This window comes from Pseudomonas sp. C9D1, assembly GCF_056491235.1.
This window is the reverse complement of record NZ_JBSZIE010000002.1, coordinates 2,086,165-2,141,574: the sequence shown is the minus strand read 5'-3', so window position 1 is coordinate 2,141,574 and position 55,410 is coordinate 2,086,165. Positions and strand designations below refer to the sequence as shown.

At 66.2% G+C, this 55,410-nt stretch carries 55 protein-coding genes and 1 pseudogene (3 of these 56 running past the window's edge); 33 read left to right on the top strand and 23 right to left on the bottom strand.

The annotated features are described in order from the left end of the window. On the top strand, positions 1-15 hold the 3' portion of the coding sequence (gene purL / locus ACXI0U_RS18130) for a phosphoribosylformylglycinamidine synthase (protein WP_374978813.1). Its footprint begins 3,882 nt before the window's first position; only the last 15 of its 3,897 coding nucleotides appear in the window; its start codon lies beyond the left edge, outside the window; its stop codon occupies positions 13-15. Next, positions 1-307, top strand: the 3' portion of a protein-coding gene (locus tag ACXI0U_RS18125) for a CDGSH iron-sulfur domain-containing protein (protein WP_479550638.1). 8 nt of this gene lie to the left of the window's left edge; only the last 307 of its 315 coding nucleotides appear in the window; its start codon lies beyond the left edge, outside the window; the stop codon is at positions 305-307. Before purL ends, ACXI0U_RS18125 begins: the two co-directional genes overlap by 23 nt. 215 nt (positions 308-522) lie before the next feature. After that, the gene (locus ACXI0U_RS18120) at positions 523-840 is read left to right on the top strand and encodes a YqfO family protein (protein WP_043240153.1); all 318 of its coding nucleotides are present in this window, start codon (positions 523-525) and stop codon (positions 838-840) included. A 152-nt stretch (positions 841-992) separates the two neighbouring features. On the opposite strand, the gene ACXI0U_RS18115 is transcribed toward ACXI0U_RS18120, so the two are convergent. Together ACXI0U_RS18115 and ACXI0U_RS18110 are read right to left on the bottom strand one after the other, a co-directional pair. After that, positions 993-1,496 carry a L,D-transpeptidase family protein gene (locus tag ACXI0U_RS18115; protein WP_021220802.1) on the bottom strand — a complete coding sequence of 168 codons (504 nt, stop codon included), beginning with the start codon at positions 1,494-1,496 and terminating at the stop codon, positions 993-995. Positions 1,497-1,536: 40 nt separating this feature from the next. Continuing rightward, complete coding sequence (locus tag ACXI0U_RS18110) at positions 1,537-2,091, bottom strand: NUDIX hydrolase (protein WP_263400097.1); 555 nt, start codon at positions 2,089-2,091, stop codon at positions 1,537-1,539. A 156-nt stretch (positions 2,092-2,247) separates the two neighbouring features. Here ACXI0U_RS18110 and ACXI0U_RS18105 point away from each other — a divergent pair, with 156 nt between their 5' ends. The 5 genes from ACXI0U_RS18105 to ACXI0U_RS18085 all read left to right on the top strand — a co-directional run bounded on the left by ACXI0U_RS18105 (position 2,248) and on the right by ACXI0U_RS18085 (position 5,753). Further along, positions 2,248-2,850: a CoA pyrophosphatase gene (locus tag ACXI0U_RS18105; protein ID WP_479550637.1), complete on the top strand. Its 603-nt coding sequence runs from the start codon at positions 2,248-2,250 to the stop codon at positions 2,848-2,850. A gap of 165 nt (positions 2,851-3,015) precedes the next feature. Then, the gene (locus ACXI0U_RS18100) at positions 3,016-3,540 is read left to right on the top strand and encodes a gamma carbonic anhydrase family protein (RefSeq protein ID WP_043240160.1); all 525 of its coding nucleotides are present in this window, start codon (positions 3,016-3,018) and stop codon (positions 3,538-3,540) included. Continuing rightward, on the top strand, positions 3,540-3,740 hold the full coding sequence (locus ACXI0U_RS18095; protein WP_479550636.1) for a DUF1289 domain-containing protein: 201 nt from the start codon (positions 3,540-3,542) through the stop codon (positions 3,738-3,740). Before ACXI0U_RS18100 ends, ACXI0U_RS18095 begins: the two co-directional genes overlap by 1 nt. Positions 3,741-3,798: 58 nt before the next feature. Then, positions 3,799-4,980 carry a formate-dependent phosphoribosylglycinamide formyltransferase gene (gene purT / locus ACXI0U_RS18090; RefSeq protein ID WP_479550635.1) on the top strand — a complete coding sequence of 394 codons (1,182 nt, stop codon included), beginning with the start codon at positions 3,799-3,801 and terminating at the stop codon, positions 4,978-4,980. Continuing rightward, positions 4,977-5,753, top strand: coding sequence for an SGNH/GDSL hydrolase family protein (locus tag ACXI0U_RS18085; protein ID WP_479550634.1), 777 nt, complete (start codon positions 4,977-4,979; stop codon positions 5,751-5,753). Before purT ends, ACXI0U_RS18085 begins: the two co-directional genes overlap by 4 nt. 18 nt (positions 5,754-5,771) lie before the next feature. Here the strand turns inward: ACXI0U_RS18085 and ACXI0U_RS18080 are convergent, their stop codons facing one another. From ACXI0U_RS18080 to ACXI0U_RS18070, 3 genes and pseudogenes are all read right to left on the bottom strand, one after another. After that, positions 5,772-7,085, bottom strand: a complete 1,314-nt coding sequence (locus ACXI0U_RS18080; protein ID WP_021220795.1) for an MFS transporter — start codon at positions 7,083-7,085, stop codon at positions 5,772-5,774. A gap of 288 nt (positions 7,086-7,373) precedes the next feature. Continuing rightward, positions 7,374-8,012 (bottom strand): annotated as a pseudogene (locus tag ACXI0U_RS18075) (transporter associated domain-containing protein); the annotation flags it as partial. 184 nt (positions 8,013-8,196) lie between these two features. Continuing rightward, complete coding sequence (locus tag ACXI0U_RS18070; protein WP_021220793.1) at positions 8,197-8,997, bottom strand: cytochrome C assembly family protein; 801 nt, start codon at positions 8,995-8,997, stop codon at positions 8,197-8,199. 157 nt (positions 8,998-9,154) lie between these two features. On the opposite strand from ACXI0U_RS18070, the gene ffh reads away from it, so the two are divergent. The 5 genes from ffh (at position 9,155) to rplS (ending at position 12,678) form a co-directional block, all read left to right on the top strand. Further along, entirely contained in the window at positions 9,155-10,531 is a 1,377-nt protein-coding gene (gene ffh, locus ACXI0U_RS18065) for a signal recognition particle protein (protein WP_021220792.1), read from the top strand. A gap of 194 nt (positions 10,532-10,725) precedes the next feature. Continuing rightward, positions 10,726-10,977 (top strand): 30S ribosomal protein S16, encoded by a 252-nt coding sequence (gene rpsP / locus ACXI0U_RS18060; RefSeq protein ID WP_021220791.1) that lies wholly within the window; start codon positions 10,726-10,728, stop codon positions 10,975-10,977. Between the two features lie 8 nt (positions 10,978-10,985). Continuing rightward, positions 10,986-11,522: a ribosome maturation factor RimM gene (gene rimM / locus ACXI0U_RS18055; protein ID WP_021220790.1), complete on the top strand. Its 537-nt coding sequence runs from the start codon at positions 10,986-10,988 to the stop codon at positions 11,520-11,522. A 10-nt stretch (positions 11,523-11,532) separates the two neighbouring features. Continuing rightward, the gene (trmD, locus tag ACXI0U_RS18050) at positions 11,533-12,285 is read left to right on the top strand and encodes a tRNA (guanosine(37)-N1)-methyltransferase TrmD (protein WP_043240177.1); all 753 of its coding nucleotides are present in this window, start codon (positions 11,533-11,535) and stop codon (positions 12,283-12,285) included. A gap of 42 nt (positions 12,286-12,327) precedes the next feature. Further along, on the top strand, positions 12,328-12,678 hold the full coding sequence (gene rplS / locus ACXI0U_RS18045) for a 50S ribosomal protein L19 (protein WP_043240180.1): 351 nt from the start codon (positions 12,328-12,330) through the stop codon (positions 12,676-12,678). 88 nt (positions 12,679-12,766) lie between these two features. Here rplS and ACXI0U_RS18040 read toward each other — a convergent pair whose 3' ends face one another. Continuing rightward, positions 12,767-16,396, bottom strand: coding sequence for a transporter substrate-binding domain-containing protein (locus tag ACXI0U_RS18040; protein WP_265169653.1), 3,630 nt, complete (start codon positions 16,394-16,396; stop codon positions 12,767-12,769). Between the two features lie 442 nt (positions 16,397-16,838). On the opposite strand from ACXI0U_RS18040, the gene ACXI0U_RS18035 reads away from it, so the two are divergent. Beyond that, a complete protein-coding gene (locus tag ACXI0U_RS18035; protein WP_479550633.1) occupies positions 16,839-17,261 on the top strand; it encodes an acyl-CoA thioesterase in 423 nt (140 codons plus the stop codon). Between the two features lie 51 nt (positions 17,262-17,312). Here the strand turns inward: ACXI0U_RS18035 and ACXI0U_RS18030 are convergent, their stop codons facing one another. Next, complete coding sequence (locus tag ACXI0U_RS18030) at positions 17,313-17,987, bottom strand: cyclic di-GMP-binding domain-containing protein, MshE-related (protein WP_111263574.1); 675 nt, start codon at positions 17,985-17,987, stop codon at positions 17,313-17,315. Positions 17,988-18,088: 101 nt separating this feature from the next. Then, positions 18,089-19,921, bottom strand: coding sequence for a cation:proton antiporter (locus tag ACXI0U_RS18025; protein ID WP_479550632.1), 1,833 nt, complete (start codon positions 19,919-19,921; stop codon positions 18,089-18,091). A gap of 76 nt (positions 19,922-19,997) precedes the next feature. On the opposite strand from ACXI0U_RS18025, the gene xerD reads away from it, so the two are divergent. The 4 genes from xerD to thrC all read left to right on the top strand — a co-directional run bounded on the left by xerD (position 19,998) and on the right by thrC (position 24,694). Next, on the top strand, positions 19,998-20,894 hold the full coding sequence (gene xerD, locus ACXI0U_RS18020) for a site-specific tyrosine recombinase XerD (protein WP_111263576.1): 897 nt from the start codon (positions 19,998-20,000) through the stop codon (positions 20,892-20,894). A gap of 141 nt (positions 20,895-21,035) precedes the next feature. Further along, a complete protein-coding gene (locus ACXI0U_RS18015; RefSeq protein WP_111263577.1) occupies positions 21,036-21,764 on the top strand; it encodes a thioredoxin fold domain-containing protein in 729 nt (242 codons plus the stop codon). Between the two features lie 122 nt (positions 21,765-21,886). Continuing rightward, positions 21,887-23,191, top strand: coding sequence for a homoserine dehydrogenase (locus ACXI0U_RS18010; protein ID WP_111263578.1), 1,305 nt, complete (start codon positions 21,887-21,889; stop codon positions 23,189-23,191). 93 nt (positions 23,192-23,284) lie between these two features. After that, entirely contained in the window at positions 23,285-24,694 is a 1,410-nt protein-coding gene (gene thrC, locus ACXI0U_RS18005; protein ID WP_479550631.1) for a threonine synthase, read from the top strand. Positions 24,695-24,760: 66 nt separating this feature from the next. On the opposite strand, the gene ACXI0U_RS18000 is transcribed toward thrC, so the two are convergent. From ACXI0U_RS18000 to ACXI0U_RS17980, 5 genes are all read right to left on the bottom strand, one after another. Further along, complete coding sequence (locus ACXI0U_RS18000; protein ID WP_479550630.1) at positions 24,761-25,063, bottom strand: hypothetical protein; 303 nt, start codon at positions 25,061-25,063, stop codon at positions 24,761-24,763. Positions 25,064-25,195: 132 nt separating this feature from the next. Continuing rightward, complete coding sequence (locus ACXI0U_RS17995) at positions 25,196-25,822, bottom strand: hypothetical protein (RefSeq protein ID WP_021217086.1); 627 nt, start codon at positions 25,820-25,822, stop codon at positions 25,196-25,198. A gap of 186 nt (positions 25,823-26,008) precedes the next feature. Then, positions 26,009-26,632, bottom strand: a complete 624-nt coding sequence (locus ACXI0U_RS17990; protein ID WP_021217085.1) for a hypothetical protein — start codon at positions 26,630-26,632, stop codon at positions 26,009-26,011. Positions 26,633-26,824: 192 nt separating this feature from the next. Then, a complete protein-coding gene (locus tag ACXI0U_RS17985) occupies positions 26,825-27,418 on the bottom strand; it encodes a hypothetical protein (protein ID WP_265169646.1) in 594 nt (197 codons plus the stop codon). Between the two features lie 189 nt (positions 27,419-27,607). Further along, complete coding sequence (locus ACXI0U_RS17980; RefSeq protein WP_021217084.1) at positions 27,608-28,231, bottom strand: hypothetical protein; 624 nt, start codon at positions 28,229-28,231, stop codon at positions 27,608-27,610. Between the two features lie 179 nt (positions 28,232-28,410). On the opposite strand from ACXI0U_RS17980, the gene ACXI0U_RS17975 reads away from it, so the two are divergent. Further along, positions 28,411-29,070 (top strand): EndoU domain-containing protein, encoded by a 660-nt coding sequence (locus ACXI0U_RS17975; RefSeq protein WP_021217083.1) that lies wholly within the window; start codon positions 28,411-28,413, stop codon positions 29,068-29,070. 44 nt (positions 29,071-29,114) lie between these two features. Here the strand turns inward: ACXI0U_RS17975 and ACXI0U_RS17970 are convergent, their stop codons facing one another. Next, complete coding sequence (locus tag ACXI0U_RS17970; protein ID WP_021217082.1) at positions 29,115-29,696, bottom strand: RNA polymerase sigma factor; 582 nt, start codon at positions 29,694-29,696, stop codon at positions 29,115-29,117. Between the two features lie 459 nt (positions 29,697-30,155). Further along, a complete protein-coding gene (locus tag ACXI0U_RS17965) occupies positions 30,156-30,461 on the bottom strand; it encodes a c-type cytochrome (protein ID WP_021217081.1) in 306 nt (101 codons plus the stop codon). 194 nt (positions 30,462-30,655) lie between these two features. Here ACXI0U_RS17965 and ACXI0U_RS17960 point away from each other — a divergent pair, with 194 nt between their 5' ends. The 6 genes from ACXI0U_RS17960 to ACXI0U_RS17935 all read left to right on the top strand — a co-directional run bounded on the left by ACXI0U_RS17960 (position 30,656) and on the right by ACXI0U_RS17935 (position 36,226). Continuing rightward, positions 30,656-31,453 (top strand): CbbQ/NirQ/NorQ/GpvN family protein, encoded by a 798-nt coding sequence (locus ACXI0U_RS17960; RefSeq protein WP_431482597.1) that lies wholly within the window; start codon positions 30,656-30,658, stop codon positions 31,451-31,453. After that, on the top strand, positions 31,437-32,030 hold the full coding sequence (locus ACXI0U_RS17955; protein ID WP_479550629.1) for a cytochrome c oxidase subunit 3: 594 nt from the start codon (positions 31,437-31,439) through the stop codon (positions 32,028-32,030). The genes ACXI0U_RS17960 and ACXI0U_RS17955 overlap by 17 nt, the downstream gene beginning before the upstream one ends. Further along, positions 32,027-32,275: a cytochrome C oxidase subunit IV family protein gene (locus tag ACXI0U_RS17950; protein ID WP_043240201.1), complete on the top strand. Its 249-nt coding sequence runs from the start codon at positions 32,027-32,029 to the stop codon at positions 32,273-32,275. The genes ACXI0U_RS17955 and ACXI0U_RS17950 overlap by 4 nt, the downstream gene beginning before the upstream one ends. 114 nt (positions 32,276-32,389) lie before the next feature. Then, a complete protein-coding gene (locus ACXI0U_RS17945) occupies positions 32,390-32,830 on the top strand; it encodes a c-type cytochrome (RefSeq protein WP_031286928.1) in 441 nt (146 codons plus the stop codon). A gap of 2 nt (positions 32,831-32,832) precedes the next feature. Further along, the gene (locus ACXI0U_RS17940) at positions 32,833-34,251 is read left to right on the top strand and encodes a cbb3-type cytochrome c oxidase subunit I (RefSeq protein WP_021217076.1); all 1,419 of its coding nucleotides are present in this window, start codon (positions 32,833-32,835) and stop codon (positions 34,249-34,251) included. Positions 34,252-34,378: 127 nt separating this feature from the next. Next, complete coding sequence (locus ACXI0U_RS17935; RefSeq protein ID WP_479550628.1) at positions 34,379-36,226, top strand: nitric oxide reductase activation protein NorD; 1,848 nt, start codon at positions 34,379-34,381, stop codon at positions 36,224-36,226. A gap of 323 nt (positions 36,227-36,549) precedes the next feature. Here the strand turns inward: ACXI0U_RS17935 and ACXI0U_RS17930 are convergent, their stop codons facing one another. The 8 genes from ACXI0U_RS17930 to ACXI0U_RS17895 form a co-directional block, all read right to left on the bottom strand. After that, complete coding sequence (locus tag ACXI0U_RS17930) at positions 36,550-36,735, bottom strand: protein DnrP (RefSeq protein WP_184487549.1); 186 nt, start codon at positions 36,733-36,735, stop codon at positions 36,550-36,552. Between the two features lie 3 nt (positions 36,736-36,738). After that, positions 36,739-37,422, bottom strand: coding sequence for a Crp/Fnr family transcriptional regulator (locus ACXI0U_RS17925; protein WP_184487550.1), 684 nt, complete (start codon positions 37,420-37,422; stop codon positions 36,739-36,741). A 101-nt stretch (positions 37,423-37,523) separates the two neighbouring features. Beyond that, complete coding sequence (gene ytfE, locus ACXI0U_RS17920) at positions 37,524-38,195, bottom strand: iron-sulfur cluster repair protein YtfE (RefSeq protein ID WP_479550627.1); 672 nt, start codon at positions 38,193-38,195, stop codon at positions 37,524-37,526. A gap of 93 nt (positions 38,196-38,288) precedes the next feature. Next, positions 38,289-39,017, bottom strand: a complete 729-nt coding sequence (locus ACXI0U_RS17915; protein WP_265169634.1) for a Crp/Fnr family transcriptional regulator — start codon at positions 39,015-39,017, stop codon at positions 38,289-38,291. A gap of 65 nt (positions 39,018-39,082) precedes the next feature. Continuing rightward, positions 39,083-39,895, bottom strand: coding sequence for a formylglycine-generating enzyme family protein (locus ACXI0U_RS17910; protein ID WP_265169633.1), 813 nt, complete (start codon positions 39,893-39,895; stop codon positions 39,083-39,085). A 57-nt stretch (positions 39,896-39,952) separates the two neighbouring features. Beyond that, entirely contained in the window at positions 39,953-41,101 is a 1,149-nt protein-coding gene (gene nirK / locus ACXI0U_RS17905; protein ID WP_371877020.1) for a copper-containing nitrite reductase, read from the bottom strand. A 354-nt stretch (positions 41,102-41,455) separates the two neighbouring features. After that, positions 41,456-42,340 carry a TIGR02285 family protein gene (locus tag ACXI0U_RS17900; protein WP_043240220.1) on the bottom strand — a complete coding sequence of 295 codons (885 nt, stop codon included), beginning with the start codon at positions 42,338-42,340 and terminating at the stop codon, positions 41,456-41,458. 20 nt (positions 42,341-42,360) lie between these two features. Beyond that, the gene (locus ACXI0U_RS17895; RefSeq protein ID WP_479550626.1) at positions 42,361-43,560 is read right to left on the bottom strand and encodes a CaiB/BaiF CoA transferase family protein; all 1,200 of its coding nucleotides are present in this window, start codon (positions 43,558-43,560) and stop codon (positions 42,361-42,363) included. 332 nt (positions 43,561-43,892) lie between these two features. Here ACXI0U_RS17895 and bacA point away from each other — a divergent pair, with 332 nt between their 5' ends. The 8 genes from bacA to ACXI0U_RS17855 form a co-directional block, all read left to right on the top strand. Continuing rightward, positions 43,893-44,513, top strand: coding sequence for a biofilm formation regulator BacA (gene bacA, locus ACXI0U_RS17890; protein WP_265169631.1), 621 nt, complete (start codon positions 43,893-43,895; stop codon positions 44,511-44,513). Positions 44,514-44,527: 14 nt separating this feature from the next. After that, positions 44,528-45,223: a PspA/IM30 family protein gene (locus ACXI0U_RS17885; protein WP_043240230.1), complete on the top strand. Its 696-nt coding sequence runs from the start codon at positions 44,528-44,530 to the stop codon at positions 45,221-45,223. Between the two features lie 61 nt (positions 45,224-45,284). Beyond that, complete coding sequence (locus ACXI0U_RS17880; protein ID WP_479550625.1) at positions 45,285-45,914, top strand: hypothetical protein; 630 nt, start codon at positions 45,285-45,287, stop codon at positions 45,912-45,914. A 36-nt stretch (positions 45,915-45,950) separates the two neighbouring features. After that, positions 45,951-48,020, top strand: coding sequence for a hypothetical protein (locus ACXI0U_RS17875; protein WP_479550624.1), 2,070 nt, complete (start codon positions 45,951-45,953; stop codon positions 48,018-48,020). A gap of 76 nt (positions 48,021-48,096) precedes the next feature. After that, positions 48,097-48,336 carry a hypothetical protein gene (locus ACXI0U_RS17870; protein WP_479550623.1) on the top strand — a complete coding sequence of 80 codons (240 nt, stop codon included), beginning with the start codon at positions 48,097-48,099 and terminating at the stop codon, positions 48,334-48,336. 83 nt (positions 48,337-48,419) lie between these two features. Beyond that, on the top strand, positions 48,420-53,672 hold the full coding sequence (locus tag ACXI0U_RS17865) for a DNA repair ATPase (RefSeq protein WP_479550622.1): 5,253 nt from the start codon (positions 48,420-48,422) through the stop codon (positions 53,670-53,672). A gap of 49 nt (positions 53,673-53,721) precedes the next feature. Further along, entirely contained in the window at positions 53,722-54,411 is a 690-nt protein-coding gene (locus tag ACXI0U_RS17860) for a phospholipase D-like domain-containing protein (protein ID WP_021217059.1), read from the top strand. A 297-nt stretch (positions 54,412-54,708) separates the two neighbouring features. Next, on the top strand, positions 54,709-55,410 hold the 5' end (the start) of the coding sequence (locus tag ACXI0U_RS17855; protein ID WP_479550621.1) for an AAA domain-containing protein. 2,028 nt of this gene lie beyond the right edge of the window; the window shows 702 of its 2,730 coding nt (coding positions 1-702); it begins with the start codon at positions 54,709-54,711; the stop codon falls past the right edge of the window.

Genomic DNA, 55,410 nt, shown 5'->3' with positions numbered 1-55,410 from the left:
GTCTGGGTCGACTGACGACGCCGGCGAGCGCCCTCTCTCCGCAACGGGGGAGGGCGCGTCGCTACCGGAGGTGCGCCGGGTCGAGCCCGGCGCCACTCTGCTGCTGTGCCGCTGCGGGCATTCGCCCCGGCTTCCCGATTGCCCGTCCGACTGCGCGCAGGGCCTCTCGCTTCACATCGAACGCCAGCACTTGCTCATCCTCTGCCGCTGTGGCCTCTCCCGACGCCTGCCCTACTGCGATGGCAGCCACGCACCCGCCGCGCCTTCGCTGAAGGACAAGTGGCGCCGGTTCTGGCAGGGCGACTGATCGCCCAAACGGCTCGCAACCCCACCGCAAAAGCACTCCGTACGAGAGCGGCCTTATGGCCAACGGCTCTATCCCTGCGCTGAACACTTTGACCGGCGGTCAGTCGAATGCCGGTATCGTGACGCTGGTCGCGACAAAGTATTGGCGAATTGCCATCGTCCGGTGGCATCATCTGGCCACTAGCGTCCAGCCTGTAATTGCCTACGGAGTAATTGATGTACAAGCTGTGCTTCTACGTTCCGGAATCCCATCTGGAGCCGGTCAAGAAAGCGGTCTTCTCGGCGGGGGGCGGCCGCATCGGCGCCTATGACAGTTGCTGCTGGCAAAGCCTGGGGCAGGGCCAGTTCCGCCCGCTGGCCGAAGCCGATCCCTTCATCGGCCAGGCCGGCCGGGTGGAGCATGTATCCGAGTGGAAGGTGGAGATGGTGGTGGCCGACGAGCTGATCCACGATGCCGTGCGCGCCCTCAAGCAGGCCCACCCCTATGAGACGCCGGCCTATGAGGTCTGGCGCCTGTCCGACCTGGTGTTCTGACTCCGTACTGGGTTGCCGCCCGGCCTTTGTCGGGTGGGTAGAGCGCAGCGAAACCCACCGTCTTAGCGCTGTGGCTCGCCCGGCGTGTGCGGGGCATTGCCAATAAAAAAGGCGCCTCAGGGCGCCTTTTCATGTCTGCCGCTCCCCTCACATCAGGGGCGGATCTCGATCAGCGTGCCGTCCTTCACCAGGCTCCAGATCTCGCGCATGTCGGCGTTCTTCATGGCGATGCAGCCCTCGGTCCAGTCCAGGGTGTGGAAGTACCACTCGGGGTACTCCTCGTCCAGCGGGGTGCCGTGGATCATGATCATGCCGCCGGCGGGCACGCCCTTGTCACGGGCCTGCAGGGAGTCGCGAGCGTTGGGGTAGGAGATGTGCATGGCCAGGTTGTACTTGTCGCTGGTCTTGCGCCAGTCGATCCAGTAGAAGCCTTCCGGCGTGCGCTGGTCGCCCTCGCGCAGCTTCGGCCCCTTGGGCTGCTTGCCCAGGGAGATGCGGTAGCTCTTGAGGATGTTGCCGCGGTTCATGAGCAGCAGCTTGCGCTCGGACTTGACCACCAGCACCTTGTCGATGCCCTTGCCTTCGAGGCTGGGGGCGGCGCTGGCGTGGGACAGGGAGGTAAAGCAAAGGATCAAGGCAACGAGCAACCAGCGCATTTCTACAGCATCCCCAGAGTGTTCGAATTCGGCAGTACGGTCAGGCTTTCTTGTAGTAGGCCAGTAAGGGCGCCAATGGCTCGTTGCGGACCGGATAGACCTGCTCGACACGGTCGGCGAAGTAGCATTCTAAGGTACGCCCGACAGTCGGAAAAGCCAGCTCGGACCAAGGGATGTCGGCTTCGTCGAAGAGTTTCACTTCCAGGCTTTCCTCGCCGGCCGAGAAGTCCAGGTCCTCCAGTTCGGCGAGGAAGAAGGTGTACACCTGGCTGATGTGCGGCAGGTCGAACAGGGTATAGAGCTGCAGGTTGCGCACCCGCGCGCAGGCCTCCTCGGCGGTCTCGCGGGCGGCGGCCTGTTCCATGGTCTCGCCGTTCTCCATGAAGCCGGCGGGCAGGGTCCAGTAGCCCTTGCGCGGTTCGATGGCGCGGCGGCACAGGAGCACCTGCTTGCCCCAGACCGGTACGCAGCCGGCGACGATGCGTGGGTTCAGGTAGTGAATGGTGTGGCATAGCTCGCAGACATGGCGCAGGCGGTTGTCGCCTTCGGGGATGCGCTGGATCACGGGGCCGCCGCACTGGCTGCAGAACTTCATCGGGAATCCTCGGGGTCGAGGGCGCAATCTTGGCGCGGCTCGTGCCTCGACGGCAAGCGGGACGGGGGCTGCGCTTGCCTCGAACGTCGGTTCGGGGGTTGGGCGGCCTGCGGGTTCGTGCCATGATGCCCGGCAGAATAAAAGCCGAGACTGTCCATGTTGGATGACCTGCACCGCCGTGTGCGGAGCTACTCCCCGAAGACGCTGGTGACCGACCGCACGTTCCCCGAGGCGGCGGTACTGGTGCCCATCACCCGCAGCGCCGAACCCGAGCTGGTGCTCACCCTGCGCGCCAGCGGCCTGTCCACCCACGGTGGCGAGGTGGCCTTCCCCGGCGGCCGTCGTGACCCCGAGGACCGCGACCTTATCCACACCGCCCTGCGCGAGGCGGAGGAGGAGATCGGTCTGCCGCCCGGCCTGGTCGAGGTGGTCGGCCCGCTCAGCACCCTGGTCTCGCGCCATGGCATCCAGGTCACGCCCTATGTCGGCTTCGTGCCCGACTACGTGGAATACAAGGCCAACGACGGCGAGATCGATTCGGTATTCAGCGTGCCCCTGGAGTTCTTCCGCAGCGACCCCCGCGAGATGACCCACCGCATCGACTACCTCGGCCAGAGCTGGTACGTGCCGAGCTACCAGTTCGGCCAGTACAAGATCTGGGGCCTCACCGCGATCATGGTGGTGGAGCTGGTCAACCTGGTCTTCGATGCCGGCATCGAGCTGCGCGAGCCGCCGGCCACCTTCGTCAAACTCAGCTAAGCCCCGTATGTCAGGCCGTTGAAAGCGTGGACGAGGCCGACGGTACAAGGTGAAAACGGCCGAGAAAGCGCAGTTTACGCGGTGTAAATGAGCATTTTTTGGGCGTTTTCAACGCCGCAGCGGCAACGCAGTTAGTTTTTCAACCGCCTGATAGAGGAGCGCCTGATGAAATACCGCTTGGGCAACGCCCGTGTCGAAACCCATCCCGACAGCTGGATCGCCCCCGACGCGGCGGTGATCGGCAAGGTCCGCCTCGACGCTGGCGCCAGCGTCTGGTTCGGCGCCGTGCTGCGCGGCGATAACGAACTCATCCATATCGGCGAGAACAGCAATGTGCAGGACGGCACCGTCATGCACACCGACATGGGCTTCCCGCTGAACATCGGCAAGGGCGTGACCATCGGCCACAACGCCATGCTCCATGGCTGCACGGTCGGCGATTACAGCCTCATCGGCATCAACGCCGTGATCCTCAACGGCGCCAAGATCGGCAAGTACTGCATCATCGGCGCCAATGCCCTGATCCCCGAAGGCAAGGAAATTCCCGATGGCTCGCTGGTCATGGGTTCGCCCGGTAAAATAGTCCGCGAGCTGACCGAGCAGCAGAAGAAGATGCTCGAAGGCAGCGCCGCGCACTACGTGCACAACGCCCAGCGTTATGCACGGGAACTGGTCGAACAGGAAGATTGATGGAACGTGAACGCCCCGTCGTTTCGCCCTGCGTGCATGTCTGCGCGCTGGACGATGACGACATCTGCACCGGCTGCCAGCGCAGCGTCGACGAGATCACCCGCTGGGGGCGCATGGACAACGCCGAGCGCCGCGAGGTGCTGGTGCGCTGCATGGAGCGTGCGCGGGCCGGTGGCCAGTTCCTGATCCAGCCCCACTGAAGCGGCGGCACCTGCCCGCCGCCCGAGCGAATACCTTTCATCTTTCGAGGAAACACCGATGCCCCGTATTGGAACCCCGCTGTCGCCGAGCGCGACCCGTGTACTGCTCTGCGGCTCTGGCGAGCTGGGCAAGGAAGTGGTGATCGAGCTGCAGCGCCTGGGCGTCGAGGTGATCGCCGTCGACCGCTACGAAAACGCGCCGGCCATGCAGGTCGCCCATCGCAGCCACGTTATCAGCATGCTCGACGGCGAGGCCCTGCGCCGCGTCATCGAACTGGAGAAGCCGCACTACATCGTGCCGGAGATCGAGGCCATCGCCACCGCCACCCTGGTGGAGCTGGAGGCCGAAGGCTACACCGTGATCCCCACCGCCCGCGCCGCGCAGCTGACCATGAACCGCGAAGGCATCCGTCGCCTGGCGGCCGAGGAGCTGGGCCTGCCCACCTCGCCCTACCACTTCGCCGACACCTTCGAGGACTACCGCGCCGGCGTCGCCAGCGTCGGCTACCCCTGCGTGGTGAAGCCGATCATGAGCTCCTCCGGCAAGGGCCAGTCGGTGCTCAAGAGCGACGACGACCTGCAATACGCCTGGGATTACGCCCAGGAAGGCGGCCGCGCCGGCAAGGGCCGCGTGATCGTCGAAGGCTTCATCGACTTCGAATACGAAATCACCCTGCTCACCGTGCGCCACGTTGGTGGCACCACCTTCTGCGCGCCCATCGGCCACCGCCAGGTGAAGGGCGACTACCACGAATCCTGGCAGCCCCAGGCGATGAGCCCCAAGGCCCTGGCCGAGTCCGAGCGCGTGGCCAAGGCGGTGACCGAGGCCCTGGGCGGCCGTGGCCTGTTCGGCGTGGAGCTGTTCGTGAAGGGCGACGAGGTGTGGTTCAGCGAAGTGTCGCCGCGCCCCCATGACACCGGCCTGGTCACCCTGATTTCCCAGGAGCTGTCCGAGTTCGCCCTGCATGCCCGCGCCATCCTCGGCCTGCCGATCCCGGTGATCCGCCAGTCCGGCCCGTCGGCCTCGGCGGTGATCCTGGTGGAAGGCAAATCCACCGAGATGAGCTTCGGCAACCTCTCTGCGGCCCTGGCCGAGCCGGACACCGCGCTGCGCCTGTTCGGCAAGCCGGCAGTGGACGGTCAGCGTCGCCTCGGCGTGGCCCTGGCCCGCGACGAGTCCACCGACCTGGCCCGTGCCAAGGCGACCCGCGCGGCCCAGGCCGTCGACGTCAAGCTGTGAGCCGAGGGGCCGGGCTGCTCTGGTGGGCATCGGCGCTGGCGCTGATGCCCCTGGTGCTGCCCCAGGCCCTGTACACCAAGCGCACCGCCCTGCGCCTGGCCCCTGCCGCCGGCCCTGATCACGGGCTGGCGGGAGCGGAATTTGCGGGCGAACCCCTGCGCATCCTCCTGATCGGCGAATCCACCGTCGCCGGTGTCGGTGTCTCCTGCCTGCAGCAGGCTTTGCCGGGGCAACTGGCGGCGGCGCTTTCCCGGCAGTTGCAGCGCCCGGTGGCCTGGCGCGCCTGTGGCGAGAACGGCATTACCGCGGGCGAAGCCTGTGAGCGTCTGTTGCCGCAGGTGCAGGACGTGCCGGTGGACCTGATGCTGCTGGTCTTCGGTGTCAACGACACCACCCATTTCAGTTCCACCGCTACCTGGCGCGAATCCCTGCGACGGCTGGCTGCCCCCTTCATGGCGCGGGGCGTCGAGGTGGTGTTCGCCGCCGTTCCTCCCTTGCAGCACTTCAGTGCCTTGCCCTGGTTGCTGCGCCGCCTGCTGGGCTGGCGTGCGCGCCTGCTCGACACACAGGTGCGGGCATTGGCCGACGAGCTGGGAGCCGAGCACTGCGCGGCGAGCATCGCCATGCAGGCCGACTACCTGGCGCTGGACGGCTATCACCCGTCACAGCTGGGGTGTTCGGTCTGGGGCGGCTTGCTGGCGGAGTGGATCGTGCGGGCGGGGAGGGTGGCGCCGGCTGCCAGCCGCCTCGTCGAAGAGACGGCTGGAGCCTGACGCCCAAGGGGCGAGGTCTTAGCGCACCGCGCCCAGGTCGTCGTCGCGGGTTTCCTTGAGGCAGAGCACCGCCAGCAGGCTGAGTGCCGCCGCCACCGATACGTAGCCACCGACCCAGGACAGGCCACCCATGGCCACCAGCTTCTGGGCGAAGAAGGGTGCCACCGAGGCGCCGACTATGCCGCCGAGGTTATAGGCCGCCGAGGCGCCGGTGTAGCGCACGTGGGTGGGGAACAGCTCTGGCAGCAGTGCGCCCATGGGGGCGAAGGTCACGCCCATGAGGAACAGTTCGATGCTGAGGAACAGGGTGACCGAGAGGGTCGAGCCCTGGGTCAGCAGCGGCTGCATGGCGAAGCCGGAGAGGATCGCCAGCGTACAGCCCACGATCAGCACCGGTTTGCGCCCGTAGCGGTCGCTGAGCCAGGCCGACAATGGCGTCGCCGCCGCCATGAACAGCACGGCGAAGCACAGCATGCCGAGGAAGCTTTCGCGGCTGTAGCCGAGGCTGCCCACGCCGTGGCTGAGGGAGAACACGGTGGAGATGTAGAACAGCGCGTAGCACACCACCATCGCCAGGGCGCCGAGGACGATCGGGCGCCAGTGGCTGCCGAAGGCTTCGAGCACCGGCATCTTCACCCGCTCGTGCTGGGCCATGGCCTTGGCGAAGACCGGTGTCTCCTCCAGCTTCAGGCGCACGTAGAGACCGACCATCACCAGCGCGGCGCTGAGCAGGAAGGGGATGCGCCAACCCCAGGCGCGGAACTGCTCGTCGCTCAGGCACAGGGCCAGGGTGAGGAACAGGCCGTTGGCGGCGAGAAAACCGATGGAGGGGCCGAGCTGGGGGAACATGCCGAACCAGGCGCGCTTGCCGGGTGGGGCGTTCTCGGTGGCCAGCAATGCCGCGCCACCCCACTCGCCGCCGAGGCCCAGGCCCTGGCCGAAGCGCAGCAGGCAGAGCAGGATCGGCGCCCAGGCACCAATGGTGTCGTAGCCGGGCAGCACGCCGATCAGGGTGGTGGAGGCGCCCATCAGCAGCAGCGAGGCGACCAGGGTCGACTTGCGCCCGATGCGGTCGCCGAAGTGGCCGAACAGTGCCGAACCCAGCGGCCGGGCGAGGAAGGCGATGCCGAAGGTGAGGAAGGCCGAGAGCATCTGCGCGGTGCCGGATGTCTGCGGGAAGAACACCGGGCCTATCACCAGGGCGGCGGCCGTGGCGTAGATATAGAAGTCGTAGAACTCGATGGCGGTGCCGATGAAGCTGGCGGTGGCGACGCGGGCCGGCGAGTTGGCCGGTGTCGTGTTCGCAGCGTCGCTCAAGGTGGCGGTGGTCATCAGAGGGTCCCCTGTCAGTCGTCGCGGCCATCACGGCCCGACGGAGTCTCATGGCTGTCGTGTTGTGCTGAGGGAAGGGGATGATGCGGCGGGTCGCCGGACCAGGGGCCTTGCTGGCTGCGGACGGGCCTGTGGGGCCGTGGCAGGTGGTTCTCAGGCGGTCAGCGGGGCTGGCCGATGGCGCGTGGGCGGATAGCCGCGGCGGCCGAGGGGCTGGGTAAGCCAGCGGGGATTATAGAAAGCGGCGGAAAACCACGGCAAGGGACCTCGACCAAGGTCGCAGAGGTGTCAGGCGCGCCAGGCAAGTACGCGCTGTACGCGGTTCTCGCCGGACTGGAGGATCTCCAGGCGGTAGGGGCCGATCTTCAGGCACACGCTGGTGTCAGGAATCTGCTCCAGGGCCTCGGTGATCAGGCCGTTGAGGGTCTTCGGCCCCTCGCAGGGCAGGTGCCAGCCGAGCACGCGGTTGAGTTCGCGCAGGTGCAGGGAGCCGTCCAGCTCGAAGCGGCCGTCTTCCTGGGGCTGGATCGCCGGGTTGGGGGCGAGGTCGTCGAGGCTGCCGAATTCGCCGATCAGTTCCTGGAAGATGTCTTCCAGGCTGACCAGGCCGATCACGTCGCCATACTCGTCGACGACGATGCCGACCCGGCGCTGTTCCTTCTGGAAGTTCACCAGCTGGGTGAGCAGCGGGGTGCTTTCCGGCACGAAGTAGGTTTCGCGGCAGGCCGCCAGCAGGTCTTCGGCGCTGACGCCATCCTGGGGCAGCAGGCGGGCGACCTGGCGGATGTGCAGGATGCCTTCGATCTGGTTGATGTCTTCGCGGTACACCGGCAGGCGCGTATGGGTGGCGGTGCGCAGCTGTTCGAGGATGCGTTCTGGCGACTGGCTGACGTCGATGCCCTGGATCTCGCTGCGCGGAATCATGATCGCGGCGATGGGCACGCGCTGCAGGGCTTCGGTGAGCGAGGAGGGCAGGCGCGGCGTCGCTTCGGGCTCGACCTGCACCGGGGCACGACGTCGACGGGAGAGGCTCCAGGCCAGCACGGAGCCGGCGAGGGATGCGAGCAGCAGGCCGAGCAGCAGCCCGGCGATCAATCCGTCGATGGGCATCTCAGATATGCAGGATGAATTCGCGGACCAGCTTGCTACCGAAGTAGGCAAGCATCAGCAGGCAGAAGCCCGCCAGGGTCCAGCGGATGGCCTTGTGCCCGCGCCAGCCGAGCTGGTGGCGGCCCCACAGCAGTACGGCGAACACCACCCAGGCGATGCACGACAGGATGGTCTTGTGCGCCAGGTGCTGGGCGAACAGGTTGTCGACGAACAGCCAGCCGGAGAGCAACGACAGCGACAGCAGGGACCAGCCGGCCCAGAGGAAGCCGAACAGCAGGCTCTCCATGGTTTGCAGTGCCGGGAAGTTGCGGATCAGTCCCGAGGGGTGCTTGTGCTTGAGCTGGTGGTCCTGGAGCAGCAGCAGCAGCGACTGGAACACGGCGATGGTGAGCATGCCGTAGGCCAGGATCGACAGCAGGATATGCGCCAGGATGCCTGGCTCCTCGTCGATCGCCTGCACCGTCCCGGAGGGGGCGAAGGCGGCCAGCAGGACGGTCAGCATTCCCAGTGGCAACAGCAGCAGGAGCAGGTTCTCCACCGGTATCCGGGCAATGGCCAGCAGTGTGAGGAAGATCACGGCTGCGGCAATCAGGCTGGCGGCGTTGAAGAAGTCGAGGGTCAGGCCCACCGGGGTGATCAGCTGGATATAAAGGCTGAGCGCATGGGCGACGAGTGCCAGGGAGCCGACCAGAACCAGCAGGCGCTTGTCCGGCGTGGTGCGCTGGCGAAGGCGCAGGCCCTGGTAGGTGGTGGCGCCGGCATAAAGGAAGGCAGCCAGGAGGCTGGGCAGCAGAGGGTGCATAAGTCCTTGTAAGGCAAGCCCGAAAGGCGCTGAGTTTGGCACAGATGAGGGGGCTCACGAAAGACCGCAGGCGGTGTCGGCGCTGGCGACACTTCGCTATAATCCGCCGCTTGCCGCAAGCTCACCCTCGGTTCGGACGAACCTGAAAGGAACGTGCATGTTCGAAAATCTTACAGACCGCCTCTCGCAGACGCTGCGCCATGTCACCGGCAAGGCCAAGCTGACCGAGGACAACATCAAGGACACCCTGCGTGAAGTGCGCATGGCCCTGCTCGAGGCCGACGTGGCCTTGCCCGTGGTCAAGGACTTCGTCAACAAGGTCAAGGAACGCGCCGTCGGTACCGAGGTATCGAAGAGCCTGACGCCGGGCCAGGCGTTCGTGAAGATCGTCCAGGCCGAGCTGATCGAGCTGATGGGCGTGGCCAACGAAGACCTGTCCCTGGCTGCCGCCCCGCCCGCCGTGGTGCTGATGGCCGGCCTGCAGGGTGCGGGCAAGACCACCACCGTCGGCAAGCTCGCGCGCTTCCTCAAGGAGCGCAAGAAGAAGTCCGTGCTGGTGGTGTCGGCCGACGTCTACCGCCCGGCGGCGATCAAGCAGCTGGAAACCCTGGCCGCCGATATCGGCGTGACCTTCTTCCCCTCCGACATCAGCCAGAAGCCGGTGGACATCGCCGAGGCCGCGATCCGCGAAGCCAAGCTGAAGTTCATCGACGTGGTGCTGGTGGACACCGCCGGCCGCCTGCACATCGACGGCGAGATGATGGCCGAGATCCAGGCGCTGCACGCGGCGATCAAGCCGGTGGAAACCCTGTTCGTGGTCGACGCCATGACCGGCCAGGACGCCGCCAACACCGCCAAGGCCTTCGGCGAAGCGCTGCCGCTCACCGGCGTGGTGCTGACCAAGGTCGACGGTGACGCCCGTGGCGGTGCCGCGCTCTCCGTGCGCGCCATCACCGGCAAGCCGATCAAATTCCTCGGCATGGGCGAGAAGAGCGAAGCGCTCGATCCCTTCCACCCGGACCGTATCGCCTCGCGCATCCTCGGCATGGGTGACGTGCTCAGCCTGATCGAACAGGCCGAGCAGGGCATGGACCGCGAGAAGGCCGAGAAGCTCGCGAAGAAGATCAAGAAGGGCAAGGGCTTCGACCTCGAAGACTTCCGCGACCAGCTGCAGCAGATGAAGAACATGGGCGGCCTCGGCGGCCTCATGGACAAGCTGCCCATGCTCGGTGGCGTCAACCTCGCGCAGATGGGCAATGCCCAGGGCGCGGCGGAGAAGCAGTTCAAGCAGATGGAAGCGATCATCAACTCGATGACGCCGCTGGAGCGCCGCGACCCTGAAGTCATCAGTGGCTCGCGCAAGCGCCGTATCGCCCTCGGCTCCGGCACCCAGGTGCAGGACGTCGGCCGGCTGATCAAACAGCACAAGCAGATGCAGAAGATGATGAAGAAGGTCACCGCCAAGGGTGGCATGGCCAAGATGATGCGCGGCATGGGCGGCATGTTCCCCGGCGGCGGCATGCCGAAGATGTAAGTGAAAGCGCTGCAAGCGATCAGTTGCCGGGCCTCCGGCAGCTTGAAATCTGCGGCTTGCAGCGACCACCGACAGGTGGCTGGTAAAAGAGATTTGCAATCGGCCGCATAATCCTTAGAATATGCGGCCTTTCGGGCCCATGGCCCATGTGTGTGCACAGCTTGAAAAGCACCGACCTATAGGAACGAAGTTCAATGGTAACCATCCGTCTTGCTCGTGGCGGCTCCAAGAAGCGCCCCTTCTACCACCTGACCGTGACCAACAGCCGCAATGCGCGCGATGGTCGCTTTGTTGAGCGTATCGGTTTCTTCAACCCGGTCGCCTCGGGTGCCGAAGTGAAGCTCTCCGTGAATCAAGAGCGCGCCACCTACTGGCTGAGCCAGGGCGCCCAGCCGTCTGAGCGCGTTGCTCAGCTGCTGAAGGAAGCTGCCAAGGCTGCTGCCTAAGCATCTTTATGAGCACGACGCCGGCACAGGCCGAGGACCTCATCGTTCTTGGCAAGATCTTTTCGGTGCATGGCGTACGGGGCGAGGTGAAGGTGTATTCCTTTACCGATCCGCTGGATAACGTGCTCGATTACCGCCGTTGGACGCTTAAACGCGACAACGAGGTAAAGCAGGTCGAAGTGGCCAGTGGACGCTTGCACGGCAAGGTCCTGGTAGCAAAGCTGAAGGGTCTCGATGATCGCGAAGTCGCTCGTACTTTCGCGGGCTTCGACATTTGCGTGCCCCGCAGCGAGCTGCCGGAACTCGAAGGTGACGAGTACTACTGGCATCAGTTGGAAGGTCTCAAGGTCATCGACCAGCAGGAGCAATTGCTCGGCGTCGTCGATCATCTGCTGGAGACCGGCGCCAACGACGTGATGGTGGTCAAGCCCTGCCCCGGCAGCCTCGATGACCGTGAGCGCCTGTTGCCCTATACGGCGCAATGCGTGCTGACGATCGACCTGGAAACAGGCGAGATGCGGGTGGATTGGGACGCTGACTTCTGAGTTGCATGACATGAAAAGCATGCAGGTCGAGGTCATCAGCATCTTTCCGGAGATGTTCGCCGCCATCAGCGAATACGGCATTACCAGCCGAGCGGTAAAGCAGGGGCTGCTCAAGCTGACCTGCTGGAACCCGCGGACCTTCACCGAGGACCGCCACCAGACGGTGGACGATCGGCCCTTCGGCGGCGGCCCAGGCATGGTGATGAAGATACAGCCCCTGGAGCGGGCCCTGGCAGCAGCCAAGGCGTCGGCCGGGGAGCAGGCGAAGGTGATCTACCTTTCGCCGCAGGGCCGCCAGCTCAAGCAGGAGGCCGTGCGCGAACTGGTGCAATCGGAATCCATGATTCTGATCGCCGGTCGCTACGAAGGTATCGACGAGCGCTTCATCGAAGAGCACGTCGACGAAGAATGGTCGATTGGCGACTACGTATTGTCCGGCGGTGAGCTGCCGGCAATGGTGCTGATCGACGCGGTGACGCGGTTGTTGCCCGGTGCACTGGGCCATGCGGACTCCGCAGAGGAAGACTCGTTCACGGACGGCCTCCTCGATTGCCCGCACTACACCCGGCCTGAGGTGTACGCGGACAAGCGTGTTCCCGATGTGTTGCTTAGTGGCAACCACGAACACATCCGGCGTTGGCGTTTGCAGCAGTCCCTTGGTCGGACCTGGGAACGTCGTGCCGATCTTCTGGATAGCCGCTCGCTTTCTGGAGAAGAGAAGAAGCTGTTGGCGGAATACATCCGTCAGCGGGACGATAGTTAACGTATCGATGGCAGGCCGGTGGCTTGTCTTAGGAGCGCAGCGATGACCAACAAGATCATTCAGCAAATCGAAGCTGAACAAATGAACAAAGAGATCCCGGCTTTCGCCCCCGGCGACACCGTGATCGTGCAAGTGAAAGTAAAGGAAGGCGACCGTCAGCGTCTGCAGGCCTTCGAAGGTGTTGTCATCGCCAAGCGTAACCGCGGCCTGAACAGCGCTTTCACCGTTCGCAAGATCTCCAACGGCGTAGGCGTAGAGCGTACCTTCCAGACCTACTCCCCGCTGGTTGACAGCCTGAGCGTCAAGCGCCGCGGTGACGTGCGCAAGGCCAAGCTGTACTACCTCCGCGACCTGTCCGGCAAGGCAGCTCGCATCAAGGAGAAGCTGGTCTAAGGACTGCTTCCCTCAAAAGCCCGCCCCGGGAAACCGCGGCGGGCTTTTTATTGGGCCGAAGAAAGCGCAGCCGGTTGCGCCGGCGAAATCAGGCCGTGCTCATCTCGCCCAGCAGGCTGTGTTCCAGGCGCTCCAGTTCCGCCCGCAGCGCGGCGACTTCGGCGAGCAGTTCGTCTTCGCTGCCTTCTGCCTCGCAGAGTGCTTCAAGGGATTCGCAGCAGGCGATGAGCGGGCCGGCATGGACGATCTTCGCGGCACCCTTGATCTTGTGCGCCACCTCGGCGATTGCCTGCCTGTCGCCGTCGTCGAGAAAGCCCTGCATCAACGCCATGTCGTTACGGTTGCTGTCCAGCAGGGTATCCAGCAGGCGCATGCGCAGTGCCGGGTCGCGTCCAGCCAACCGCTCGAATTCCTTCAGGTTGCAGGCGGCGGGCATGTGCGCGGTCAAGACGGCCCGTGGCGCGATGCCGACCAACTGGGCCGCCAGTTCCCCGAGGCTGATCGGCTTGAACAGGCAGGCGTCCATGCCCGCCTGGCGGCAGCGTTCGTGCTCCTCGTTCTGTGCGTTGGCGGTGTAGCCGATGAAGCGACAGGGTGTCAGTGCGTCGCGGCGCTCGAGATTGCGAACGGCCCGGGCGAGGTCGTAGCCATTCATGATCGGCATGTTGCAGTCGCTGATCACCAGGTCGAATTGCTGCCGTTGCCATAGCTCGAGGCCGCTGGCGCCGTTATGGGCCTCGTTGACCCGATGACCGAGGAAGATCAGCTGCTGCTTGAGCAGTTCGCGGTTGGCCGGGTGGTCGTCCACCACCAGTACGTCGAGGCTCTGCTGGGGCGCGGCGATCTGCGCAACCGGGCTCGCTTCCTTGCGTGGCAGCGGGTCGAGTATCTGCAGCGCCAGTTCCACGGTCACGCAGGTGCCGTGGCCGGGTCGGCTGGTCATCTCGATGCTGCCACCCATCATTTCGCACAGGGTTCGGCTGATGACCAGGCCCAGGCCGGTGCCGCCGATGGTGTTGTTGGGCTGCTGCTGGCCCTGGCTGAAGGGCTGGAACAGTCGCTCCAGGTCCTCGGGCTCGATGCCCTGGCCGCTGTCCTCCACGAGCAGCGTCAGCTCCAGGCGCTTGTTCGCGATTGCCTGGGCGGCAACCTTGAGAGTCACTCGGCCGCGTTCGGTGAACTTGATGGCATTGCTGACGAGGTTGGACAGCACCTGCTTGAAGCGCAATGGGTCCAGCAGTACGTCGACGCCTGCCTTGGGGTCGAACTCCAGCCTCAGGGCCAGGCTCTTCTGCCGCGCCAGCCCGTCGAATACCCGCACCACCGCCTCGACCTCTTCGCGGAGGTTGCAGCGCACGGGGCTCAGGTTGATGCGCCCGGACTCGATGCGGGCGATGTCGAGGATGTTGCCGATCAGCTCCAGCAGGTTGTTCGCCGAGTCGTGGGCGATTTCGATGGCCTGGCGGTCGAAGTGGTCCTGGTCGGCGCGCTGCAGGGCCAGTTCGAGCATGCCGATCACCGCGTTCATCGGCGTGCGGATCTCATGGCTCATGGTGGCGAGGAAGGTGCTTTTGGCGCGGCTGGCCTCATCGGCGCGCTCCTTGGCTTCCTGCAGGTCGGCCACCAGGCGCAGGCGTTCGGTGATATCGATCCAGCCACCGACCACGCCCCTGATGATCCCCCGGGAATCACGGAACGGCTCGATCCAGTGATAGATGCTGAAGGGCTCCCCCTTTTGGCTCAGGTGGTGGTCGGCCTGCATGCCCTGGCCGCTTTCCATCACCGCGTGGTAGTCCTCCAGCATCTGCGGTGAACAGCTGTCGTCACCGAAGAGCCCGTCCAGAGGCGGTGCGCCGATGGCTTGCTCCCGTTCGATGGAGAGCGCCTCCAGGTAATTGTCGTTGCACAGCAGCAGATGGTTGTCCCGGTCGCGCACATAGATGGGGTGGGGCGTGCCGTTGATCAGCGTCTCCATCAACTGCAATTGATCGTTCAATGCCCGCTCGGCGCTGGCGCGCAGTTTCATCTGGCGTCGCAGGTAGGCGTTCCAGATCAGCGACACGCTAAGTAGCAGGCCCACCACGCCACTCACCTGGTAGATAAGCCTTTCATAATCGCGCCAGGCGGGCTTGGCCACCTCCACCGTGGAGCGCCAACGCTGGTTGACCAGCACCGCCAGCTCGTCCGGCGGAATGTTGACCAGGGTTTTGTCGAGCACCGACAGCAGCTCCAGGTCGCCACGGCGCAGGGCGAATACCGTGGACTCCAGTTGCTGGGGCACCACATCGGATATCCACAGGCGCTCGTCGAAGAAGCGCTGGACCAGGTGCTCGGCGACCGTGCCGGGGAGGATCGCCGCATCGGCGCCCCCATCCGCCGTGATGGTCAGTGCCTCGTGCATCGAGTCGTACTCCAGGGGCACGAGGCGGGGATAGCTGGCCAGCAACCATTTCACCAACTGCGGGGTGCGGGGTAGCGCGACGCGTTTGCCATTCAGGGACTCCAGGTCCACCGAGCGGGTATCGCTGCGGCGGGTGACAATCACCAGCCCGGCGTTCATATAGGGGCGGGTGTAGGCCAGGTCATCGGTGGTGCTGGCCGCCGGATTGAACGCCCCGATCAGGTCGGCCTCACCCGCCTTCAGCTTCTCCACCATCTCCTCCTGGCTGGAGGTGCGGATGATCTCGAAGCGCAGCCCCGTGCGCATGCGCACCTGATCGAGGACGTCGGCAGTGATGCCGTGGTAGTTGCCGTCGCTGTCGAAGAAGCTCACCGGCGACAGGTTGCCGAAGGTCGCGATGCGCAGCACCGGATGCAACAGCAGCCAGCGCTGCTCCTGCTGGGTGAACACCAGGTTGGACTCGGACAGCAGCGGGCCGTTGCCGCCGCTCCAGCGCTTGAGCAGCTGCCCCTGGCGCTCCGGCGGGATGCTGGCCAGTGCGGCGTTGATCACCTTCAGCAGCTCGGGCTGGTCGCTACGCATGGCGAAGCCGAAGCCGCTGCTGGGCATCTTGCTGTAGCCGGCCAGGCGCAGGCGGCCGGCCTGGGTCTGGTTGAGCAGGTAGTTGGCCATCACCAGGTCACCCAGGTAGAGGTCGGCGCGGCCCAGGGCCACGGCGCGCAGGGCCGAGCGCGGGTCGGGTTCGGTGCTGACCCGTGCCAGGGGATAGTGCGCGCGGATCTTCTCCAGGGGCTGGTAGTCGGCCGGCATCACCAGGTGCATGCCGTTGAGGCCGGGCGACAGCGGGCGGCGCTCGTCATCGCGACTGACCAGCACCGGCTGGTCCGGCGCGTAGGTGTCGCTGAGCAGCAGTTGGCGATTGGCCGTCTCGTAGGTGTTGGAGGCGCTGAGCAGGTCGATGCGGCCATCCACCAGCGCCAGCAGGGCCTCTTCCCGGTTGCGGAAGCGCAGCACCTTGATGTCGATGCCGAGCTTGTCGGCTATCACGCCGGCGACGTCGGCGGTGAGGCCTTCGAAGTCGCGACCGCTGCTGGTGATGTCGAAGGGGGGCAGGTCCGCGCCTATGCCCAGGCGCAGCTCGCGCTTGTCCCGCAGCCAGCGCCAGTCCTGCAGCTCCAGGGTGGCCTTGGCATCGGTGGGCAATGGGCGGCTGAGCAGTGGCAACTGCTCGTCAGCGGATAGGGGAGGCGCGAGCAGGGTCAGGAGGAAGCCGGCCAGGGCGCCCAGCAAGGGGCGGGCGAGTGGCGATCTGTGCATGGGGCTTTCCTTTTGCCGGATCCACGAGGGCCGCCGAGGGCGAACGGCAGCGGCGGTAGCGGAAAATAGCTCATTCCGAATCGCACAAAATCACCCTCAGGAGGGCTTAGGAAGCGTCTGTCGTGTGATGGTGGCGAGGGCTTACACCGAGTGCTCCTGGCGCCGAGGAACACGCCCGGCGGGCCGGAGTCGTCTCGTGCGGCGATCCTGGGGGTGGCAGCCGGATGGCGTTGCGTCGGGCCTGCTGGCCAAGGGTGCTGCCGGGTGCACCGGGCTGTGGAATAATCGCGCCGCCGCAGGGCCAGGTCCCTGGGCAACTCCCGTGAAGGTGCTGCGATCGGCGGCCAGCGGGAGCCGTTCTGCCCGTTCGCAAGCGCACAACAACGACAACAGACATCGCACGAGTGGCAGCCACATTGGGTTGTATTCAGGTAGTAGTGGCATGACCCCGAGAGAGCAAGAGATCGCCCGGCGCACCGCCTTGTCCGAAAGCCGCGTGACCAAGGCGGTATTCCCGCCGACCACCAACCATCACAACACCCTGTTCGGCGGCACTGCGCTGGCCTGGATGGACGAGGTGTCCTTCATCTGCGCCACGCGCTTCTGCCGACTGCCGCTGGTGACCGTTTCCACCGACCGCATCGACTTCAAGCACCCCATTCCCGCCGGCTCCATCGTCGAGCTGGTCGGTCGCGTGGTGAAGGTGGGCAACACCAGCCTCAAGGTGGAGGTCGAGGTGTTCGTCGAGAGCATGTACGAGAACGGCCGCGAGAAAGCCATCACCGGCGTGTTCAGCTTCGTCGCCATCGACGACCAGAAGCGCCCGGTGCCGGTATTGCCGGACGTGGCGTCAGCCGCCGCCTGACCCCGGTGCAGGCCCGGCCCGTGCTTGCGAGCCGGGTCGCGGGCCCGGCCATCAGTGCCGCAGGGCGATCTTCAGCGAGGCCTGGGAGAGGTCGATGTTGCTCAGGGTCAGGCTGCCGAAGCTCTGGCCCTGCGGCGCGCCGGCGACCCGCACATTGTCGAAGCGCAGCTCGCCGATGGAGCTGGGCAGGCGCACATTGATCGAGCCGTCGGGGTTGACGGTCGAGCGCATGTGGCGGGTGTCGTAGACCACGTCCTTCATCGAGGTTTCGGCTTCCAGGCTGTCGAGCACCGGCATCACCAGGCGGCTCAAGGCCTTCACCGTGGCGATGCCATCCCCGCCTTCGGCCTGCACGAACAGGCCCTGCAGCACCTCGTCCAGGCCCTGGGCGCTGACGTCGCTCATCTCGGCGTCGCTCAGCGGGCGCAGGCCCTTGGGCGTGTGCTGCTGGCTGATGGCGCTGGGCGTCTGCTGGATGTCGGCGCTGGCCATCTGGAAGGGGCTCATCAGCGCCGCCACAAGGGTCGCGGCCAGGCGCAGATTGCTCTGTTTCTTCAAGGCCCGGTCGAGTTGCCGGCGGCTCAGCAGGCCCTGTTCGATCAGCACCTCGCCAAGACGCTTGTCGCTGGTCAGCTGGAGTTTGATGGCAGCGTCCAGCTGCTGGCTGGTGATCAGTCCCTTGTTGACCAGGATCTGGCCAAGGCGTGATTTCTGCTGATTCGACATGGGGGTGACCGGTGGAGTGGTGGCAAGGTGAAATCATCCTCCCGTAGGAAGAGGCTGTCACCAAACAAAGGATAGGCTTACATGACCGCCTGTCCATGTGCCTAGGACGTAGCCTCCTCGCCGTGCCTCGCAGGCGCCTGGGCGTCTTCCTCGACCAGCGCCACCAGGCTCCAGCCGGCCTCCGGTTTCAGGGGCGCCTCCGTGCTGGCCAGGTGCACCCAGCCGCGCGGGTCACGGGCCAACAGCAGCACCGCCTGGTCACCGTTCAGGGCCCGGTAGGCGTCCCAGTCGAAGTTCGTGGTCAGGGTGGTCGTGCGGATCTCCGCGCCCCGGCTGAGCTTGCTGGCGAACTGCGGGTAGCTCAGGGCCGGCGAGCCCAGCGCCCGCCCGCGCACCTGTTTGCTGGCCCGGTGCTTGTCGGTGCGTCGGCTCTCCGCGCCGCTGGGCAAGGTGAAGCGGCGCAGGGCGGGGAAGTCGTGACGGAAGTGCATGCAGGCCAGGGCGTTCATCTCGCTGGAAGGGGAGAGCGCCAGCAGGTGGCCAAGCCCGACCAGGTCGAGGTGTGCCTCGGCGTGCTGCGAGGTGGGGTTGCCGAAATAGGTGGGCAGGTTGTCCATGCGCGCGGCGCGGATGTTTTCCCAGCTGGAATCGGTGAGCAGCACGCGGCTGCCCAGTTGCTGCAGCGCCTTGCCGATCGCCCGCGCCACCGGGTTGGCACCGATGATGAGGAAGCCCGCCGGGGCCGGGTCCGCGACCTTCAGCAAGCGCGCCAGCGGGCGGGCCGTGGCGCTCTGCAGCACCACGGTGCCGATGATCACCAGGAAGGTCAGCGGCACCAGCAGGTGGGCCTGGTCATTGCCGTGCTGCTGCAGGCGCAGGGCGAAGATCGCCGACACCGCTGCGGCGACGATGCCCCGTGGTGCGATCCAGGCCAGCAACGCACGCTCGCGCCAGCCCAGGGGCGAGCCGAGGGTGCAGAGCGCCACGTTCAGTGGCCGCGCGATGAACTGGATCACCGCCAGCAGCACCAGCGTCGCCGGCCCCAGGGCGATCAGCGCCGCCAGGTCGAGGCGCGCGGCGAGGAGGATGAACAGCCCGGAGATCAGCAGCACGCTGAGGTTCTCCTTGAAGTGCAGGATCGGCTTGATATCCACCCTGCGCATGTTGGCCAGGCCCATGCCCATCACCGTCACCGCCAGCAGGCCGGATTCGTGCACCAGCAGGTTGGCGCCGATGAACACGCCCAGCACCGCGGCCAGGGCCGCCAGGTTCTGCAGGTACTCGGGCAGCCAGTGGCGCCGCAGCACCGTACCGAAGGCCCAGCCACCGAATGCACCGAGCAGGCTGCCGCAGGCGATCACGCTGGCGAAGGTCGCCAGGCTCTGGCTCCAGCCGCCCTGGTCGCGGCTGACGATGAAGCTGAACACCACCACCGCCAGCAGTGCACCGATGGGGTCGATGACGATGCCTTCCCAGCGCAGGATGTTGGCGATGGAGCTGCGCGGGCGCACCACGCGGAGCATCGGCACGATCACCGTCGGCCCGGTGACCAGCGTCAGCGAGCCGAACAGCAGCGCCAGGTCCCAGGCGAAGCCCAGCAGCAGGTGCGTTGCCAGCGCGATCACCGCCCAGGTCACCAGCGCACCCAGGGTGACCATGCGGCGTACCACGGTGCCGATTTCCTTCCACTCGGAGTGGTGCAGCGTCAGGCTGCCCTCGAAGAGGATCAGCGCCACCGCCAGGGAGGTGAGGGGGAACAGCAGCGGGCCGAACAGTGCCTGCGGGTCCAGCACCCCCAGCACCGGCCCGGCGAGAATGCCCGAGAGCAGCAGGAAGAGGATGGCCGGCAGGCGCAGGCGCCACGCCAGCCACTGGCTGCCGAGGGCGGCCAGGCCCATGCCGCCGAGGGCGAGGAGAATCGCGGTTTCGTCCATCAGGACTCCTTGTCGCTGGTGAAGGGCGGGACGCTTGTGGAAGACTAGACGCCGTTCATCCCGTCAGCGTTCCGCCATGCCTGCCCTCGACCACCCCCTGATCGACCGTTTTCTCGATGCCCTGTGGCTGGAAAAAGGCCTCTCGCCCCACACCCGTTCCGCCTACCGAAGCGACCTGGCGCACTTCAACGCCTGGGCGGTGGAGCGCGGAGCGAGCCTGCAGCACGCCGGTCGCGACCTGATCCTCGACCACCTGGCCTGGCGCCTCGAACAGGGCTACAAGGCGCGCTCCACTGCGCGCTTCCTCTCCGGTGCGCGTGGCTTCTACCGTTTTCTCCTGGCCGAGGGCCTGATCGCCGAGGACCCGACCCTGCAGGTGGACCTGCCGCTGCTCGGGCGGCCGCTGCCCAAGTCGCTGTCCGAGGCCGATGTCGAAGCGCTGCTGGAGGCCCCGGAGCTGGACGACCCCATCGGCCTGCGCGACCGCGCCATGCTCGAAGTCCTCTACGCGTGCGGGCTGCGGGTCAGCGAACTGGTGGGGCTGACCCTGGAACAGGTCAACCTGCGCCAGGGCGTGGTCAGGGTCTTCGGCAAGGGCAGCAAGGAACGCCTGGTGCCGCTGGGCGAGGAAGCCATCGCCTGGATCGAGCGCTACGTCCGCGAGTCGCGGCCCTTCCTGCTCGACGGCAAGCCCAGCGACGTGCTCTTTCCCAGCCAGCGCGGCGAGCAGATGACCCGGCAGACCTTCTGGTACCGCATCAAGCACCAGGCCAAGGTCGCCGGCATCGCCAAGTCGCTGTCGCCCCACACCCTGCGCCACGCCTTCGCCACCCACCTGCTCAATCACGGCGCCGACCTGCGCGTGGTGCAGATGCTGCTGGGGCACACCGACCTGTCCACCACGCAGATCTACACCCACATCGCCCAGGCGCGGCTCAAGGACCTGCACGCCCGGCACCATCCTCGAGGCTGAGCCGCGCATGCCGCTCGATTGGCCCCTGCGCGCACCGGATATCCCCGCCGTACCTCCGTTCGGCTCTCTGGCGCGGTGGCGCGGGGCTTGTGTGATAATCTTCGGCATCCGCCCGAATGTCGCCGCTCCACAGGAGTAACCATGCGCGTGACCCGACTTTTCGCAGCCATGGCCCTTGGCCTGGTCAGCACCTTCAGCCTTGCCGACGATCCGGACCAGGCCATCCGCAAGACCCTCGACGGCCTCGAACTGGGCCTGCCCATCGAATCCATCGGTGAAAGCCCCATGAGCGGCATCTACCAGGTGCAACTCAAGGGCGGTCGCATGCTCTACACCAGCGCCGACGGCCAGTACCTGATGCAGGGCTACCTCTACCACGTGAAGGACGGCAAGCCGGTGAACCTCACCGAGCAGTCCGAAAGCCGCTCCATCGCCAAGGAGATCAACGCCATCCCCGAGAGCGAGATGGTGGTCTTCGCGCCCAAGGAGCCGGCCAAGGCGCACATCACCGTGTTCACCGACACCGATTGCGGCTACTGCCAGAAACTGCACAGCGAAGTGCCCGAGCTCAACCGCCGCGGCATCGAGGTGCGCTATGTCGCCTTCCCGCGCCAGGGCATCGGCAGCCACGGCTACAACAGCCTGGTCAGCGTCTGGTGCAGCAAGGACCGCCAGGCCGCGATGAACAAGGCCAAGTCCCGCGAGGAACTCCCTGCCGCCACCTGCAACAACCCGGTGGCCAAGCAGTTCGAGCTGGGCCAGATGATCGGCGTCAACGGCACGCCGGCCATCGTCCTCGGCAACGGCCAGATGATCCCGGGCTACCAACCGGCTCCGCAGCTGGCCAAGATCGCCCTGGAAGCCAAGTAACACGGGCTCCCGGCGCGCATCACATCGATTGACCAAAAATCAGCCGCTTCGTAAAGTGCGGCTCTTTTCCACGGCCGGGACCATGCCCGGCCGTTTTTCGCAGTGAAGATGGGGAGTTCAGCGTGAAGCCGGTAAAAGTAGGCATCTGTGGCCTGGGGACCGTCGGTGGCGGCACCTTCAACGTACTCAAACGCAACGCCGAGGAGATCGCCCGCCGTGCCGGGCGTGGAATCGAGGTTGCCCAGATTGCCGCCCGTCGCCCCAATCCGAAGTGTGAAACCGGTACCACCCCCATCACCGCAGACATCTTCGAGCTGGTCGACAACCCGGAAATCGACATCGTCATCGAACTGATCGGTGGCTACACCCTGGCCCGCGACCTCGTGCTCAAGGCCATCGAGAATGGCAAGCACGTGGTCACCGCCAACAAGGCGCTGATCGCCGTGCATGGCAACGAGATCTTCGCCAAGGCGCGCGAGAAGGGCGTCATCGTCGCCTTCGAGGCCGCCGTCGCCGGTGGCATCCCGGTGATCAAGGCGATCCGCGAAGGGCTCTCGGCCAACCGCATCAACTGGCTGGCCGGCATCATCAACGGCACCGGCAACTTCATCCTCACCGAGATGCGCGAGAAAGGCCGCGCCTTCGACGACGTGCTCAAGGAAGCGCAAGCGCTGGGCTACGCCGAAGCCGACCCGACCTTCGACGTCGAAGGCATCGATGCCGCCCACAAGCTGACCATCCTCGCCTCCATCGCCTTCGGCATCCCGCTGCAGTTCGACAAGGCCTACACCGAAGGCATCTCCAAACTCACCAGCGCCGACGTCAACTACGCCGAGGCCCTGGGCTACCGCATCAAGCACCTGGGCGTGGCCCGCCGTACCGACAAGGGCATCGAGCTGCGCGTGCACCCGACCCTGATCCCGGCCGACCGCCTGATCGCCAACGTCAACGGCGTGATGAACGCCGTGATGGTCAACGGCGATGCCGCCGGCAGCACCCTCTACTACGGCCCCGGCGCCGGCATGGAGCCCACCGCCTCCGCCGTGGTCGCCGACGTGGTGGACGTGGTCCGCGCGCTGACCGCCGACCCGGAGAACCACGTACCGCACCTGGCCTTCCAGCCGGATTCGCTGTCCGACCACCCGATCCTCCCGATCGACGCCTGCGAGAGCGCCTACTACCTGCGCATCCAGGCCAAGGACCACCCGGGCGTACTGGCCCAGGTGGCCACCATCCTGTCCGAGCGCGGCATCAACATCGAATCCATCATGCAGAAGGAAGTCGAAGAGCAGGACGGACTGGTGCCGATGATCCTGGTTACCCACCGGGTCGTCGAAGCGCGCGTTAACGACGCCATCGCCGCACTGGAAGCCCTCGACGACGTGGCCGGCAGCGTGGTCCGCATCCGCGTCGAACAGCTCAATTAATCAGGAGCCGGAAGCTGGAAGCCGAAAGCCGGAAGCCGCACTGCTTCAAGCTTCAAGCTTCAAGCTTCAAGCTCGAACCGAAGGTTTGAAGAAATGCGCTATATCAGTACCCGCGGCCAGGCCCCGGCCCTGAACTTCGAAGACGTGCTGCTGGCTGGCCTCGCCACCGACGGCGGCCTCTACGTACCGGAAAACCTGCCGCGCTTCACCGTCGAGGAGATCGCCTCCTGGGCCGGCCTGCCGTACCACGAGCTGGCCTTCCGCGTGATGCGCCCGTTCGTTGCCGGCAGCATCAATGACGCCGACTTCAAGAAGATCCTCGAGGAGACCTACGGCGTCTTCGCCCACAATGCCGTCGCGCCGCTGCGCCAGTTGAATGGCAACGAGTGGGTGCTGGAGCTGTTCCACGGCCCGACCCTGGCCTTCAAGGACTTCGCCCTGCAGCTGCTCGGCCGCCTGCTCGACCACGTGCTGTCCAAGCGCGGCGAGCGCGTGGTGATCATGGGCGCCACCTCCGGTGACACCGGTTCGGCCGCCATCGAAGGCTGCAAGGCCTGCGAGCACGTCGACATCTTCATCATGCACCCGCACAACCGTGTGTCCGAGGTGCAGCGCCGGCAGATGACCACCATCCTCGGCGAGAACATCCACAACATCGCCGTGGAAGGCAACTTCGACGACTGCCAGGAGATGGTCAAGGCGAGCTTCGCCGACCAGGGCTTCCTCAAGGGCACCCGCCTGGTCGCGGTCAACTCGATCAACTGGGCGCGGATCATGGCCCAGATCGTCTACTACTTCCACGCCGCCCTGCAGCTCGGTGGCCCGGCCCGTTCCGTGGCCTTCTCCGTGCCCACCGGCAACTTCGGCGACATCTTCGCCGGCTACCTGGCGCGCAACATGGGCCTGCCGATCAGCCAGCTGATCGTCGCCACCAACCGCAACGACATCCTGCACCGCTTCATGAGCGGCAACCAGTACGTCAAGGACACCCTGCACCCGACCCTGTCGCCGTCCATGGACATCATGGTCTCGTCCAACTTCGAGCGCCTGCTGTTCGACCTGCACGGCCGCAACGGTGCCGCCATCGCCGGCCTGATGGACACCTTCCGCCAGGGCGGCGGCTTCAGCGTCGAGGACGACCGCTGGACCGAAGCGCGCAAGCTGTTCGACTCCCTCGCCGTCACCGACGAGCAGACCTGCGAAACCATCGCCGAGGTCTACGCGGAATGCGGCGAACTGCTGGACCCGCACACCGCCATCGGCGTACGCGCCGCCCGCGAATGCCGCCGCAGCCTGTCCACCCCCATGGTCACCCTCGGCACCGCGCACCCGGTCAAGTTCCCGGAAGCGGTGGAGAAGGCCGGCATCGACGCGGTCCCGGCGCTGCCGCCGCACCTCGCCGACCTGTTCCAGCGCGAAGAACGCTGCACCGTCCTGGCCAACGACCTGAAGACCATCCAGGCCTTCGTCGCCGCCCACGGCAACCGCGGCAAGCCGCTCTAAGCTGAACGGCAATGAAAAGCCCCTGGTGAGTGATCGCCAGGGGCTTTTTCGTTTCTGCTGCGCGGGTCAGTCCACCTTGTCTTTTCCCAGGCCGTCCTGCTCCGTCAGGGGCAGTGCCTCGTGGGGCGAAGGCCCCAGCTCCGATGTATCTAACTGGACAGGCACGAAGCCCTCACCGGTCTTGTAGCCCTTGTAGAGGTTGTAACCGGCGTCGAAGTCGATCCACGTGTGCGGCGCCGGGGGTGTCAGTACGCACCAGGCCGGGTTGTGGGTACTGCCCGGTTTCTGGAATGTGACGATTTTGTATTCCTGCTTTTCAAGGAGCTGGAGCTCGCTGGCATCGATGCCGAAATTGATTTTGTATTCCATGTCCCTTCTCCATCGGGTCCGCGAACGGGGCGGGCACTGATCATGGGCCAGTTCTCGGCACGTTGCCGATTGATGGCCGTTCACAGATGCAACCGGCAGCCAGGAAGCCCTGCGATCACTCGCCAGGTAGCCTCAGCTGGCGCTGAAGTCGAAGGTCCACAAACCGCCCGGGCGGCTCAGGTTCACGTCCACCTCGGTGGCGGTGATGGGCGCCACGTACTGGGTCATGTCCGAGAAGTTCTGCACGATGTAGGTCTGCCCCGCCAGCGGTGGGGAGGCCACCATGAAGTAGAAGTGGCCCGGCATCATCTCGAAGCTCACCGTCATGTTCAGGTCCACCTTGGGCATGCTCACCACCGGGTGGCCGCCGACATACCAGTTGCACGTGAACTGGATGAAGGGGTTGGTCTGGTTGATCACGCCGCACTGCTGCGGGGTGAGCTTTTCCTGCGCCAGCGATGTGGGGGCCGGTTGCAGGCGCGGAGACAGCCCTGCCGGGCTGACCGCCTGCAGCAGTTGGCCGGGCTGGACGGCCACGCGTGCGGAGATGATCTGTTCATCCGGGGCATTGCCCGTGCTGGAGAGATCGGTCTCGATCCGGTCCTCGTAGCTGAACCGCTCCGTAGCCCCCGCCGAACCAGTCAGTACCCGCCAGGCATGGATGTCGTAGTCGCGCTGCGGATTCTGCGGCTTGAGGAAGACCAGAACGGTTTTCCCCTCCATGTCCTCCACATCGAAATGCACGTTGAAAACCATCATGGGTCCCTGTCTCCTTGGTTCCGTCATAGCCCCGGCACCTGCCTGGGCAGGCGTTGATGATGGATCAGGAGTGGTCACTTTGCCGATTAATTGTGAGCGTCGTAGCCCGGGCTTCAGCCCGGGAGCCCGTTCAACGAAAAGCCCCGTCGATCACTCGCCGGGGCTCTTGCATACGGGAGGCAAGCTTCAGCTTGCGTTGAAGTCGAAATTCCATAGGCCGTTCGGGTGGCTCAGGGTCACGTTCACTTCGGTGGCGGTGATGGGCGCCACGTACTGGGTCATGTCCGAGAAGTTCTGCACGATATAGGTCTGCCCCACCAAGGGCGGATTGGCCACCATGAAATAAAAGTTGGGCAGGTACTCGAAGCTCACGGTCATGTTCGTGTCCACATTGGGCATGGTCACCACCGGGCGGTCGTTGACGTACCAGTTGCTGTCGAACTGGATGTAGGGATTGGTCTGGTTGATCACGCCGCACTGCTGCGGGGTGAGCTTTGCTTCGGCCAACGAGCGGGATGCTGGTTCCAGATACGGCAACATGCTGCTCGAGCACACGGCCTTCAGCAGGTTACCGGGCTCGATGGCCTTGCGCTCGGAAACGATCAGGCTGCCTGCCTTCCCACCATGGCTGGAAACATCGGTCGCGATCACCGCCTCGTATTGGAACGTCTCAGTCGACCCGGCCGAGCCGGTGAGTACCTGCCAGGCGTGGATGCGGTAGTCGCGCTGCGGGTTCTGTGGCTTGAGGAAGACCAGCACGGTCTTGCCCTCCATATCCGCTACATCGAAATGCACGTTGAAAATGGTCATGGTCCCTGTCTCCTTGGTTCCTTCGTAGCCCCGGCACCTGCCTGGGCAGGCGTTGATAATGGAGCAGGAACGGCCACTTTGCCGAGTAATTGTGAGCGTCGTAGCCCGGGCTTCAGCCCGGGAGCCCGCTCAACGAAAAAAGCCCCCAGCGATCACTCGCCGGGGGCTTTTTCATGCAGGGTCGAGCGGGCTTCAGCTTGCGTTGAAGTCGAAACGCCACGGGCCGTTCGGGTGGCTCAGGGTCACATCCACTTCGGTGGCGGTGATGGGCGCCACGTACTGGGTCATGTCCGAGAAGTTCTGCACGATGTAGGTCTGCCCGATCATGGGCGGTGTGGCCACCATGAAGTAGAAATTGGGCTGGTACTCGAAGCCCACGGTCATGTTCGGGTCCACATAGGGCATGGCGACCACTGGGCGGTCGTTGACGTACCAGTTGTTGTCGAACGGGATGTAGGGAGTGCTCTGGTTGATCACGCCGGATTGCTGCGGAGTGAGCGTTTGCGATCCCGGCAGCCGCGACATTTCCTTGGGGCTGACCACCTGCAGCCCATCGCTGGGAAGGGGAGTCATGCCAAGGGGCAAGGGGTTGACGACCTTCTCGGCGATGCTGGAAATGTCGGTCTCGATCACCGCCTCGTAGACAAACGGCTCGGTTGCCCCGGCTGCCCCGCTGGGCACCTGCCAGGCGCTGGGGTGGTAATCGGCTTGCGGGTTCGGTTTGAGGAAGACCCGCATGGTCTTGCCCTCGATGTCGTCTTCGGCGTTCACGTTGAACGTGGTCATGGTCCCTGTCTCCTGGGTTCCCTGAACGCCCCAGCGGATGCCGTGGCAGGCGTTGATGATGGATCAGGAACGGCCACTTTGCCGATTAATTGTGAGCGTCGTAGCCCGGGCTTCAGCCCGGTAGCCCGCTGAAGGAAAAGCCCCCGGCGATCACTCGCCGGGGGCTTTTCATGCAGGGTCGAGCGGGCTTCAGCGCGACAGGAAGTCGAAGGTCCACAGGCCATTCGGGCGGCTCAGGGTCACGTCCACTTCGGTGGCGGTGATGGGCGCCACGTACTGGGTCATGTCCGAGAAGTTCTGCACGATGTAGGTCTGCCCGATCATGGGCGGCGTGGCCACCATGAAGTAGAAATTGGGCTCGTACTCGAAGCTCACGGTCATGCGCGAGTCCACCTTGGGCATGGTCACCACCGGGCGGCCGTTGACGTACCAGTTGCTGTCGAACTGGATGTAGGGGTTGGTCTTGTTGATCACGCCGCACTGCTGCGGGGTGAGTTTTTCCTGGGCCAGCGAGGTGGCCGCCTGTTCCAGCTGCGGCGACAGGCCGCCGGGGCTGACGGCCTGCAACAGGCCGCCGGGCAGGGTGGCCTTGCGCCCGGAGACGATCAGGTTGCCGGCCTTCTCGCCATTGCTGGAGACGTCGGTCTCGATCACCGCCTCGTAGTCGAACGACTCGGTCGCCCCGGCCGAGCCGGTGAGCACTTGCCAGGCGTGGATGCGGTAGTCGCGCTGCGGGTTCTGCGGCTTGAGGAAGACCAGCACGGTCTTGCCCTCCATGTCGTCGACAGCGAAGTTCACGTTGAAAGTAGTCATGGTTCCCTTCTCCTTGGTTCCGTTACGGCCCCGACACCTGTCCGGGCCTGCTTCCATGACGGCCGACCCGTCGACCTGTGAAGTCCTTTCACGGCGCGCCGGGGCGGCGTCACGGATGCGGCGGCCTCCCGTCATTGCTGCTGGGCACCTTCCGCCCAGCCAAGTAAAGGAGATTCGCCATGGAATGCTTCAAGAGAACCCTGCCCCTGGGGCTGCTGGCTGCCTGCTGCAGCCTGCCGGCCCTCGCCCAGATCAACTGCACAGCCGGTGCGCCCGGGGTCAACCCGCTGCCTGTGCAGATAGGCGGTGGACTGCCCAATAGCCGGATAAACCCGCAGATCAACCAGCGCCACATCTTCTGCGGTGAGATCAACGGGGCGGGCGCAGCGGTGGGCTTCCACTCCCGCCCCGGCAACCATGATCCGGTCCTGGGAGGTCCCGCAGCGCCTTTCGCTGCACGCATTACTGCGGGGCGAGATTTCTTCGTGCAGCCAGGCATCAACCACCCCGCGCCATATCGTTATCTCGGCCGTGGCATCCAGGTCGCCAATGCTGGAGTCTGGGTGCCCAAGGCGGGGGCTGGAGTCTCGACCTTCTACCCCGACAGTTGCACCCAGGTGCAGGTCGTCGAATCGATCCGCTACGCCTACACCCACCCCATCCAGGGCGTGGGCCCTGTTGGCGGACCCAACTTCTTCACCGGGCCTTCAGCACCTTCGGTGGGGGCTGTGAACTACTGCGTTGGCGAAAACGGCAACCCCTTCACCATCGGCGGCTTTCTCAACAACATCGGGGGGCTCTGGACCATCAACAGCGCCTACCCCATCGGCAACTTCTGATCGGTCGGCCCGCCCCCTATGGGGCGGGCTTTCCGCTTCACCTCTCAGCCCTCGTTACCTGCCTCGCACAGGGTGCCCAGCCAGTCCCGCAACTGCCGGCGCGCCAGCTGCACGCGCTTGCGCAGGTTGGGCTCGCTGACGTGCAGCAGGCCGGCCAGGTCCACGTACTCCACACCGCAGATGCAGTGCTGCTCCAGGGCTTGGCCGAGCTTGGGCGGCAGCCGGTGCAGCGCCTTGTCCAGCACCTCCACCGCCTCCTGCAGGCAGGCCTGGCGCTCGGGGCCGAGCTGCTGCGGCTGCCAGGCGGCGTTGTCGTGCAACTGCTGGTCGAGCCAGTCGAGGTTGCAGGTCGAGGGTGTGCTGCGCAGCCGGTCGATGCAGTGGTTGCTGGCCACCCGACGCAACCAGGCCGGCACGTTATCCACAGCCTCCAGCCGCCCGGGTTCGCGCAGCAGCAGGGTGAACAGGCGCAGGCGCAGCTCGCTGAGGGCGTCCTCCGCATCGTGGGGATTGCGCGTCAGCTGCTGGCAGCGCTTGCGCATCAGGGGTTCGTGGTCGATGAGAAATTTCCATAGCAGTCTCCGCTGCGTGCCCTGCTCCAGGCTCGCGTCCAGGTTGCTCGCCATAACCATTCCTTGATCCTTCTAAATGCCGGTGGCGACGGTGCTGCACTGGCAGTCCTTGCCAGACCGGCCGGAGCAAGCAGGACGAAGGCGTGCCCGGGTTTGTGAAGGGGTTTCTAACAGGCGGGGCGAGCGCTGCGGGGATGGCGTGAGGTGATTTCAGGCGCAGGGGCCGGGGCAGGGCGGTCAGGGCGGCCAGGGCGTTTGCCGGCCAGGTGCACGCGGCACAGCCCAGGGCGTGACGGCTTTCGTAGGATGGCGTAGAGCGAAGCGAAACCCATGGGGCGGGGAGCGGCAGGCGGAACTCCAGCAATGCCCGGGGTGATGCTATCGAACGATGAGGACGGGAGAAGGCGAGGGTGGCCATGGTGGGCGAGCAGCGCCCACCACTGAACCAGGAGGCTCAGCCGGCCATTGAGGGGAAGCGGCCGACGGCGGATGCGTCGACCGCATGCAACGGGGTTACTGGAGGGTGACGATCCACTCGGCGAGGACCTTGGCTTCTGCCTCGCTGACGGCGTTGGCCGGCATCGGGATGGGGCCCCACACGCCCTTGCTGCCGGTGAGGATGCTGTGGCTGATGTGCGCTGCGCCGTCGGCGCCGTACTTGGCCGCCACCTTCTGGAAGGGTGGGCCCAGCACCTGCTTGTCGATGGCATGGCAGGCCACGCACGACTTGGCCTTGAACAGCTCTTCACCGGGGCTGGCCATGGCGTTGGCCTGGGCCAGCAGCCCGCCGAGCAGCAGGGCAACCAGTGCTTTGTTCATGAACGTCTCCTCAGGGCTGGGCGCCTGTGCGCCGGTCGGTTGCGCCGGTTTTTCCCGGCGTCTGCGGCGATTCTAGAAGCGCTCCGCTGGGGCACCGCTTGATGGCGATCAAGAACTTCGCGCATCGCGCTTGAGCCCCTCGGCCGGGCTGGCTAGCGTGCCCAGCCGTAACCCGAACGGAGAATCGCCCCGCCATGAACGCCCCTGTCCAGAACACCCCGCCGCTCTTCTACCAGCCGACCGGCAACGAGGTGGCGCTCTTCACCGAGGCCGCCGCCCAGGGCATGCCGGTGCTGATCAAGGGCCCCACCGGTTGCGGCAAGACCCGCTTCGTCCAGCACATGGCCCAGCGCCTGAACCGACCGCTGTACACCGTGGCCTGCCACGACGACCTGTCGGCGGCGGACCTGGTCGGTCGCCACCTGATCGGCAGCGACGGCACCTGGTGGCAGGACGGCCCGCTGACCCGCGCGGTGCGCGAGGGCGGCATCTGCTACCTCGACGAAGTGGTGGAAGCGCGCCAGGACACCGTGGTGGTGCTGCACCCCCTGGCGGACGATCGCCGCGAACTGTTCATCGAGCGCACCGGCGAATCCCTGGTGGCACCGCCCGGCTTCATGCTGGTGGTGTCGTACAACCCCGGCTACCAGAACCTGCTCAAGGGCATGAAGCCCAGCACCCGCCAGCGCTTCGTCGCCCTGCGCTTCGACTACCCGACGCCCGACGCGGAAGCCGGCATCATCGTCCGCGAAGCCGGTGTCGCGCCGGAGCTGGCGCAGCGCCTGGTGCAACTGGGTACCGCCCTGCGCCGGCTCGGCCGCCAGGAACTGGAAGAGGTCTGCTCCACGCGCCTGCTGGTGCTCGCCGCACGCCTGCTCAACGCTGGCGTGGCCCCCCGTGACGCCTGTCGGGCCGCTCTGGCCGAACCGCTGTCGGATGACGAAGCCACGGTGGCAGCGTTGATGGACCTGGTCGATGTCCACTTCGCCTGAGGCCGCTGCCAGCGCCCGGCACCTGCCGGGCGACCTGGCGATGTGGTTCTTCATCCTCGCCGAGCTGACCGTCTTCGCCATCCTCATCATCGCCTTCGCCGTGGCCCAGCGCCTGGACGTGGAAAGCTTCCGCGCCGGCCGTGCGCAGCTGGACCTGTCCACCGCCCTGGCGCTGACCCTGACGCTGCTCAGCGCCGGTTTCTGCGCGGCCCTGGCGGTGCTGCGGGTGCGTCGCCAGCGGCAGTGCCAGGCGGCCATCCTGCTGGGTGTCGCGGTGCTGCTGGGGCTGGTCCATGTGGTATTGAAGTCGGCCGAGTACCACCACCTCGCCGCGCTCGGGCTGGGCCTGGAATACAGCACCTTCTTCACCCTGTTCTGGCTGATCACCGGCTTCCACTTCCTGCATGTGTGGCTGGGGCTGGTGATCCTCGGCTGGATGCTCCTGCGCTGCCTGCGCGGCGCGTACCGCGACGGCGAACTCGGCGGGCTGGAGTCCGGCGCGCTGTATTGGCACATGGTCGACCTGGTCTGGGTGGTGCTGTTCCCGCTGGTCTACGTACTGGCGCCCGGGCCATGAAGGCGCTGCTGCTGGCCTGGCTGGCGATGTTGCCCATGTCCGTCGCCGGGGTCTGGCTGGGGCACCGCGAGCCGGCCGCGCTGCTGCCGGTGGCGGCGATCCTCCTGCTCGGCCTGGGCAAGGCCTGGCTCATCGCCCTGCGCTTCATGGAGCTGGGGCACGGCCCTCGGCTGTGGCGTTCGCTGCTGCTCGGCTGGCCGCTGCTGCTCACCGGGGTGATCTTCGCTCTGCACGCAATACCCTGATTTTTCTCAGGAAAAATACCCGACTGGAACAATCGGTCTTTCTTGATTGCCATCAAGCGAGGTGCCTGGGGGCGGTTCCTACAATGGCCACGCAACCGTGACCCAGGAGGGCCCATGTCAGAGACATTCACTAAAGGTATGGCGAGGAACATCTACCTGGGAGGAGGCGTTTTCTTCTTCCTGGTATTTCTCGCCCTGACCTATCACACAGAGACCACCTTCCCCAAACGCACCCACCAGGGCGCGCTCACCGAATCGGTGGTGCGCGGCAAGCTGGTGTGGGAGCAGAACAACTGCGTCGGCTGCCATTCCATCCTCGGCGAGGGCGCCTACTTCGCGCCGGAACTGGGCAACGTGGTGATCCGCCGTGGCGGTGACGAAGCCTTCGACACCTTCCTCGCGGCCTGGATGAAGATGCAGCCGCTGGGCGTGCCCGGCCGCCGGCAGATGCCGCAGTTCAACCTCAGCGACCAGGAGGTGTCCGACCTCGCCGCGTTCCTGCGCTGGACCTCGAAGATCGATACCAACAACTGGCCGCCGAACAAGGAGGGTTGATCATGACCCCGGGCAATCCCTACCTGAAATTCGCCTCGCAGGCGGTCGCCAAGCCGTACTTCGTGTTCGCCCTGATGCTCTTCGTCGGGCAGATCCTCTTCGGCCTGATCATGGGCCTGCAGTACGTGGTCGGTGACTTCCTGTTCCCGCTCATCCCCTTCAACGTCGCCCGCATGGTGCACACCAACCTGCTGATCGTCTGGCTGCTGTTCGCCTTCATGGGGGCGGCTTACTACCTGATTCCCGAAGAGGCCGACCGCGAGCTGTACAGCCCGAAACTGGCCATCGTGCTGTTCTGGGTGTTCGCCGCCGCCGGCGTGCTGACTATCCTCGGCTACCTGCTGGTGCCCTATGCGGGCCTGGCGAAGATGACCGGCAACGAGTTGCTGCCGACCATGGGCCGGGAGTTCCTCGAACAGCCCACCATTACCAAGATGGGCATCGTAGTCGTCGCGCTGGGCTTCCTCTTCAACATCGGCATGACCCTGCTCAAGGGCCGCAAGACCGCCGTCAGCGTGGTGATGATGACCGGCCTGGTGGGTCTCGCCGTGTTCTTCCTGTTCTCCTTCTACAACCCGGAGAACCTGGCGCGCGACAAGTACTACTGGTGGTGGGTCGTGCACCTGTGGGTGGAAGGCGTGTGGGAACTGATCATGGGCTCGATGCTGGCCTTCGTGCTGATCAAGATCACCGGCGTCGACCGCGAAGTCGTCGAGAAGTGGCTCTACGTGATCATCGCCATGGCCCTGATCACCGGCATCATCGGCACCGGCCACCACTACTTCTGGATCGGCGCTCCGACCGTCTGGCTGTGGCTCGGCTCGATCTTCTCCGCGCTGGAACCGCTGCCGTTCTTCGCCATGGTGCTGTTCGCCTTCAACATGGTCAGGCGCCGTCGCCGCGAGCACCCCAACAAGGCCGCCTCGCTCTGGGCCCTGGGCACCACCGTCACCGCCTTCCTCGGCGCCGGCGTCTGGGGCTTCCTGCACACCCTGGCACCGGTCAACTACTACACCCACGGTTCGCAGCTCACCGCCGCCCACGGCCACCTGGCCTTCTACGGCGCCTACGCGATGATCGTCATGACCATGATCAGCTACGCCATGCCGCGCCTGCGGGGCATCGGCGAAGCACCCGACGCCCGCGCCCAGAGCCTGGAGATCTGGGGCTTCTGGCTGATGACCATTTCCATGCTGCTGATCACCCTGCTGCTCACCGCCGCCGGCATCGTGCAGATCTGGCTGCAACGCATGCCGGCCGATGGCGCCGCGCTGCCGTTCATGGCCACGGTCGACCAGCTCAAGGTGTTCTTCTGGCTGCGCCTGTACGCCGGCGTGGGCTTCCTCATCGGGCTCATCTGCTACCTGTTTAGCTTCCGTCAGCGCGGCCGCGTCGCCGTGGGGGAGGTGCAGATGAACTGAGGGCTTACCGATCCGGGCCCGTCTTCTGTGACGGGCCTTTCGCGTTATCGCAGCCATCGGCAGGCCGCATCTGCCGGTGGCTCGAATCACTCCCTACCCCCAACCCTCTCCCAGGAGGCAGGTGCCCATGACCCTTCACCTCGAAGTCGAAGAAGGCTTCGGCCGCGCCTGGCACCGCTTCATCACCCGCCGTGCCAGCCCGGAATTCGACGAGGCGGCCGTGCCCCTGGACGCCATGCGCCGCAGCCTGCTCCTGCTGTTCCGCGGCACCGGCGGCGAGGCCGGTGTCGGTGTGGAAGCGGCCAGCCCCCGTGAGCTGCTGGTGCGCCGCAGCCTGCTGCAACAGGTGGCCGGTACCTGCCAGCAATTGCCGGTGGCCTGGTTCGATGCCGACTCCCTGCGCCTGCCCGCGCAGCTGGCCGTCTACCCCGATGTCGAACTGAACCGCGAGCTGTACCGCTGGCTGGCGCTGCTGGCCGCCCACAGCCAGCCGATGCGCCACTGGGCGCGGGACAACCAGGCCTGGACCCTCGCCGTGCTCGAACGCTACCCGCTGCTGCGCCCGCGCTACCAGCGCCTGGTGGAGGCACTGCTGAGCCTGCGTCCCGACCCTGCCGCCTTGCCCCCCGCCGAAGCGGCCCTGGAGCGGGCGCTGCAACAGGCCCTGCACAAGCCGGGCAGCCTCGAGCGCCTGCCCCGCAGCGAGAAGGCCCCCTGGCCGCTGCCACTGTGGCTCTACCCGCCGCAACGCCTGGCCGCGCCACAGCATGCCGAACTGGTGGACGGCGACGAGCAGGGCCGCTCCGCCCACAGCGAGGCCAAGGGCCAGGCACGCAAACGGGCCGAACGCACCGGGCAGGACCCCGGTCGCGGCGGCTTGCTGCTGTTCCGTCTGGAGAACCTGTTCAGCTGGTCCGAGCACGTCGAGCTGGACCGCGCCGGTGACGACAGCGAAGACCTCGATGCGGCCAAGGTCGCGGACGATCTGGACCACCTCAGCCTGTCGCGGCAGCGGCAGAAGAAGGGCGGCGGGCTGAAGCTCGACCTCGACCTGCCCGCCGCCGAGTTCGACGACATTCCCCTGGGCGAAGGCATCCGCCTGCCGGAGTGGGACCATCGCCGCCAGCAACTGCTCGCCGACCATGTCTGCCTGCAGCCGATGCTGCCGCGTGATGCCCAGCCGGCACCGTTGCCGGATGCCCTGGCGGCCATCGCACGGCGCCTGCGCCGGCAGTTCGAAAGCTTGCGCCAGCAGCCGCAGTGGCTGCATCGCCAGCCCCAGGGCACGGAGCTCGACCTCGACGCCTGGTTGGATTTCAGCGTCGAGCGGCGCCTGGGGGCGTGCAGCGAGCCGGGGCTGTTCCGCGAACGTCGGCAGGCCCGACGTGACCTCGCCTGCCTGCTGTTGGCGGACCTGTCCATGTCCACCGATGCGCACATCGACAACCAGCACCGGATCATCGACCTGATCAGCGACAGCCTGCTGCTGTTCGGCGAAGCGCTGCAGGCGGTGGGCGACCGCTTCGCGCTCTACGGCTTCTCCTCGCTGCGCCGCCAACAGGTGCGCATGACCCAGCTGAAAAGCTTCGACGAGCGCCACGACGACCGCGTGCGCGGCCGCATCCGTGCATTGCGCCCCGGCTACTACACGCGCATGGGCGCCGCCATCCGCCGCGCCACGCAATTGCTGCTGGAGCGCAAGGAACGCCAGCGCCTGCTGCTGATCCTCACCGACGGCAAGCCCAACGACCTGGACCGCTACGAAGGCCGCTACGGCGTCGAAGACACCCGCCAGGCCGTGCTTGAAGCACGCCGCGCCGGGCTGCTGCCGTTCTGCATCACCATCGACCGCGAAGCGGCGGACTACCTGCCCTACCTGTTCGGCAGCCAAGGCCACCTGCTGATCAACGACCCGGCGCAACTCCCCGTGCGCTTGCCCCAGCTCTACCGCCAGCTCACCCAGCGGCAGGGATGAGTCCCCGCAAGGTTGGGGGCGTCGAAGAGGTATTCGTAGGATGGGTCGGGCGGCGTTCCGCGAGGTACGAAACCCATGCTGCTTCGGCGCTCGGACCTGATGGGTTTCGCGGTGCTCTACCCATCCTACGGGCTACCGCCAGCTCACCTGTTGGTAGGGGTGAGCACCGCAAGGTCGGGGGCGTCGGAGAGGCATTCGTAGGATGGGGCGGGCGGCGTTCCGCGAGGTACGAAACCCATGCTGCTTCGGCGCTCGGACTTGATGGGTTTCGCTGTGCTCTACCCATCCTACGGGCTCGTTCTTGATGGGGTCCGCGGTGTTGGTCAGCGTGGCAGCCAGAGCATCATCGCCAGGCAGAACACCGCGAGCATCACGCAGTACCAGCGGAAGCGCTGCAGCCGGCGCTGGCGCGCCAGTGCCTGGCCGACCGGCAGCGACATGCCGCACTGGGGGCAGTCGTCGTCGTGGTCGTCGCCGCTTTCGTGCTGGCAGTACAGGCACTGGCGCATGGCTTACTCGAACTGTTCCAGGCGGGGGATATCGAGCACCTGCACGGTGCGCCCGTCCAGGTCGATGATGTGCTCGTCGATCAGCCGGCGCAGCACGCGGGAGAAGGTTTCCGGCTGGATCGACAAGTGCCCGGCCACCAATTGCTTGGCCATGGGCAGCTCGAAGCGGTGGGCCTCATCGCCCAGGTGGTTCAGCTGGGTCAGCAGGTAGCGCACCACGCGGTGGGTGGAGTTCTTTAGCGACAGCGTTTCGATTTCGTTGATCCGCCGGTGCAGGCGCACGCACAGGGTGGCGAGCAGGGAGAAGGGCAGCTGCGGGTTGCTGTGCAGCAGCTCCATGTAGGTGCGGTTGGCGAAGCGGTAGACCTGGGTGGGCTCCAGCGCCTGGGCCGAGGCCACGTAGTCGGGGGTGTCCATCAGCATCATGGCTTCGGCGAAGGTCTGCCGGCTGCCGACCACCTCCAGCACCTTCTCCTGGCCTTCCGGGGTCAGGCGGAAGATCTTCACCGCACCGGAGATCACGAAGTAGAACGCATGCGCCGGCTCGCCCTGGAGGAACAGCTTGTCGCCCTTCTCCAGGTTGAGCAGTGCGCTGCTGGCCAGCAGGTGCTCCAGCTGTTCCTCGTTGAGCACGTTGAACAGGTGGTGGCCACACAAAATCTGGTGGTGGACGCGATGCGCGTGCATGGCGGGGCGTTCCTGGGCAGGGGAAATCCCGCCAGTATGCACGCCGCCTCCCGAGGGGGTGATGAGGCAGGCTGTCACGGGTCGCACCTCCGGTGCGTTCTTCAGGCCGGGTGGTTGGCGCCGAGGAACAGCAGGTTGTTTTCCAGGTTGATGTGCTGCATCAGGTCGCGGCGCAGCGTCTCCAGCCCGCTGTAGAGGCGGCGCCAGCTGTTGCAGGCGTCGGCCGGCGGGGTGAGGTCGTCGGTCAGCTCGGCCAGCACCGCCAGGGACTGCGCATGCTCGTCGTGCTCATGGCGCATCACCCCGATCGGCCCCTGCACATGGGCCAGCGGTATGCCCTGGCGCAACCAGGGGAACAGCACGCTTTCCTCCTTGCACATGTGCCACTCCAGCTCCTCCTGCATCTTTCTCAGGTGCGCGGTGAGCCCGGTCGGGCATTGCGGGTGGTCGGCGTGGGTCTTCTCGACGCGATCGGCCAGGGGGATCAGTGCCGGGAATTGTTCGCGGTGGACGGTGTGGTAGCGCTCGAGGATGTGGTCGATCAGCTCGGCGTTGCTGGTCAGGCGCCAGTCGACCTGGGGGCTGCCGGGCGGCAGCGCCTGCAGCTGTTCGGCGATGCGCTGGGCGTCGAGGCCCCGCTCGCGGGCCGCGTCGCCCAGGCTGCGCTGGCCGGCGCAGCAGAAGTCGAGCTTGTAGTCGTGGAACAGCGCGGTGCTGCCGGGCAGGCTGAAGCTCAGCTCGCTCAGGGTGCGTTCGGTGAGGTTGTCGTGCATGGCGGGCCTCCGATGGCGTGGGGCACGGCGGGGCAGGCGTCGTGGTGATGGCGGCAGCCTAGGGACGGTCCGCGCCGGGCGCCTTGATTGCAGTCAAGCGTCCTCGTGGGCGGGCTCCCGCTCGTCGCCACCGGCGATCTGCATCAGCCGCTGCGGGTTGCACACCAGCAGCTTCTGCCGGCCGCCCCGCACCAGGCCGCGATCCTCCCAGGCGCTGAGGATGCGCGAGACGGTGTGCAGGGTGGTGCCGGTCATCTCGGCGATGTCCTGGCGGCTGACCGGGAAGTCGATGCGGATGCCGTCCGCCTCCGGGCGCCCGGATTGCTGCACCAGGCGCAGCACGGTATGGGCGACGCGGCGTTCCACCTCCTCGGTGGCCAGCTCGCAAAAGCGCACATGGGCTTCCTGCAGGCGCACGCCGATGGCCTGCACGGTGTTCAGGGCGAAGCCGGGGTGCCGGGCCAGCAGCGGTTCCCACTGGCGGGTCGGCCAGGCCAGGGCGAGGCTGTCCTGGGTGGCGCAGGCGGTGGCCGGGTAGTCGCCACGGCCCAGTGCGCGGACGAAGCCGAACAGGTCGCCCGGGTTGACCACCCGCACCAGCACGCGCTGGCCATCGCCGGTGATCTGGCTGGCCTTGAGGCGGCCATGCACCAGCAGGTAGAACGCTTCCGCCGGCGCTCCCTGTTCGAACACGGTGTCGCCGTTGTGCAGACGCAGGATGGCGGCCTGGCTGAGGATGTCGTCCTGCTCTTCGCGGCGGCTGTTGGCGAAGGGCGGCAGGCTGGCGAGCCAGGCGCGGTTGAGGGCGAGATCGGCAGTCACGGCAATGATTCCCAAGGTTCCGCCGCAGCATAACCCCTAGGGCAGGCGGCAGAACTTGAGGGGGATCAAGGGATGTCCCTGACCAGGCGGAAACCCAGGTTGTCCGGTGGCTGCCCGACGGCGCAGCCACCGCCGCGCGCGTCCCGCACGAAGTCGTTGATGGCGGCGCGGTGGCGGCCTTCGGCGATGCGGATCGAGCAGGCGTCGATGCGGCTGAGCTGCTCGCCCTGGTCGTCCAGCTTGACCCGCTGGTGGCAGCTGTCGGTCCACTCCCAGACGTTGCCGGCGAGGTCGGCAATGCCGAATTCGTTGAGCCCGTGGCTGCCGCGCACCTGCGCCTGGGCCGATTCGGCGGTGCGCGTCTCGGCCTCGAAGCTGTAGCGCGCCAGCCAGCGCCGTGCCGGGTTGCTGCCATCGTCGTCGATGAGCAGGGCGTCGTCGGCCCAGCGTGAACCGGCGAAGAAAGCCCATTCGACATCGCTGGGCAGGCGCCAGCGCTGCCCGGTGCGGCGGGTCAGCCAATCGGCATAGAGCTGCGCGTCCAGCAGGCTCACGCCGGTGAGGGGCAGGTCGTCGCGGGGCGTGTCGCCTTCGCTCAGCGGCAGGCAGTCGCCGTCGGCCACGCAGCGGGCGTATTCGCCCTGGCTGACCTGGTACTTCATCACCTCGAAGCTGGGTTGCACCTGCTCGCGTCGGGCAGGCGCGTCGATGGCGCGTGCATCCTGCCAGTAGTCGCCAGCGGGGCGGAAGGTGAAGGCACGGGCCGTCAGGGCCACCGTTTCCGGTGCCAGTTCGGGCTCGTGGCGGGGGGTGAGGAGCAGCACGGCTGCACCGAGCGCGAACGCGACGGGCAGGCTGATCAGGGTGGCCTTGTGCATGGCGGTGGCGTCCGTTGGCCAAGGGGGATGGCCGGCCCTCCCGGACCGGCCGGCGGCTTACTTGATCGGCGACGGCGGCTCGATCTGGCTCATCAGGTCGGCGTTCCACTCACCCTCCACCTGGAAGTGCGCGGTGGCACCCAGCAGCACACCCTCGATCAGGTTGTGGTTGAGGTAGGCGTACAGGCCCGGCTGGCGGAAGGTGTAGAGCGCCGCCCCGGCCGCGCCGCCCGGGATGAACCAGGTTTCCAGGTCTTCCTCCGGCGGGTTGTTGAACTTGCCGCTGGCCCAGACGTGGTCGCCGTGGCCACCGATCAGGTGCGGGCGGGTGTCGCGGTTGGCCTGGGAGTGGACGATCAGCACCGTCTCGCCGACCTTGGCCTTGAGCGCGTTCTTGCCGGTTAGTGCGCCGACCTTGCCGTTGAACACGATGTGGCTGGGGATCAGCCCCTTCATCACCGCCTGCATGTCGACGAAGCTTTCCATCGGGCTGGCGTAGCGCTTGAACTTGCCGTCCTTGTCACGGGGGACGTAGAAGTCCTGCTCGCCGACGTAGAACACCTTGTCGTACTTCAGCGCCTTGCCGGCGCGGTCCTTCAGGCCGTCACGCGGGAGCACCATGATCGCGCCGTTCATGCCCGAGACCACGTGCCAGGGGATCATCGCCCCGCCCGGCGCGCAGTGGTACACGAAGACCCCGGCGCGGGTCGCCTTGAAGCGCAGCTTCACCTGCTCGCCGGGGCTGACGATGGTCAGCGCACCGCCGCCCAGGGCGCCGGTGGCGGCATGGAAGTCGATGTTGTGGGCCATGCTGTTGCTGGCCGGGTTGACCAGGGTGAGTTCCACGTAGTCGTCCTGGTGCACCACCATCAGCGGTCCGGGCACCGAACCGTTGAAGGTCATGGCGTGGATCTCGGTGCCCTCGTCATCGAGCACCAGGGTCTTCTCTTCGATGGTCAGGGTGAACGCCACCACCTTCGGCTTGCCGCTGGCGCGCGCCTCATGGGCATGGACGAAGGGCGGCGCCACCAGCTCGACCTTGACCCGCTCCAGCTTGGACAGGTCGGGCGCCTTGCCCATGTTCTTCGGTGCCGGCTCGCCGGCCATCGCTTTGGCGCTGCCAAGTACCGAGCCGGTGACGCCGAGCACCACCGCGCCTGCCAGCAGGGTACGGCGGGAAAGGGACAGCTCTTCCTGATCGTGCATGGTGCATCTCCGTAAAGGACGATTCGTCGTGGCTACAGAGATACCGCGTGGGTAGAAACGTTCTTTGAGCTGAGACAAACAAGCCTGCAACTGGACAACCTGTCGCAGGGGTAGATGTGCGTCAGGTCGCGTTTGTCGATCGATGTGCGCATCACTCGCGGTGCGCGCTGCGTCGCAGCGGCTTTCGTAGGATGGTGTAGAGCGAAGCGAAACCCATCGCGCGGAGTTGCAGAAATCCTGAAGAACCCCGGAAAGCGCCGTGCTTGAGGGGAGCGCGTCGAATCTATAGCAACGCATCAGCAAGGCTCGGCACTCAGCTGGGCTCAAAACCCTCCGGCAGCATAGTTTTGGGACTCAATCCTTCTCGAAAAAGCCCTTGGCGTCCTTCAGGTAGGCCTCGCGGGTGGGGCCGTCCAGCCAGCGGGCGTAGAGCTGGATCAGTTCCTCGCCGCGCAGTTCGCGGATCACCTCGTTTATCGCCGCGATGGCCTTCTTGCCTTCGGGCGTCTTCGAGCAGCCGACATGGGCCAGCAGGTAGCTGGGCATGCCCTGCACCGGGTAGAAGCGCAGGTTGGAGACCTCCATGCCCTCGGTCTCGGCCAGGTAGCGCACCTCGGGCCAGTAGCCGAGCAGGGCGCTGATGCGGCCGTGCTCCTGCATCTGCAACAGGCTGCCCAGGGCGTTGTTGCCGTGGTGCACCAGCAGGCGTTCGGGCGGGGCGGCATGCAGCGTGGCATCGATCGCCGGCCCGTAGCTGCGCTCCACCAGCACGCCGAGGCGCTGGTGCGAGTCGGCGAGAAAGGCCGCCAGGTCGATCTTGCCGTCGTGCAGGAAGGGCCGCATCTGCGCCTCCCGCTCCTGGCGCACCACTACGCCGTTGGTGACCACGCCCAGGGTGGGGATGGAGAAGTACATCAGCTGTTCGCGCTCCTGGGTCCTCAGCACCCCTGCGTCGCAGGTGAGGGTGTCGCGGGCGAACATCTGGTTGGCCCGGGCGCGGTTGACCCGGCTGTTGAGGTGGCGGTACTGCGGTAGCCGTTGCTGCAACAGGCCGAGCATGCGGTCGGCGATGCCCTGGCCCTTGAGCGGGCCCTCCATGATGTTGAACGGCGCCATGTCGCGCACCGTCCAGGTGATCAACGGGGCGGGCTCGGCCAGGCAGGCGCCGGCTGCGCCCAGCAGCGCGCAACCGAGCAGGGCGCGGCGCAGGCGGGCGCGCAGCGATGGGGCGTGCCGCAAGGTGGGTGGCGTGCTGCGGTTCAGATTGCGCCTTCCTTGCGCAGGGTGTCGATGCGTCCCGCGTCGTAGCCGAGACCGGCGAGCAACTCGGCGGTGTGCTCGCCCAGCTCCGGGCCGACCCATTCGGCCGAGCCCGGCGTCGCCGAGAGCTTGGGCACGATGCCGGGCATGCGGAAGGGCTTGCCGTCCGGCAGGCGCGCCTGGAGGAACATCTCCCGGGCGATGAATTGCGGGTCGTTGAACATGTCTTCGGCGGAGTAGATGCGGCTGGCCGGCACCTCGGCGCGGGTCAGGGTCGCCAGCACTTGGTCCAGGGGCAGCGAGCCCACCCAACGGTCGATCACCCCGTAGAGTTCGTCGCGGCGCGCATCGCGGCCGTCGTTGCTGGCGAGCGTCGGATCGAGGGCCAGATCCTCTCGGTCGATGGCCAGCATGAAGCGCTTGAAGATGGCATCGCCGTTGGCGCCGATCTGCACGTGGCGGCCGTCGGCGCTGGTGTGGATGGAGGAGGGGGTGATGCCGGGCATGATGTTGCCGCTGCGCTCGCGGATGAAGCCGAACACGTCGAACTCCGGGACCATGCTTTCCATCATGGCGAACACCGCCTCGTACAGCGCCACGTCCACCACCTGGCCCTGGCCGCCGTTGACCTCGCGGTGGCGCAGCGCCATGAGCGCGCCGATCACGCCCCAGAGCGCGGCGATGGAGTCGCCGATGGAGATGCCGGTGCGCACCGGCGGGCGGTCCTCGAAGCCGGTGATGTAGCGCAGCCCGCCCATGGATTCGCCCACCGCACCGAAGCCCGGCTGGTCCTTCATCGGCCCGCTCTGGCCGAAGCCGGAGAGGCGCACCATCACCAGCTTCGGATTCAAGGCGTGGATCACCTCCCAGCCGAGGCCGAGCTTCTCCAGCACGCCGGGGCGGAAGTTCTCGATAAGGATGTCCGCCTCGCTCAGCAACTGCTTGAGGATGGCGATGCCGTCGGGGTGCTTGAGGTTGAGCGTCAGCGACTTCTTGTTGCGCGCCTGCACGAACCACCAGAGCGAGGTGCCCTCGTACAGCTTGCGCCACTTGCGCAACGGGTCGCCGCCATCGGGGGATTCGACCTTGATCACCTCGGCACCGAACTCGGCGCACAGGCGCGAGGCGAAGGGGCCGGCGATCAGGGTGCCGAGTTCGATGACTTTCAATCCGGCGAGGGGCTTGGCGAGGGTATCCATGGCACATCCGTGGGGCAGGGAAAAATCCCGCGTAGCCTAGACCATTGCCCCGTTGCAGTGCAGCCGTCCGCCGGCTGCTTTTTCGTGAAACACGTCGGTCTTCGGTCCCTGTCCGCTTTCCAAGGGCCCGTCACGGGGTTCTAATCCCTGGCGATACCCATCGCGCACATCGGAAACCAGGGACAGGTACTCATGCTCGGCGCTCATCCCCACACCCTTCCAGAACCCTCCGGACCCGCTTCGGGGCCTAGTGCTGCGCGCCTTTTGCAGGGTCTCGCAAATATCACATGTGATGTATTGAAAGCTTACATGTGATGAATTATTCTGCGCCCATGCAAAACAAGTCATCCGCCCATTACCAACGTTTGTTCCGCCAGCGCCTGCGTGATCAGGGGCTGGTGAAAAAGGAAGTCTGGATACTGCCGGAGAACGCCCAGGCGCTTCTGGCGGTTGAACGCAAGCTGCGCCAGCCCCAGCCAGGGCCGGTCAATCTGGAAAAGGAGGGGGTCATGGAAATGCCTCAGATCTGGAATGCGCGTGCGCTCTGCGAGGCCTTGGCCGCGACCGAGCTCTTCACCTCTGGCGATGCCGGCATCGAGCTGATCGAAGGCGCCGAGCCGAGCTTGCACGTCACCATGCATGAATACGGCGACCTGCCGCTGTTCGTCGCCCTGCACGGTGAGCAGATCATCGTCGAGGCGCTGCTCTGGCCGCAGAGCGAAGTCACCGACCTGGTGGCCTTCAACGAAGAAGTGCTGCTCAGCCGCCAGCTGTTCCCGCTTTCCAGCATCGGCCTGGAGACGCTGCCCGGCGGTGAGCGTTGCTACACCATGTTCGGTGCCCTGAGCGCCACCTCGATCCTGTCCAACGTGGTCTACGAGATCGAAACCCTCGCCAGCAACGTGATTCGGGCCACCGAAGCCTACGAAGCCTATCTGAAGGCTCAGGCCTGACCTGGAGGATGCACATGAACGTTTGGAGCAAGCTGCTGGCCGCCCTGCGTGGCGGTGTCAACGAAGCCGGTGAGGCCATTGTCGACAGCCAGGCCCTGCGTATCCTCGACCAGGAGATTCGCGATGCCGACCTGGAGCTGCGCAAGTCCAAGGAAGCCCTGGCCGAGATCATGGCGCGGCAGAAACTGGCCGAGGACCGTGCCGGCAAATGCGCCGCCAAGGTAGGCGAGTACGAAGCCTACGCGCTGAAGGCCCTGGAAGCGGGCAACGAAGCCCTGGCCAAGGAAGTGGCGGAGAAGATCGCCAACCTGGAGAACGAACTGCTTGTGGAGCGCGAGCAGGTCGCCGGTTTCGCCGCCAACGTTGCCCAGTTGCGCAAGGCGGTGACCCAGGCCGAAGGCAACATCAAGCATCTGAAACAACAGGTGGATACCGTCAAGGCCACCGAGAGCGTGCAGAAGGCGCAGATGGCCGTGGCCCAGCGCTACAGCGGCTCGCAGACCAAGTTGCACACTGCCGTCGAATCGCTGGAGCGCATCAAGCGCCAGCAGGCCGAGCGCGCGGCGAAACTGGAGGCGGCAGCCGAACTGGCCGCCACCAGCAGCCCGGACGATGACCTCGATGCCAAGCTGCGTGCAGCCGGCATCGTCGCCGACGGCACCAGCGCCGACAGCGTGCTGGCCCGCCTGAAGGACAAGGGCAAGTCCTGATTCACCGTTGAACGGGCGGGGCCGCTCGGCTCCGTCCAGCCTTTTCAGGGATAGGAAAGCGATGGACATCTTCCTGCAGACCGCACTGTCGTTCCCCACCGTGCTATTCAGCTTCCTGCTGTGCCTGGCCATCATCTACTGGGCGATCGTCGCGCTCGGGCTGGTGGAGGTCGACCTGCTGAATGTCGAGGCCGACTCGCTGCTCAGTGGCGAGGGTGTCGCCGCCCTGCTGTCGAAGCTCAAGCTCAATGACATCCCCGTTACCCTGGTGCTCAGTGTTCTGGCCTTGTTCGGCTGGCTGCTCACCTACTTCGCCGAACTCCTAATCCTCAGGCACCTGCCGTTGGGCCTGCTGCGCTACCCGCTGGGCCTGGTGGTGGCCGTCGTTGCGCTGGGCCTGTCGCTGCCGGTGGCTGCGGCCGTGTGCAGCCCGTTGCGACCGCTGTTCCGCAAGGCGGAAGCCACCACCAGCAAGAGCGTGCTCGGCCAGACCGCGGTGATCCGCAGCGGCCGCGTCACCCTGGAGCATGGCGAGGCGGTGCTCGAAGACGGTGGCGCCGGGCTGATCCTCAAGGTCCGCGCCGAGGAGGCCAAGGGCTTCAAGCGTGGCGACCGCGTCGTATTACTGGAATACCTGGAGGCGCAACACGCCTATCGGGTCATCACCGAGGACGAATTCCGGGGCATCTGACCCGGTGCGTCTCAGCATCAAAGGAGAGTGATTGCAATGAGCAACGTAGAGGCGCTGACAACTTTCTTGATCGGCCTAGGCATCGTCGTCCTGATCGTGGTCGGCATCCTGGCCCTGTTCAAGGCCTTCTATATCAAGGTCCCCCAAGGCACGGCGCTGATCGTCAACGACATGTCCTCCACGCCCAAGGTGCACTTCACCGGTTCCCTGGTGTACCCGGTCATCCACCTCAAGGAGTTCATGCGCATCTCGCTGATCACCCTGGAAGTGGACCGCCGCGCCAAGGACGGGCTGATCTGCCGCGACAACATGCGTGCCGACATCACCGTGGCCTTCTACCTGCGCGTCAATGAAACCCAGCAGGACGTGCTCAAGGTGGCCAAGGCCATCGGCGTCGAGCGTGCTTCCGACCGCGCCGCGGTGAACGAGCTGTTCAACGCCAAGTTCTCCGAGGCGCTGAAGACCGTCGGCAAGCAGTTCGACTTCGTCCAGCTGTTCGAGAACCGCCAGGACTTCCGCGACCGCATCATCGAAGTGATCGGCAACGACCTGAACGGCTATGTGCTCGAAGACGTCGCCATCGACTACCTGGAGCAGACCGCGAAGAACTCCCTCGACCCGAGCAACATCCTCGACGCCGAAGGCATCCGCAAGATCACCGAGCTGACCGCCGCGCAGAACGTCATCACCAACGAACTGGAGCGCAACCAGGAACTGGCGATCCAGAAGAAGAACGTCGAGACCCGCGAAGCCGCCCTGGCCCTGGAGCGCCAGCAGGCCGACGCCGAGGCCCGGCAGAAGCGCGAGATCGAGACCATCCGCGCCCGCGAGGAAGCCGAGACCGCCAAGGTCAAGGAAGAGGAACGCCTCAAGGCCGAGCAGGCCCGCATCCAGGCGCAGCAGGAAATCGACGTGCGCGTCGAGAACCACCAGCGCGAAGTGGAAGTGGCCCAGCAGAACCGCCAGCGCGCCGTGGTCATCGAGGTGGAGAAGGTCACCCGGGCCAAGGACCTGGAAGTGGTCGCCCGCGAGCGCGAGGTCGAGCTGCAGCGCATCGAGAAGGAAAAGGCGCTGGAAGAACAGCGCAAGAACATCGCCAACGTGATCCGCGACCGCGTCGCCGTCGAGAAGACCGTGGCCCAGGAAGAAGAGCGCATCAAGGAAGTGCGTGAGATCTCCGAGGCCGAGCGCGCCAAGCAGGTCATCGTGCTCCAGGCGCAGGCCGAAGCCGAGCAGGAGCTGGTGCGCCAGGTCAAGCAGGCCGAAGCCGACGAAACCCGCTCCAAGCACAAGGCCGTGGAAATCAACAACCTGGCCCAGGCCGAGCTGGAAGCCGCGGCCAAGCAGGCCGAGGCCAAGAAGCGCCTCGCCGAAGGCATCGAGGCCGAACGCGCTGCGCCCGGCCTGGCCGATGCGCGGGTGCTGGAAGTCACCGCTGCTGCCCAGGAGAAGGAAGGCCTGGCCCAGGCCCGCGTACGTGCCGAGCAACTGATTGCCGAGGCCCGTGGCGAGCAGGAAAAAGGCCTGGCCGATGCCCGCGTGCTGGAAGCCGCCGCCGCTGCCAAGGAGAAGGACGGCCTGGCCGAGGCCAAGGTCCTGGAAGAGAAGCTGGGCGCCCAGGCGCGTGGCGAGGAACAGCTCGGCGCCGCCAAGGCCAAGGCCACCAAGGACCTGGGTTCGGCGGAAGCGGAAATCCTGCTGCAACGCCTCAACGCCGAAGCCGAAGGCCTGGGCAAGAAGTTCGGTGCCCTGGATGCCCTCAGCGACAGCGCTCGCCAGCACGAAGAGTTCCGCATGCAGCTGGAGAAGAGCTTCGAGGAGGCCATGGCCGCCATCGCCGCCAACAAGGACATCGCCAAGGACCAGGCCGAGGTGCTCGCCACCGCGCTGGGCAAGGCGAAGATCGAGATCGTCGGCGGCGAAGGCGACTTCTTCAACTCCTTCGCCAAGTCGCTCTCCGTGGGCAAGGCCATCGAAGGCGTGGTGGGCAAGAGCCCGGTGGTGCAGGACGTGCTCGCCCGCCTGCTCAACGGCAAGTCGGCGCCTGCCGCTGCCGTCGCCGCGCCGGCCAAGGCCGAGCCCCAGGACCCGGTCGCCGGCGCCTGACGAAGGCCTGCCTCAAACCGCCAGGCACCCGGTGCACCCGGGTGCCTGAACCCCACGAATGAACAGGGAACATGTCATGTCCGAACCCAGGGATTATCTGGAACTGTCCTTCCGCTCGATCCACTGCTTCGCCAACGACGGCCGGCTGGACGTGCACGAGCTGGGCTCGCTGCTGGCCATCGCCGAGCGTGACGGCGTGATCGATGAGAACGAAATCCGCGTGCTGAAGATAATCATCGCGCACATCAAGCCCGAGGAGCTCGACCCGGCGATGCGCGAGAAGGTCGCCGAAGTCGCCCGGAAGATCGGCGCCTAACCGCTCCACGCCCCACACCCCCAGTCCCCACCGCCGCGTGGGGGCGCCTCGCTTGCAGACAGCGCAGATTCAGGAAGACCACGATGTCGGATGCCCAAGCCGCAACCCCCGCTCAGGATGTACTGGACAAGGCCGTCGCCGAAGGCGGCGCCTACGAGGTGCTGCACAAGCGCCTGCTGGACCAGGGGCAACGCCTGCGGCAGACCACCGAGTCCCTCAACCAGAAGCGCCTGGAAGAGTTCGGCAACAGCCGCATGGAAGTGGTCGGCCGGGTGCGCATCCGCACCGAGAACAACTGCATTGCCCGCGACATCGTCCAGGTCGGCGACTGCCTGCTGTTCGGCTACAACGTCTTCATCGGCCTGAAGAAGGAGACCCACGTCGCCGACGTGTTCTCCCTCTACCGCCTGGTGGAGGAGGGCGAGGGCTACGAAGCCGAGCCGGTGCCGCTGGAGGGTTCGTTCCTCGCGGCCCAGGGCTTCGTCAACGACTTCAACGAGCTCTACACCTATTACAAGAACACCCGCCTGCTGCAGCTGGCCATCCGCGACGGCAAGCTGCTGGCGAGCTTCCAGATCGGCGAGCGCATCACCGACATCCGCGTGTTCCGCTGGTCCATTTCTGCCGACGGCCGCGATGTGCGCTACATCGACAACCGTGGCGAGCGCGACATCGCCCTGCCGGCGCCCTTCGACTTCGAATGGAAGAAGGCCACCCGCGACATGGTGGTACAGGGGCGCTTCCCGCACCTGAACATCCTCGACACCGTGTTCGTCGAAACCATCGGCGGCGACCTCACCATCAAGGTCGAGAACAACACCGAGGACGGCCTCGGCATCTACCGCGAGGAAGTGCTCGACAAGACCCAGTCCCTCGACGACGCCCAGGTGGAATTCGCCCGCCTCGGCAGCCTGATCCTGCTCAAGGTGCTGCCCTACCGCGAAGAGCAGTGGCGCTACCTGGTGTTCAACAGCCTGACCCGCAAGGTCGAGCGCATCGACGCCATCGGCCTGGCCTGCGTCCAGCTGCCGGAAGACCACGGCATCATCTTCCCCGGCGGTTACTACCTGCAGAACGGCGAGTACAAGACCTTCGAGCAATCCATGGACGGCATGCGCTTCAAGCGTGCCGTGCGCTCGCCCAACGGCGAGGACGTGCAGTACATCTTCTACCACCCCGAACAGGGGCGGGCGGTGCTGCTCACCTACAACATGATCAACCGCCAGCTGCAGAACCCGCTGTTCGGCCATGGCTACGCGCGCCTGGAAGACGGGCGCATGGTTATCTTCGCCGCCGAAGGCGAGGAGCCCACCCGCATCCACCCGATGCAGGTCTGGCAGACCCCCTTCTTCACCGAGGAATTCGCCGCCCGCCAACCGGCCCGCAGCGGCTTCCTCGGGCGCATCGGCAACGCCGAGCTGGTGCGCGGCGTCTCCGACCTCTACGACCTCAGCCGCGAGATCGAAACCCCCGCGGTCTCGGTGCAGCGCTATTCCCAGCTGTGCCAGAACACCCGCCGCCTGTTCGACGTCTACCACTGGCTCGGCAGCGACCAGCTGGAAGGCCTGGCGCCGCTGCTGCGCGAGGTGGCCGCCACCGCCGAGCTGGTGCTCGACGAATACGAGAAGGTCGAGAGCATCCGCCGCCAGTCCGACCAGGCCATGGTCGGCGCCGAAGAGAAACAGAAAGCCCTGCTCGACGGCCTGCTGCCGGACAGTTGGGACCAGGTGCAGAGCTTCGTCGATGCCCTCAACGGCATCACCGCCCAGCGCGGCCTGCTGCTGACCATCCGCGACTACCGCTACATAGACGTGGCGCGCATCGACGCCATGGAAGCCGAGCTGCTCAAGGCCCAGGAACGCACCGCCGCCGCCACCGCCGGCTTCCTCGCCAGCGAGCAGGCGCTGCAGCCCTTCGTCGCCCGCCTGGAGGCCCTCGACGCCGAGGCGCAGAAGGCCGAGACCGTGGCCCAGCTGGCCGAGCCCCTGGCCGCGTTGCAGGCCATGGCCGCCGACCTCGACATGCTCTCCAGCCTGATGGCCTCGCTGCAGATCGACGACGCCACCCAGCGCACCCGCATCATCGAATCCATCTCCGAGATCTACGCCCGCCTCAACCAGGCCAAGGCCCGCGCCGAGCAGCGGCGCAAGGGGCTGGGTTCCACCGAGACCGTGGCCCAGTTCGGTGCCCAGTTCAAACTCTTCAGCCAGGGCATCACCAACGCCCTGGGCCAGGCCCAGGACCCGGAGCGCTGCGACGAACAGCTGTCGCGCCTGCTGGTGCAGCTGGAGGAGCTGGAAAGCCGCTTCGGCGACCACGAACAGTTCCTCGGCGACATCCTCGCCAAGCGCGAAGAGCTGCTGGAAACCTTCGAGGCGCACAAGCAATCCCTGCTCGACGAGCGCCAGCGCAAGGCCCAGGGCCTGCTCGACGCGGCCCGGCGCATCCTCGAAAGCCTCGGCCGGCGCACGGCGAAATTCACCCAGGCCGAAGAGCTCAACGCCTTCTTCGCCGCCGACCCGCTGATCCTCAAGCTGCGCGAACTGGCCGAGCGCCTGCGCGAGCTCAAGGACAGCGTCAAGGCCGATGATGTCGAGGCCCGCCTCAAGGGCGCCCGCGACCAGGCGGTGCGTGCCCTGCGCGACAAGACCGAGCTGTTCGAAGAGGGCGGCAACGTCATCAAGCTCGGCCCGCGCCACCGCTTCAGCGTCAACACCCAGGAGCTGGACCTGACCCTGATGCCCCGGGGTGACGAGCTGCACCTGCACCTCACCGGCACCGACTTCCTCGAACCCCTGCGCGACCCCGAGCTGGATGCCCTCAAGGCCTTCTGGCAGGTGGCGCTGGAGTCCGAATCCGCGCAGCTGTACCGCGCCGAATACCTCGCCGGGCAGGTGCTCGACGCCGCCGATGCGGGGCAGGAGAACCTCAGCCTGGACGGCCTCAAGCAACTGCTGGGGCAGCCCGACGAGCTGGCGCGGGTGATCCGCGACTTCGCCGCGCCGCGCTACAAGGAAGGCTACGAGAAGGGCATCCACGACCACGACGCCGCCGCCATCCTGGCCCAGCTGCTGCCGCTGCGCGAAAGCGCCGGGCTGCTGCGCCATGCCGCCCCGGCGCGGGCCTTCGCCAGCCTGTTCTGGGACATCCGCCGCAGCGACGAAAGCGCGGCCCAATGGCCGGAGCGGGCCCGTACCAGCCGGCACATCCAGCAGCTGTTCGGCCGCCGCGAGGGCCTGCTGCAGTTGCAGGCGGAAATCCTCGCCGCGATGCAGGCCTTCCTCGTCGAGCAGCCCCTGGCGCTGGGCGCCGCCGTCCCGGCGGAAGCCGCCGAGTACCTGGTGCAGGAACTGGCCGCCGAACGCATCGAATTCACTTTCAGCAAATACGCCCGCCAGCTGCAGGAGACGCTCAAGCTGCGCCTGCAGGGCGCGCGCATGTGGGACGACTACCAGCAGGCCCTGTCACGCCTGGCCGAGCGCCCGGCGGCGCAATGGGCGCTGGCGAGCAACTGGCTGCAGGGGCTGTGCTCGGAGGGCGAGCATGCCGCCCTGGCCGACTACATCCCCGAGGCGGTGGCCCTGTCGCTGCTGGCCGAGGACTTCCCGCGGCGCATCACCGAGGTCGACCTGCGCTTCGCCGTCGGCAACCTCATGGGCGAGCACCCGCGCATCGCCGAGCGCAGCCTGCAACTGGCGGTGGATGACTTCTTCGCCCGCCTGCGCGGCCACCGCGAGGATTTCCTGCCCGGGCTGCAGCGCTACCAGGCGCTGCGCCAGGTCATCATCGGCCGCGAGCGCGATGCCCTGCGCCTGGCCGAATTCAAGCCGCGCCCGCTCAGCTCCTTCGTGCGCAACAAGCTGATCAACGACGTCTACCTGGGCGTGATCGGCGACAACCTGGCCAAGCAGATGGGCACCGTGGGCGAGAACAAGCGCACCGACCTGATGGGCCTGCTGATGCTCATCTCGCCCCCCGGCTACGGCAAGACCACGCTGATGGAGTACGTGGCGCACCGCCTCGGGCTGATCTTCATGAAGATCAACGGCCCGGCCCTGGGCCACGAAGTGCGCTCCCTGGACCCGGCCCAGGCGCCGGACGCCACCTCGCGCCAGGAGCTGGAGAAGCTCAACCTGGCCCTGGAGATGGGCAACAACGTGATGCTCTATGTCGACGACATCCAGCACACCCACCCGGAATTCCTGCAGAAATTCATCTCGCTGTGCGACGGCACCCGGCGCATCGAAGGCGTGTGGAAGGGCCGTACCAAGACCTACGACATGCGCGGCAAGAAGTTCTGCGTGGTGATGTCGGGCAACCCGTACACCGAGTCCGGCGACGTGTTCAAGATCCCCGACATGCTCGCCAACCGTGCCGATATCTATAACCTCGGCGACACCCTGGGCGGCATGCAGGAAGCCTTCTCCCTCAGCTACATCGAGAACGGCCTGACCTCCAACCCGGTGCTGGCGCCCCTGGCCACCCGCGACATGGCCGATGTCTATCGCTTCGTCGCCAAGGCCGAGGGCAAGCCCTTCTCCAGCAACGAGCTGAGCCACAGCTACAGCGGCGCCGAGATCAACGAGATCACCACCACTCTGCAACGCCTGATGCAGGTGCGCGACGTGGTGCTCAAGGTCAACCAGCAGTACATCGCCAGCGCCGCCCAGGCCGACCAGTACCGCACCGAACCGCCGTTCAAGCTGCAGGGCTCCTACCGCAACATGAACAAGATGGCGGAGAAGATCTCCGCCGTGATGAACGACGCCGAGCTGCTGCAACTGCTGGCCGACCACTACCAGGGCGAGTCGCAGCTGCTCACCACCGGCGCCGAGGAGAACCTGCTCAAGCTCGCCGAGCTGCGCGGCAACCAGAGCCCGGAACAGGCCGAGCGCTGGGCGCAGATCAAGCGCGACTTCATGCGCAACAAGGCCATGGGCGGCAGCGACACCGACGTTGGCGGCCGCGTGGTGGCCCAGCTCAACGACCTGGTGGAAAGCGTGCGCGGCCTCGCCCGTCAGCCTGACGTGGAAGAGGCCCCGGCGGATGCCCAGGTGCCTTGGCAGGAACTGCTCGCCGGGCTGGAGAAGCTGGTGCAGAAACCGGCCAACCTCGAGGTCGAGGTGGTCGCCCCGGCCCAGCAGGGCGTGCGCGAGGTGCTGGTCAGCCTGGCCGAGAGCCTGGAGAACAGCTTCCTGCCGCTGATCAAGGTGATGGACAAGAAGATCGACATCGACCTGCGCACCCACCACCGCATCAACGACATCTCCAACCGCCTCAACCAGCTGGGCGAGATGATGGGCGCCGGCAAGGCACCGGGTGGCGAATCGTCCTGACCCGCTGGGCTGGCCAGCCCGGCGAACAACCCGAAGAGAGGGAGGCTCCATGGATTTCGACGGACTCGACCAGCAGCTGCGTGACAGCCTGCTGGACCTGAAGCTGAGCAACGAGGAGCGCGACGAACTGCGCCAACTGGGCACCGAGCTGGGCCCGGACCAGGTGCGCTACCTGCGCAACCGCGCCTTCGACCTGGTGCGCGAGCTGGCCCTGGCCGACGCCGCCAACACCCTGCCGGCGCTGAAGTGGCTGGAGCAGGTGATCAAGACCCTGGACGTCAGCGCCGCGCCGGTGCGCAACATCGCCAGCGCCCACTTCAGCCCAGGCGAAGAATGCCGGCGCAAGATCCGCGAGCTGCTGCGCCAGGCACGGCAGGGCGTGGACATCTGCGTCTACACCATCTCCGACGACCAGCTCAGCAGCGAAATCCTCGCCTGCCACCAGCGCGGCATTGCGGTGCGGGTGATCAGCGACAACGAGAAGCTCTTCGACGAAGGCAGCGACATCCGCCAGCTGCAGGCCGCCGGCGTGCCCCTGCGCATCGACGACAGCCCCTTCCACATGCACCACAAGTTCGCCCTGTTCGATGGCCGCCTGTTGCTCAACGGCAGCTTCAACTGGACCCGCAGCGCCAGCACCAGCAACGAGGAAAACCTGCTGGTGATCGACAACGCGCACCTGGTCGGCAGCTACCAGGCCGAGTTCGAACAACTGTGGAAACGCTACGCCCCGCGCTGATTGAGCGCGGCACCGCTCTCGTAGGATGGGTAGAGGCACGAAACCCATCAATACGGACTCCCAGGCATCACGGATGTACCAGGCTCGAAACCGCCTGCTTGTACCGGGGCGACCTAGGGGGCAGCGCGTAGGGTGGGCCGGGCGGCGCTCCGCTTCAGCCCACCGCTTTCACCCCGCAGCCTCGACGCTCCCGAACGCCTCAATCCCCAACCCATCGCCAAAACACGCACCAACCGATTCAGCCCAACCCCCTGATTCCGGCACAATGCGCCGCTGGAAACCGCCTCGGGACGCCCCATGCCGTCGATCGCGAAACGCCTGTCCTTCTACCGCGCCTGCTACCAGGCCGATAGCCGCGAACTGCAACTGGACGATGTCAGCACCTTCAAGGCCGAGCGCTGGGGCTGGCTGGACGGGCGCGAGGAACTGGCCAGCGGTGCCATGCCCTTCGCCGCGCTCTCCGCCGAGCTGGGCGAGCACCTGTTGCAGCAGCAGAACCTCTACCAGCGCGAGCTGCAGCTGATCTACGGCGTGCTGCCGGTATGCGGGCGGCGCAGCGATGCCGAGGGCAAGGCGGTGCGCCACTGCGCGCCGCTGGTGTATTTCGAAGCGCGTCTGGAAAGCCTCGGCGAGGGCGCGCCACCGAGCCTGGCCATCGACCTGGCCCAGCCCCAGCTCAACCGCCGCCTGCTGCGCCAGCTGCTCAAGGCCGACGCCGAGCAGGGGCTGGAAAGCCTGCCGCTGCCCAGCGGCGCGCTGGACGATCACTACCTGGCCGACTTGATGGCCTGGCTGCAACGCTTCACCGTGGTCGGCGAGGTGCTCCCGGCCACCGCCTTCCCCGCCCTGGAAGACGCCGCGCCCCTGAAGAAGGCCATGGCTGCCCAGCGCCTGTCGCTGCGTTCGGCGGCACTGGTGGCCCTGGCCGAGCGCGGTGCCGGCAGCCGCGGCATCCTCCATGAACTGCAGTTGCTGCAGGGCGCGGAGCGCCATTCGCCG

Coding starts and splice junctions, on each gene's coding strand:
- ACXI0U_RS18120 (WP_043240153.1), top strand. CDS start 523: ATGTACAAGCTGTGCTTCTACGTTCCGGAATCCCATCTGGAGCCGGTC.
- ACXI0U_RS18115 (WP_021220802.1), bottom strand. CDS start 1,496: ATGCGCTGGTTGCTCGTTGCCTTGATCCTTTGCTTTACCTCCCTGTCC.
- ACXI0U_RS18110 (WP_263400097.1), bottom strand. CDS start 2,091: ATGAAGTTCTGCAGCCAGTGCGGCGGCCCCGTGATCCAGCGCATCCCC.
- ACXI0U_RS18105 (WP_479550637.1), top strand. CDS start 2,248: ATGTTGGATGACCTGCACCGCCGTGTGCGGAGCTACTCCCCGAAGACG.
- ACXI0U_RS18100 (WP_043240160.1), top strand. CDS start 3,016: ATGAAATACCGCTTGGGCAACGCCCGTGTCGAAACCCATCCCGACAGC.
- ACXI0U_RS18095 (WP_479550636.1), top strand. CDS start 3,540: ATGGAACGTGAACGCCCCGTCGTTTCGCCCTGCGTGCATGTCTGCGCG.
- purT (WP_479550635.1), top strand. CDS start 3,799: ATGCCCCGTATTGGAACCCCGCTGTCGCCGAGCGCGACCCGTGTACTG.
- ACXI0U_RS18080 (WP_021220795.1), bottom strand. CDS start 7,085: ATGACCACCGCCACCTTGAGCGACGCTGCGAACACGACACCGGCCAAC.
- ACXI0U_RS18070 (WP_021220793.1), bottom strand. CDS start 8,997: ATGCACCCTCTGCTGCCCAGCCTCCTGGCTGCCTTCCTTTATGCCGGC.
- ffh (WP_021220792.1), top strand. CDS start 9,155: ATGTTCGAAAATCTTACAGACCGCCTCTCGCAGACGCTGCGCCATGTC.
- rpsP (WP_021220791.1), top strand. CDS start 10,726: ATGGTAACCATCCGTCTTGCTCGTGGCGGCTCCAAGAAGCGCCCCTTC.
- rimM (WP_021220790.1), top strand. CDS start 10,986: ATGAGCACGACGCCGGCACAGGCCGAGGACCTCATCGTTCTTGGCAAG.
- trmD (WP_043240177.1), top strand. CDS start 11,533: ATGAAAAGCATGCAGGTCGAGGTCATCAGCATCTTTCCGGAGATGTTC.
- rplS (WP_043240180.1), top strand. CDS start 12,328: ATGACCAACAAGATCATTCAGCAAATCGAAGCTGAACAAATGAACAAA.
- ACXI0U_RS18040 (WP_265169653.1), bottom strand. CDS start 16,396: ATGCACAGATCGCCACTCGCCCGCCCCTTGCTGGGCGCCCTGGCCGGC.
- ACXI0U_RS18035 (WP_479550633.1), top strand. CDS start 16,839: ATGACCCCGAGAGAGCAAGAGATCGCCCGGCGCACCGCCTTGTCCGAA.
- ACXI0U_RS18030 (WP_111263574.1), bottom strand. CDS start 17,987: ATGTCGAATCAGCAGAAATCACGCCTTGGCCAGATCCTGGTCAACAAG.
- ACXI0U_RS18025 (WP_479550632.1), bottom strand. CDS start 19,921: ATGGACGAAACCGCGATTCTCCTCGCCCTCGGCGGCATGGGCCTGGCC.
- xerD (WP_111263576.1), top strand. CDS start 19,998: ATGCCTGCCCTCGACCACCCCCTGATCGACCGTTTTCTCGATGCCCTG.
- ACXI0U_RS18015 (WP_111263577.1), top strand. CDS start 21,036: ATGCGCGTGACCCGACTTTTCGCAGCCATGGCCCTTGGCCTGGTCAGC.
- thrC (WP_479550631.1), top strand. CDS start 23,285: ATGCGCTATATCAGTACCCGCGGCCAGGCCCCGGCCCTGAACTTCGAA.
- ACXI0U_RS18000 (WP_479550630.1), bottom strand. CDS start 25,063: ATGGAATACAAAATCAATTTCGGCATCGATGCCAGCGAGCTCCAGCTC.
- ACXI0U_RS17995 (WP_021217086.1), bottom strand. CDS start 25,822: ATGATGGTTTTCAACGTGCATTTCGATGTGGAGGACATGGAGGGGAAA.
- ACXI0U_RS17990 (WP_021217085.1), bottom strand. CDS start 26,632: ATGACCATTTTCAACGTGCATTTCGATGTAGCGGATATGGAGGGCAAG.
- ACXI0U_RS17985 (WP_265169646.1), bottom strand. CDS start 27,418: ATGACCACGTTCAACGTGAACGCCGAAGACGACATCGAGGGCAAGACC.
- ACXI0U_RS17980 (WP_021217084.1), bottom strand. CDS start 28,231: ATGACTACTTTCAACGTGAACTTCGCTGTCGACGACATGGAGGGCAAG.
- ACXI0U_RS17975 (WP_021217083.1), top strand. CDS start 28,411: ATGGAATGCTTCAAGAGAACCCTGCCCCTGGGGCTGCTGGCTGCCTGC.
- ACXI0U_RS17970 (WP_021217082.1), bottom strand. CDS start 29,696: ATGGCGAGCAACCTGGACGCGAGCCTGGAGCAGGGCACGCAGCGGAGA.
- ACXI0U_RS17965 (WP_021217081.1), bottom strand. CDS start 30,461: ATGAACAAAGCACTGGTTGCCCTGCTGCTCGGCGGGCTGCTGGCCCAG.
- ACXI0U_RS17960 (WP_431482597.1), top strand. CDS start 30,656: ATGAACGCCCCTGTCCAGAACACCCCGCCGCTCTTCTACCAGCCGACC.
- ACXI0U_RS17955 (WP_479550629.1), top strand. CDS start 31,437: ATGTCCACTTCGCCTGAGGCCGCTGCCAGCGCCCGGCACCTGCCGGGC.
- ACXI0U_RS17950 (WP_043240201.1), top strand. CDS start 32,027: ATGAAGGCGCTGCTGCTGGCCTGGCTGGCGATGTTGCCCATGTCCGTC.
- ACXI0U_RS17945 (WP_031286928.1), top strand. CDS start 32,390: ATGTCAGAGACATTCACTAAAGGTATGGCGAGGAACATCTACCTGGGA.
- ACXI0U_RS17940 (WP_021217076.1), top strand. CDS start 32,833: ATGACCCCGGGCAATCCCTACCTGAAATTCGCCTCGCAGGCGGTCGCC.
- ACXI0U_RS17935 (WP_479550628.1), top strand. CDS start 34,379: ATGACCCTTCACCTCGAAGTCGAAGAAGGCTTCGGCCGCGCCTGGCAC.
- ACXI0U_RS17930 (WP_184487549.1), bottom strand. CDS start 36,735: ATGCGCCAGTGCCTGTACTGCCAGCACGAAAGCGGCGACGACCACGAC.
- ACXI0U_RS17925 (WP_184487550.1), bottom strand. CDS start 37,422: ATGCACGCGCATCGCGTCCACCACCAGATTTTGTGTGGCCACCACCTG.
- ytfE (WP_479550627.1), bottom strand. CDS start 38,195: ATGCACGACAACCTCACCGAACGCACCCTGAGCGAGCTGAGCTTCAGC.
- ACXI0U_RS17910 (WP_265169633.1), bottom strand. CDS start 39,895: ATGCACAAGGCCACCCTGATCAGCCTGCCCGTCGCGTTCGCGCTCGGT.
- nirK (WP_371877020.1), bottom strand. CDS start 41,101: ATGCACGATCAGGAAGAGCTGTCCCTTTCCCGCCGTACCCTGCTGGCA.
- ACXI0U_RS17895 (WP_479550626.1), bottom strand. CDS start 43,560: ATGGATACCCTCGCCAAGCCCCTCGCCGGATTGAAAGTCATCGAACTC.
- bacA (WP_265169631.1), top strand. CDS start 43,893: ATGCAAAACAAGTCATCCGCCCATTACCAACGTTTGTTCCGCCAGCGC.
- ACXI0U_RS17885 (WP_043240230.1), top strand. CDS start 44,528: ATGAACGTTTGGAGCAAGCTGCTGGCCGCCCTGCGTGGCGGTGTCAAC.
- ACXI0U_RS17880 (WP_479550625.1), top strand. CDS start 45,285: ATGGACATCTTCCTGCAGACCGCACTGTCGTTCCCCACCGTGCTATTC.
- ACXI0U_RS17875 (WP_479550624.1), top strand. CDS start 45,951: ATGAGCAACGTAGAGGCGCTGACAACTTTCTTGATCGGCCTAGGCATC.
- ACXI0U_RS17870 (WP_479550623.1), top strand. CDS start 48,097: ATGTCCGAACCCAGGGATTATCTGGAACTGTCCTTCCGCTCGATCCAC.
- ACXI0U_RS17865 (WP_479550622.1), top strand. CDS start 48,420: ATGTCGGATGCCCAAGCCGCAACCCCCGCTCAGGATGTACTGGACAAG.
- ACXI0U_RS17860 (WP_021217059.1), top strand. CDS start 53,722: ATGGATTTCGACGGACTCGACCAGCAGCTGCGTGACAGCCTGCTGGAC.